Below are 57671 nucleotides of genomic sequence, written 5' to 3' on the forward strand. Positions count from 1 at the left end.
CCACGTTGGCGCCGCCGACCCGCTCGTCCCCAGCTTCCCCGATCCCGAAAAACTGCCAACTACTTGACGCGGGACATTCGGCAGCTCGTCGACGAAGTGCACCGTGCGCGGGTAGGCGTGGGCGGTGAACTCGTCCTTGACCAGTTGCTGCAGCTCGGCGGCGAGCTCCTCGTCGCCGCTGTCGCCTGAGCGGAGGACTACGAAGGCCTCCAGCACCTCTCCGCGCAGCTCGTCGGGCACGCCGATGACGGCGGTCTCCATGCTCACCGCGGGTGAGGTCGCCTACATCCTCGAGCACGCCGGCGCCAGCGCGGTCGTGGTGGAGGACGCGTTGCTGCCGGTCATGCAGGAGGCGCTCGAGACGGCCGACCGGGAGGCGGCGGTGACGGTGCGCGGCGTCCTCGGGAGTAACGCCGATGGCCTCCCCGACGGCTGGGAACCGCTGGAGGCCTGGTCGTCACACGACGACTTCGACGCGCCTCAGGTGGCGATCGCCGACGACGACGTGCTGCAGCTCATGTACACGAGCGGGACCGAGTCGCAGCCCAAGGGCGTGATGATGACCAGCCGCAGCCTGGTCAGCCAGTACGTGAGCTGCCTGCTCGACGGCAGGTTCGCGGCTGAGGACGTCGCGCTGCACGCCCTCCCGCTGTTCCACGTCGCGGCCCAGCACTGCTTCCTCATGCCGAACATCTACCTGGGGGGCACCAACATCGTCCTCGACGGCCCCGATCCCGCGACCGTCCTGGCGGCGATCGAGCGCGAGAAGGTGACCAGCCTGTTCTGTCCGCCGACCGTCTGGATCGCCCTTCTGCGGCACCCCGACTTCGATACCCGCGACCTGTCCTCCCTGGCCAAGGGCTACTACGGCGCGTCGATCATGCCGGTGGAGATCGTCAAGGAGCTGCGCACGCGACTGCCCGCCATGGCGCTGTTCAACTTCTACGGTCAGACCGAGATGTCCGCTATCGCCCTCGTGCTCTCCCCCGAGGACCAGCTGCGCAAGCCCGGCTCGGCCGGGCTTCCGGCGGTCAACGTGGAGACAATCCTGGTCGACGACCAGGATCGCCCCGTGGGGCCTGGAGTGGAAGGCGAGATGGTGCACCGCAGCCCGCACGCCACCGCCGGCTACTGGAACGCGCCGGACAAGACCGAGGAGGCGTTCCGGGGTGGCTGGTTCCACAGCGGCGACCTCGGCGTGATGGACGACGACGGCTACATCACCGTGGTCGACCGCAAGAAGGACATGATCAAGTCCGGCGGTGAGAACGTCGCCAGCCGCGAGGTGGAGGAGGTCATCTACCAGCACCCTGCCGTCGCGGAGGTCGCGGTCTTCGGCATTCCGCATCCGAGATGGATCGAGGCCGTCGTTGCGGTGGTCGTTCCCCGACCGGGGCAGACGGTCGACGAAGAGGACGTCGTTCGGTTCTGCCGGGACCGTCTGGCCGGCTTCAAGAGTCCGAAGTACCTCGCCGTCAGCGACGCCCTGCCCAAGAACGCGAGCGGCAAGATCCTCAAGCGCGACCTGCGGACGACGTTCGCCCACCTGGCCGGCTGACCGTGCTGTACCCCGACGTCGGACGCTCCCGCGGCACGGACTACTTCCTGTTGCACGACGAGCTCACGGTGCAGGAGCGCGATCTCTGGACCCGGACCCGGGACTTCGTCGACCGGGAGGTGCTACCGAGCATCGGGGACTACTGGGATCGCGCCGAGTTCCCCTTTCCGCTGGTGGAGAAGTTGGCCGCCCTGGGCGTCGTCGGAGAGGGAATCGAGGGCTACGGCTGCCCGGCGATGAGCCCGGTCGCGGTGGGGCTGGTGCACATGGAGCTCAACCGCGGCGACGGCAGCCTGGGCGCGTTCCTGGCGATCCAGGCCGGTCTGGTCATGAAGGCGATCCACCTCCTCGGGTCCGAGGAGCAACGCGTGCGCTGGTTGCCCCGGCTGGCACGGCTGGAGGCGATCGGCGCCTTCGGTCTCACCGAGCCGTTGCACGGCTCCGACTCCATCGCGCTGGAGACGACGGCACAGCGCGACGGGGACCACGTCGTCCTGAACGGGGACAAGCGCTGGATCGGCAATGCCAGTTTCGCCGACGTCACCGTGCTCTGGGCGCGGGACTCGGCGGACGGAGCGGTGAAGGGCTTCCTCGTCGAGAAGGGCACCCCGGGCTTCACGGCCGACGTCATGACGCGCAAGGCTTCGGTGCGCGCCGTCTGGCAGACCGACATCTCCCTCCGGGACGTGCGCGTCCCGGCCGGGAACCAGCTACCGGACGCGACCTCGTTCAAGGCCGCCGGACAGGTTCTCGCCGGCAGCCGCACCCTGGTCGCCTGGATGGCTCTCGGACATGCGGTGGCCGCGTACGAGTGCGCCCTCACCTACGCCACGCAGCGGATGCAGTTCGACAAGCCCCTCGCCGCCTTCCAGCTCGTGCAGGAGAAGCTGGTGTCGATGCTGGCCGAAGTCACCGCCATGCAGCTGTACTGCTTCCGGCTGGCGAAGCTGGACGAGGACGGCCGCTTGACCGAGACCATGGCAGCCCTGGGAAACGGAACAACGCCCGCAAGGCTCGCCAGGTGATCGCCGAAGCTCGCGACATCCTCAGCGGGAACGGCATCTTGTTGGACTACCACGTCATGCGCCACATGGCCGACATCGAGGCGCTCTACACGTTCGAGGGCACCGACAGCATCCAAGCGCTCATCGTCGGACGAGACATCACCGGCAACAGCAGCTTCCGTTGAGATCCTGCCCTGCCGGTCCCTCGATGCGCCCGCCTCGACGCGCTGGCCGGCCCCGGCAGTCATCCACGTGAAGGTGATGCGGTGAACCCGGCGCACTCTCGGGTCGACGGTCGCGGAAAGGCCGTCGAGGGCAACACGTCGGGCAGCTGATGATCCGGGCGACCTCACGCCGGAATGGCCCCGTAAGGCGCCGTGGGGATCCTTCCCTGTCCCGCCTCATATCGGGCCGTCCTCCGGCACCTCAGCCGGGGAGGACTGCCGGATCTCCTCGGTAGCCCGCGCGATCGCCCTGCGCAGCTCGAGCCGACGCTCGGCGGCCCGGTGCCGGCGGATCTCCTCCGCCGTCCGTGGCTGCCAGGGCGGCACCGGCACCGAACGGCGGTCCGGCCCGACCGCGACCATCGTGAAGTAGCAGCTGTTGGTGTGCCGCACCGTCTGAGCGACGAGATCCTGGGTTGTCACACGGACGCCGATCTCCATCGACGTCCGACCGGTGCGGTTCACGCTGGCCTCGAACGTCACCAGCTCCCCCACGTGGATCGGCTCGCGGAAGACCACCTGGTCGACCGACAAGGTGACGGCGTAATTGCGCGCGTACCGGGTGGCGCAGGTGTAGGCCACCTGATCGAGGTACTTGAGCAGGGTGCCGCCATGGACATTGCCGGCGAAGTTGGACATGTCCGGGGTCATGAGAATGGTCATGGACAACCGGTGCCGCTCGCCGTGCGTGGCTGGTGGAAGCTCCTCACGACGGAGGAGCGAGGAAGGGTCCGGAGCTGTCACCTTCCCTGCCGCGAGGTGATCGACGGGACAGGCTGTTCGGCGGCGGCTGCGCGGCGTTCGGCCAGCTCGATGACGTTGCGCAGCAGCATGGCCCGCGTCATGGGCCCCACACCGCCGGTCGCCCGGGTCCACTTCCCCGCCACCTCTTCGACGCCCGGATGGACGTCACCGAGGATGCCCTCGACCGTGCGCGTGATGCCCACGGAGAGCACCGTCGCGCCCGGTTTCACCCAGTAGGGCTTCACGAGGTGTGCGACTCCGGCCGCAGCGATCACCACATCGGCGACGCGCGTGTGAGCCGCGACGTCCACCGTCGCCTCGTGGCACAGGGTCACCGTTGCGTGCTCCGTGGGCCGCGTGAGCATGAGCCCCAGCGGGCGTCCCACGGTCGTCCCGCACCCGATCACGCAGAACTGGGCTCCCGTGATCGGCACGTCGTTGCGACGGAGCAGCTCCAGGATCCCTTGCGGGGTGCAGGGCACGGTGCCGGGTTCGCCGAGGACGAGGCGCCCCAGGTTGATGGGATGCAACCCGTCCGCATCCTTGTCGGGATCTATCGCCCGCAGGACCAGCCTCATGTCCACGTGCGCAGGCAGGGGAAGCTGCACGATGAAGCCCGAGCAGCGGGGATCGCGGTTCAGCTCCTCTACAGCCTGGAGCAGCTCCCGCTGCGGGACGTTCTGCGGGAGCTCGACCCGGATCGACTCGATCCCGATCTCGTCGCAGTCCCGGTGCTTGCCGGCCACGTAGGACCGAGATCCCGCATCGTCGCCGACCAGGATCGTCCCCAGACCGGGTCGGCGGCCGGCATCTGCCAGTCGCTCGACGCGAGCACGCAACTCCGCCTTGATCTCGCGCGCCGCGAGATTGCCGTCGATGACGGCCGCTTTCGACTTCATCGGTCCGTGGGCCCTTCCCGGCGTGCTGTCGCTCGGCACGCATGCCAGCCGCCGTGCCGCAGGCTCCCGGCGGCCCTCTTGCCGTCGTCACTGTCACGGGTCCGCACCCCGTCTGGGAACTGGACGATCGAACAACCGGAGCCGCCTCGTCTAGACACGCGCGGCATTGCTGGCCTCGCTCCGCGCGATCACCGTGGGCGCGCAAACGAAGGAGGAGGCCATGGCGCCACTACTGCCGGCACGAGCACAGGTCGTCATCGTCGGCGGCGGCATCATCGGGACCAGCACGGCCTACCACCTCGCCCGCCACGGCTGGACCGACGTGGTGCTGCTCGAGATGAACACCCTGACCTCGGGCACCACCTGGCACGCGGCGGGCCTGGTCACCCAGGCGCGAGGCACGGACGGGACGCGTCGCATCGTCAAGCGCAGTCTCGAAATCTTCAAGAACCTGGAGCAGGACACGGGCTTCGCCACCGGATTCGTGGAGACCGGGACCCTGAATGTCGCGGCCTCGCCGGAGCGCATGGACGAACTGCGCCACCAGGCGAGCGCGGTGCGCGGCAGCGGGGTCGAAGCGACCCTGCTGGACGTCGATCAGACCCTCGAGCGCCACCCCCTGCTCAACCCGGAGGGTCTCCACGGCAGCCTCTTCTTCCCGCACGACGGTCGTGGCAGCGCGACCGACACCACGATCTCGCTGGCCCGGGGCGCCTCCGCCCGCGGCGCGAAGATCCTCGAGGGCGTCACCGCCACCGGTGTGACCACGCGGGCCGGCCGGGTTACCGGCGTGCAGACGGATCAGGGCGAGATCGAGGCGGAGTACATCGTCAACGCCACCGGCATGTGGGGGCGCGAGTTCGGAGCCACCGCCGGCGTCCGGCTGCCGCTGCAGGCGCTGGCGCACTACTACGTCGTCACCGAGGCCATCCCCGGTCTGCCGCGCAACCTGCCAACGGTCAAGAGCGGCGACGAGTACGCGTACATCAAGGACGAGGCCGGCGCGCTCATGGTGGGCTTCTTCGAGCCCGGCAGCTATCCGTGGGCGAGCACGGGCATCCCGCAGAGCAAGGGCTTTGTCCAGCTGCCCGAGGACTGGGACCATCTGGGGCCCTTCTACGAGACGATCATCGAGCGGATGCCCGTTCTGGCGGACGCCGGCATCCGGCTGCACTTCTGCGGTCCCGAGAGCTTCACGCCCGACGGTCAGTACCACCTCGGTGAGGCGCCTGATCTGAAGAACTACTTCGTGGCCGCCGGGTTCAACTCGGTGGGCTTCCTGTCCGGGCCCGGCGCCGGCGCGGTGCTCGCGGACTGGATCGTCGAAGGCCGCAGCTCGATCGACCTGCCGGAGGCGGATCCGGCCCGTGTGCAGCGCCATGAGACGAACCGCCGGTTCCTCGAGCGGCGCGTCGTCGAGTACCTCGACGAGTCCTACGAGATCCACTGGCCCTTTCAGCAGCGGACGAGCGCCCGGCCCCTGCGGGTGAGCCCCCTCTACGAGCGGACCGAGGCAGCAGGTGCGGTCTTCGGGGAGCTGGCGGGGTGGGAGCGGGCCAACTGGTACGCCCCCGAGGGGGTGAGCAGGGAGTACCGGTACAGCTTTGGACCGCAGAACTGGTTCGAGCACTCCGCCGCCGAGCACCGGGCGATCCGGGAGGACGTCGGTGTGATCGACACCTCGTCGTTCGGCAAGCTCCTGGTCCAGGGCCGCGACGCACTCGCCGTCCTCCAGCGCCTGTCGGTCAACGACATCGCCGTGGACGTCGGCCGCATCGTCTACACGCAGTGGCTGAACGAGCACGCCGGCATCGAGGCGGACGTCACCGTCACCCGCCTCGCCGAGGACCAGTTCCTCGTGCTGTCGGGGCCGGCGACGGTGAACCGCGACCTCGCCCGGCTCCGCCGCCACATCGGCCCGGATGACTTTTGCACGGTCGCCGACGTCACCGGCACCATGGCGATGCTCGCGGTCATGGGCCCGAATGCGCGGCGACTCCTCCAGCCGCTCACGGATGCTGACCTGTCGAACGAGGCGTTCCCCTTCGGGACGTCCCGCGAGATCGATCTCGGCTTCGGCTTCGTCCGCGCCACCCGGGTCACCTACGTCGGTGAGCTCGGCTGGGAACTGCTGATCCCCTCCGACATCGCCCGGCACATCTGGGACACGCTTCTCACGCCGGAGGGCGACGCCGGCCCGCGCCCCGTCGGCTACCACGCGATGAACTCGTTGCGCCTCGAGAAGGGCTACCGCAGCTGGGGTCACGACATCTCGTCAGGGGACAACCTCCTCGAGGCGGGTCTCGGCTTCACGGCCAAGTGGGACAAGCCGGGCGGCTTCATCGGGCGGGAAGCGCTTCTCGCGGCCAAGGAAGCGGGCGTGTCCCGTCGGTTGGTCCAGTTCGTCCTCGCCGATCCCGCGGCCCACCTCTTCCACGACGAGCCCATTCACCGTGATGGCGAACTGGTGGGCCGAGTCGCATCGGCGCAGTACGGCCACACCCTCGGTGGAGCGGTGGCTCTCGGCTGGGTGTCCGCTCCCGGGCCGGTGGAGCGGGGATGGTTCGAGTCAGCCGTCTACACCATCGAGGTGGCCGACCGCCGGCTGCCGGCGCAGGCCTCTCTCCGCCCCATGTACGACCCCACGTCCGAGAGGCCGAAGAGTTGAACACCGACGTCGTCCTGAAGCTCTCCTGCCTGGACCGCCCCGCCATCGTGGCGACAGTGGCCGGCTTCCTCGCCGATCGCGGGTTCACCATCCGGGACAGCCAGCAGTTCGGTGACGAGGACACCGGGCTGTTCTTCATGCGGGTGCACGCCGGCAGCATCGACGATGTCAAGGTGGACGAGTTGCGCACCGCCTTCGAGGAGGTGGCCGAGCGGTTCGCGATGAATTGGAGCCTCCACGACACGACGGCTCCGCACCGGTTGCTCGTCATGGTGTCCCGGCACGACCACTGCCTCAACGACCTGCTCCACCGGATGCGAACCGGTGCGCTCCCCGCGCAGATCGTCGCCGTCGTCTCCAACCACGACGACCTGCGTGAGCTGGTGGAATGGCACGGCGTTCCGTTCCACCACGTCCCCGTCACAGCGGAGACCAAGTCGCAGGCCGAGGACGAGCTGCGCCGCCTCGTGGATGAGTACGAGGCCGACACCGTGGTGCTCGCGCGCTACATGCAGATCCTGTCGAATTCGCTGTGCGCCGAACTGCACGGACGAGCGATCAATATCCACCACAGCCTACTGCCGAGCTTCAAGGGCGCCCGGCCCTATTTCCAGGCCCACTCCCGCGGCGTCAAGGTGATCGGCGCGACCGCGCACTACGTCACGGCCGACCTGGATGAGGGCCCCATCATCGAGCAGGACTTCACCCGCGTGGACCACAGCCTCTCGGCCGCCGACCTCACCGCCGTCGGCCGGGACATCGAGGCGCTGGCTCTCGCACGCGCGGTCACCGCGCACGCCCAACAGCGGGTGTTCATCGACGGCAGCAAGACGGTCGTCTTCCGCTGACGCAGTCCCCGTGCTGACCAACCGGGCTCCGGCCCCGTCGGCCGGTCGTACACGGGTACAGATCCCTGTCACCGGTTGGCATCCCGAGCGCATTGCTGCGGCTCCACCGTTGCAGCGACAGTTGCGGTGTTCTCCCGGCAGCTCGTGTGAGGAATTCGAATGTCACAGTCGTCCGAACTGACGCCCGCGGCGCGCTCCCTCTGGATGCAGGAGACGCTGGCCCGCGAGAGCGGTACCGGCACGGCCCTACTCGGTTCGCGGAGGGTCGACGTCTGCGTCGTGGGCGGCGGCCTGACCGGTCTGTGGACGGCGATCCGGGCCAAGGAGCAGGACCCCTCGCTCGAGGTAGCCGTGCTCGAAGCCGACGTCTGCGGCTCGGGTGCGAGCGGCGTCAACGGTGGGTTCGCCATGACCTGGTGGCCGAAGGTCAAGACGCTCGCGAAGGTCATGGGCACCAGCGACGCGCTGCGGATGGCGGCAGCCTCGGAGGCGGCGGTCCGGGACATCGGCGATTTCTGCCGCCGGCACGGCATCGACGCGGCCTTCCAGCCGTCGGGCTGGCTGTGGGCAGCGACCAACCCCAGCCAGATGGACAGCTGGCAGGCGACGCTCGACGACCTCGCCGTCCTGGGCGCCGAACCCTTCAAGGAGTTGAGCGCCGCCGAGGTCGCCGAGATGAGTGGCAGCGACCAGCACCTCGGCGGCGTCTTCGAGGCAGGCGTCGCAACCGTCCAGCCGGCGGCGTTGGTCCGGGGGCTGCGGTCGGCCGCCATCGCGGCCGGTGTCCATGTCTGGGAGCACTCCCCCATGACCGGCCTGCACCGCGGTCGTCAGGGGGTGACCCTCACGACCCCCGGCGGCACGGTGCTCGCGCAGCGGGTGGCGCTGGCCACGAGTGCCTGGCTGGCCCGATTCCGGGAGATCCGCCGGCACCTGATCGTCCTCGGCAGTGACGTCATCGCGACTGCGCCGGTCCCGCAACTGCTGGAGGGTTCCGCGCTGCCCGAGGGCCTGGCGATCTCGGACTCGAGGCGGCTGGTGCACTACTACCGGTCGACCGATGACGGCCGCATCGTGTTCGGGAAGGGCGGAGGCAGGCTGGCGTTCCGCGGCCGCATTGATCGCGAGGAGTGGTCGAAGAACAGCCGCCCCGCCGATGTGCACGCTCACCTGACGCGGATGTACCCCGCCACCGCGAACACCGACATCACCCACGCATGGTCCGGGCCGGTCGACTACTCAAGCGACGCACTGCCGTTCTTTGGACGGCTCGGTGGGGACCCCCGAGTGGTCTACGGAGTCGGGTTCTCCGGCAACGGCGTGGGACCGTCCGGCCTCGGCGGCCGGATCATGGCGTCCCTGCTGCTCGGTGCAGACGACGAGTGGTCGAACAGCCCGATGGTCCGCAAGCCGAGAATGTGGCTGCCGCCGGAGCCGATCCGCTACGTCGGCGGCCGTGTCGTGCGGACCGCGCTCGTGAACAAGGAGGTTGCGGAGGACGACGGCCGCCGGCCGTCCCGCGTGGCGACCTTATTGGCGAGCCTCGACCCGACGAGCTTCGTCGGCTGACGGTCCGCGGATGGCCTCGCCCCACCAGCGGCTGGACGACGTCAGCAGCCGCGCGCTACTCCTCGGATCCGGTGGTTGGGGCGTGAGCGAGGCTGCCGCCACCGAGCAGCTGCAGGGTCTTCAGGGCCAGGTAGAGGTCGGTCTGGTCCGGCAGGCTCTGCAGATGGCGACCGGTCAGCTCCTCCACGCGCCGCATCCGGTACACCAGGGTCTGCCGATGGACGCCGAGACGCTCGGCGCCTGCTTTCCAAGACCGGTTGCTGTCGAGGAACACACGCAGCGAGTGCACGAGTTGCGACTCGTTCTCGCTGTCGTAGGCGATGAGGGGACCGAGGATGCGGGTCACCAGAGCCGCGCCCTCGGTGACGGTGCGCGGCATGAATGCGGGCACCTGCTCGCCGTAGACGACGACGCGGTGTCCTTCGCTCCGGGACGCCTCCATGGCCCACCGGGCCTGGCGGGCCGCATCCCCCACCGCCTTCACAGTGTGGACGGCCTGGCTGAGACCTGCCGAGACCCGGCCCTCCCCCTCGAAGTCGAAGAGGTCCGTCGTGGCGCACTCGTCCGGGACCAGCGCGAGCACTTCGTCGGTGCGGCGCATCATCAGGTGCGGAACCTTCGCCGAGCTCAGTCGCAGCTGGACCGCCGCGTGATCCCCGTGCGCCGTGCTCCGGATGCAGACCGCACGCCACGGTCTGCGTCCCAGTCCCAGCGCGGCCAATCGCGCCTCCGCAGTGTCGACGTCGATGGTCCCGTCGAGCAGCTGGGCCAACAGCCGCCCACCCGCTTCGCTACGGCGGAGGGCGATGGCCGTGCGACGCTCCACCTCGAGGTGGGCGATGGTGGCGAGATGCTGCAACACCACGAGGTCCGGGGAGGCGCCCGCCGGCAGGGGTTCGGCGAGCAACACCGCCTTCTCGCCGGTACCCACAGGGAGGACGAGGGACGACTCCTCCGGCAGGGTCACGCGGAGGAAGGTCGGCAGGGGTCGGCCAGCGTCCTGGACGCTGGCGAGCGCCGCCTGGCACAGGGACGGAGTGATCGGCACCTCGGCCGGCATGAGGGACTCCCCCGTCCGGACGTCGAGGACGTGCAGACGTGCGCCGGCGTCCCGGCCGAGCTGGTCCAGCAGTGCGTCCCCGCGGAAGTTCGCCTGATGCGCCCGCCGGAGGATGTCGTACATCCGGAGGACCTTGCCGAGCCGGGCGCTCGCCTCCTGGCTGTTGCTGTCGGCGACAGTGCGCACGAGGGTCACGAACGGGACGGAGTACGCCGTCTCGAGGACCGGGAAGGCCAAGGCGTCTGCTGCCGCGATCGCCTCGCCGGTCAAGGGTGCCGCGTGCATCCCCTCGGCGAGCGCGAGCCCGGACAGCGCCGCGTGCGCGAGCTCCTCGATGAAGCGGACCTGCTCAGCTGCCTCGGCGGGGAAGTTGTACCCGTCGGACAACAGGAGATCGCCCGTGCCCAGCCACTTCCACGGGTCGGGCAGCTCGCACGTGTGCGCCCATTGCACCGCCCGATCCGCCCCTGAGCGGCCGGCGAGGAACCGGGTGCCCAGAGACGGGAGGGCGACGAGCTCGTTGACCGTGATGCCCATGGGCTGGTCATCCTCTTCCTCGGCCCGACTGCTCCACCGTGCGACGCACTGCGCAGCCGGAGGGTCGTGCGGGCGCCGAGACAACTGCTGCGAGGGCCGACCGGCCGATCATCCCGCGCCCGGACACTAGCGACGCGCACAAAGGCTGGTCATTGCCTGACTCGGACTAGTCCTGCGTGCTGTCTGTCGGATTCCGGCATGCCGCTGTGCGTGTGGATGGGGGACGTTCTGATTGCTGACAGCGGCCCGGGCCTCAGCGGGACGGGTGAGCAGACACGGAGCGGAGACTGTGTGACGGGCTGGGTGACGTACGGTCTGCTGGCACTGGCGATCGCCGTCGAGATCATGGCGACCTTGTCGCTGAGGGCCACCGATGGCTTCAGTCGGCTCGTGCCGAGCCTCCTGGTGCTGGGTGGCTACGGGGTCTCCTTCTTCCTGCTGTCGTTGGTCCTGCAGCGCGGGTTCGAGGTGGCGGTCGTGTACGCCCTGTGGTCCGCCGTCGCCATCGTGTCGATCGCCGTGATCGGTGCACTCTTCCTGGGCGAACGGCTCACCGTCGTGCAGGTGCTGGGGATGGCGCTGATCGTCGCCGGTGTGCTGGCGCTCGAGCTGGGCGCCCACCGCGACGCTTGACGGCGCTGCCGAACCCCAACGCCCTCCGCGGGCCTGGGTTCGGTCAGCGCCGACCGGTCGAGACCGGCCTGTTCGGTCAGCGCTCGTGGTCCTCACGTGCCGCCCGCAGGAGGTCGTCTGCGGCGAGGAGCTTCACCCTGGGCCGGCCCGACGCGCGGCCTGCGCGTTTCTCCGCCTCGTCGATCCGCCACCAGCCCATGGCATCGATGAGGTTCGGCTGACGTCGGCGCAATGCTTTGATCAGTTGAGGTGGGCCATGGGGCGGCTCGGGTAGACGGTGATCGGCGACATCGTCGAGCAGGGAGGCAACGGTCTCGGCGGAGTCGGCGCGGTTGGTGCCGATCACGCCGGTCGGTCCGCGTTTGATCCAACCGGTGCAGTAGAGCCCGGGCAGCGGGCGGCCGGTCTCCGGATCTACGACTCTTCCGCCGTCGTTCGGGACGATGCCGGCTGAGCTGTCGAAGGGCAGCCCAGGCGCCGCCCGGCCCCGGAAGCCGACCGCGCGGATGACCAGCGAGGTATCGAGCATCTCAGCCGTACCGTCGGGACGGGCCAGGGCGACGCCGGAGACGGCATGGTCGCCGGGCAGCTCGGTCGGGGTCAGCCGGTAACGCAGCACAATCCGACGTGGGGAGCCGGGCGTACGTCGGGCGGCCGCGTCGACGATCGCGCGCCGGCGCGCCAGGTCGGCCGACCTGCCCCGGGATGTCTCGAGCTCTTGCTCCGTCACCGAGACCTCGGTCGGGTCGGCGAGCAGGTCGACGCCCGGCAACTGGGACAGGGCGAGCAACTCCGCGGTGCTGTACGCAGCGAAGGCCTGGCCTCGGCGTCCGACGACGACGACCTCTCTGATGTTGCTCGCACGAAGTGCCGCGAGCGCGAGATCGGACATCGAGGTCTTCTCAAAAGCGCCGACCGGCTGGGCCAGAACGCGAGCCACATCGAGCGCGACGTTGCCGTTGCCGATCACGACGGCCCTTCGCCCGGACAGATCGAATTCCCGCTCGGCGAAATCGGGGTGGCCGTTGTACCAGGAGACGAACTCACGCGCGGATACCAAACCCACGCGTCCCTCACCCGGGATGCCCATCGTGCGATCGTCCGAGGCACCCGCGGCCCAGACCACGGCATGGTGGTGCCTAAGCAGCTCCTGCACCGACACGTCTCGCCCTACGTCGACGTTGAACAAGGCCGTGACGTTAGGACGTCGGAGCACGCGGTCGAACCGCTCACCGATGAGCTTGGTCCGGTCGTGGTCGGGCGCCACGCCGGCCCGAACCAGTCCGTGCGCGGTCGGGGTTCGTTCGAGGATCATGACGGTGACGCCCCGGATGTCACTCAGTTCCGCGGCGGCGTACAGGGCCGACGGCCCCGCTCCCACGATTGCGACGCTCAGCTCGGGCCGTGCCCGGGGAAGCCTGCGGCGCTCGATGGGATGCGGTGTCAGGTCCTCGAGCGGATGCGCCGCGAAGTAGTCCGCATTGATGCCCCGAAAGTCGACCTGAGACGGTGGCAGGTCGGCCTCGTGGAAGATTGCATCGACGGGACACGCGAATGCGCAGTTGCCGCACTCGATGCACGTGCTCGGGTCGATGTACAGCTGCTCCGTGGTCGTGAACCCTGGATCCCCGGGGCGCGGACGGATGCACTGGACGGGGCAGACAGGCACGCAGGAGGCGTCGTCACAGCAACCCTGAGTGATCACGAAGGTCACGAGCCCGGTCCTCCCCGGCCAGCCTGCACGGCAGCTGAGACCTCCAGGGAGACCGGATCCCCCACGGCCACCGAACCGGGTTCCACGACGTCGGCGTACATCCCGAAGAGCACACCGGGACCCCAGTCGCTGACCATCGGGCCGCGAAGTCTCCTAATGCGCTGCTGCACGAGCAGGCCGCGATCGCCGTCGCCCGGCCGGCTCTCCACTGCGACGCAGCGTGGAACCCCGCTGCGAAACCGGAGCCGGCACGTTCCCAGGGCGAGGACGCGACCCGCCCAGGTATCCTCCACGAAAGGCACGTCACCGACGTCGAGCGTCACGTTCAGCCGGAACCGACGGGGGTCGACCGGTCGACCGTCCAGTTCGGTCCCCAGTGCGGCCAATGAGGCCGTGGACTGCAGCGTCACCGGATGGACATCGTGCCCGCCCCCGGGTTCGGCGCAGTGCGCCAGGCGCAGGTCCCGCCCGGCGACATCGGAGAGCACCTCGTCCCACGGGCCCGGCGCCCACCAGCCGTCGACCATGCGATCGTCGAACTCGAACGGACGAACGCCACCCGCGTGCCGGACCACCGCCGAGCACACCGTCGTGGTGCCACGGCCGAGGGAGAACACGCCGGTTGCCGGGTCGTGCGACGTCCAGTAGCCGAGGAAGACCGGGTCCTTCGGTACGGAATAGAGGCGCTCGTCGATGTCGACGAGGAAAAACTCGCGGTTGCCGACGATCCCTGTGCGCGACACCTCGACCGCAGGGACTGAGCGCAGGGCGAAACCCTTGGTCGCGGCGGTCTCCAACCGGGCGACCGACCCGACCCGCTCTGTCCGGGGACCGCGTCCCCCGCCTCCCCCGCCGGTCAGCGGCTCCACCGGTTCGCCGACCACCTCACGAGCGCAGGGCGCGCAGCACCTGCTCCGGCGTGACGGGGATGTCGTGCAGCACGGTGCCGGTGTGGGACAGCGCGTCGTTGACGGCGTTCAGCACGGCGGCGGGCGCCGCGATGAGGCCGGACTCCCCCATGCCCTTGATGCCTCCGGGGGTGTGCGAGGACGGGGTCTCCAGGTGGTGGATCTCGAACGGCGGCGAGAAGTCCATGCTCGGCATGTGGTAGTCGAGGAGGGTGGTCGTGACGAGCTGGCCGGCCTCGTCGTAGACCAGCCGCTCGAGCAGGGCGGCCCCGATGCCCTGCACCACGCCGCCCCGGATCTGTCCCTCGACGATGTCGGGGTTGATCACCGTGCCGCAGTCCTCGACCGAGAAGACCTTCTCCACCGTCACGAATCCGTTGTCCGGGTCCAGCTCCACGATGATGGCGTGGCCGCCGTTGGAGAAGATCGGACGGGCCGGGTCGTAGGCGAGCGTTGCCTCGAGCGTGGGATCGAAGTCCTGCGGCCAGGAACTCTGGTCGAAATAGACCGCGGTGGCGAGGTCGATGATGGAGATAGAGGATCCGGGCACCCCCCGCACGACGGCCGCTCCGTCCACCAGGTCGATGTCCGATGGGTCCGCCTCCAGCATGTTCGCCGCGAGCGCGACGAGCTTGGTGCGGATGGTGTGCGACGCGCGGAGGACTGCCCCGCCGGCGATGACCGCGCCCCGGCTCCCCACGGTGCCACTCCCCCAGCCATAGGTGGTGGACTCGGCGGCTCGGACGGTGATCGCCTCGAGCGAGACGCCCAAGGCGTCCGAGACGACCTGCGCCATCGTCGTGCGGTGCCCCTGACCCTGGGTGGTGAGGCCGATGGTTACGGTCACGCTCCCGTTGGGTTCCATCTTCACCGTGGCGGTGTCGTGGTAGACGCCCCCCAGATCGTGCGCCTTGCCCATCGCGGTGCTCTCGCCGCTGCTCTCCACGAAGACGCTCAGACCGAGGCCAATGAACCGGCCCTCAGCACGGAGCGCCGCCTGGCGCTGGCGGAACGCCGGGTAGTCGACCATGCTCTCGAGCTCGTCGATCGTCTGCAGCCAGCTGCCCTCGTCGTACACGATCCCCTGCGGATTCGTCCACGGGAACTCGCGCACCACGCTGCGCCGGCGGATCTCGAACGGAGAGAGGTCGAACGCGCGGGCGGCGTCGTCCATCAGGCACTCGCGGACGAGCGTGCCCGCCATGTACCCGACTCCCCGGTAGGCCCCGATCGGGGTCTTATTGGTCGCGGCAGCCTCGTACGTGAGATCCGCGACGGGGATGTCGTAGACGCCGGTCGGCGTGACCATCGCCGTGCACCACGGCTCGACGCCCATGGACCACGGTGGCTGGTGGTAGGCCCCACCGTCCCCTGTGGCGCGGATCCGCACGGCTGTCGCCTTCGCATCGGCGTCGAAGGCGTAGGCGATGTCGACGAACTGCTCGTGCGCATGCGTCGCGGTCATGAGGTTCTCGCGCCGGTCCTCGACCCACTTCACCGGCCGGTCCAGCTCCCGGGCCAGCAGCGGTAGGAGCATCTCCTCCGGGAAGACGTGGGCCTTCTGCCCGAACCCGCCACCGGTGTCCGGGGTCAGCACCTCGCACTCGTTCTCGGGGAAGCCGAGGTACGCGGTCAGGCAGTACTTGACGTAGTGCGGCATCTGCGAGCACGTCCACAGGCGCAGACGCCGGCTGGTCCAGTCGTAGTCGGCGATGACTCCCCGGGTCTCCATGGGCCCCGCGGACAGGCGGCCGCTGTGGAAGGTCGCCTCCACGACGCGGGCTGCGCCGGCGAACGCAGCCTCGACGTCCCCGAGGACCCTGCCTCCCCGCAAGGCGACGTTGTCGGGGAGCTCCTCGTTGGCGGCGGGCCCACCCCGGAGTGCCGACCGAGGGTCCAGAACGGGCTCGAGGGGCTCGTAGTCCACGTCGACGAGGTCGCAGCCGTCCTCGGCCACGTACCGGCTCTCCGCGACGACGACCGCGACCGGCTCGCCCACGTAACGGACGACGTCGCGCGCCAGCAACGGCATGGTCGTGGCGACGCACCCCTCGACTTCGAGTTCGCCGACGATCCCCTCGCAGAACTTCGCGGCGTCCTCCCCAGTCCACACCGCGACGACACCGTCCAGCGCACGAGCGTCCTCGACTTCCACCGCGGCGATGCGGGCGTGCGCGGCCGAACTCCGGACGAAGCACGCGTGCAGTTCACCGGGCAGCACGATGTCCGCGAGGTACTGGCCGCGACCGGTCAGCAGACGCGGATCATCCCCCCGCGGGACGCGGGCGCCGATGCTCCGAGCGGCGATCGAGGGGGACTCGCTGTGCGCGAAGCTCATGACCGCTCCTTGGCCGCGGCCTCTTCAACCGCATCGATGATCGGGGCGTAACCGGTGCACCGGCAGTAGTGGCCGGAGAGCGTCTCGACGATGTCCTCCCGCGTGGGCTGCCCCTCCTCCAGCAGGGCCGTGGCGCTCATGAGGAAGCCGGCCGTGCAGAAGCCGCACTGCAGGGCGTGGTGCTTCTGGAAGCACTCCTGGAGGGGGTTCATCGACCGCCCGTTCGCCAGGCTCTCCACCGTCCGGATCCGGCGGCCGTCGGCCTGGACGGCGAGCATGAGACAGGACCGGGCTGGTTCGTCGTCGACCAGGACGGTGCAGGCGCCGCAGACGCCGTGCTCACAGCCGACCTTGGTGCCGGTCAGCGCGAGCTCGTCCCGGATGAAGTCGGCGAGCGTCATCCGTGCCATGACGCTGCGCCGGTAGCCGCGTCCGTTTACTTCGACCTCGACGGAGACCTGCTCGGATGGTTGCGTCATGCCTGACCGGACCTCTCCCCCGCGGCCCGCAGGGCGCGCTGGAACAGTGTGGTGGTGATGTCTCGCCGGTAGTCGGCCGAGCCGTGGATGTCGGCGGTGTAGGACAGCTCGCCGGCGAGCGCCGCGACGGCGCCGTCCCCGTCCGCGGGCGTGCGTCCCTCCAGAGCCGCTTCGGTGTCGGGGGCGCGGGTGACGCTGCCGGTTGCCCCCGCGACGGCGAGGCGGACGTCGGTGAGCACCCCACCGTCCTGCCGATAGGTCATGGCCATCACAGACAGCCCGTAGTCGCCGTGACGGCGGTGGTGCTCACCGACCCAGATCTGGCGCCCGTTGACGGGCAGCAGCACGGAGGTGATCACTTCGTCCGGCTCCAGGGACGTCATGAACGGTCCCTGGAACAGGTCGTCGGCGGAGATCGTGCGGTCACCGCCGACTCCGGTGACCTCCACGTGCCCACCCAGGGCGAGCAGCACAGCGGGCCACTCGGCCGCGGCGTCGGCGTGGGCGACCGCACCCCCGATGGTCCCGCGGGTCCGGACCTGGGGATGGGCGATCAGTGACGCCGCCGCGGCGATCGCCGGCGCGACGTCCCGGACGACCGGAGATCGCTCGATGCCACGGTGTGTCGTCATCGCTCCCAGCCGCAGAGCACCGGCCTCATGCTCGATGCCCGTGAGCCCCGGCACGCGACGCAGGTCGACCAGCGTGGTCGGTGCCGCCAGACGCAGCGCGAGCAGCGGGACCAGGCTCTGCCCTCCGGCGAGGATCTTCGCGTCCTCGTCCTCGGCGAGCAGGCGGCAGGCCTCTGCCACGTTGTCGGGCGCGGCATAGGCGAAAACAGGGGACTTCACTCAGACACCTCCAGAGGGCGGCGACGCGTGACCGTCAGGCCCGGAAGCCCGACACTAGGTGCGGCGATGCGCACGTCGGCGTACGGAAGACGGGCATCTATGCCCCTCATCACTCGGAATCCGGCAAACCGGCCCGTGGGCCACCCGCGGTGCGCACGGGCGGCAGGGCTCACCGGCGCCGGAGGGCGGCACGCGCCTCCGGCGCCGGGCGTCAGGGTGGTCCTCGTTCAGAACCGGCGATCCAGCAGCACGGGGAAGTTCGCCCTCGTCGCGTCGACTCCGCCGAGGTCGAGCTCTACGGCGAGGACCTCTTCGTCCTCTCCGGCTTCCGCCAGCACGCGACCCAGGGGATCGACGACCATGCTGTGGCCGCCCATCGTCACCCCGGCGTGCGTCCCGGCGGTGTTGCACGCGATGACGACGACCTGGTTCTCCACCGCTCGCGCCTGCGCGAGCACCCGCCAGTGCTCGACCCTCGCGAGCGGCCACGCGGCGACGATCACGCTCAGCTGCATCCCGTTGACCGTCAACATCCGGAACAGCTCGGGGAAGCGCAGGTCGTAGCACGTGGCCAGACCGACGGGGACAAACTCGCCGCCGAGGTCGAGGTCCACCGTCGCGAGCTGGTCCCCCGCGGTCAGCAGGGTCGGTTCCCCGGCGCTGAACCCGAACCGGTGCAGCTTGCGGTACGTGGCGACGAGTTCACCCCCGCTGTCGATGACCACGGCGGTGTTGTACAGAGCGCCTGACACCGGGTCCCGCTCGATGATCGACCCTCCGTGCAGGACGACACGCGCCTCGCGTGCCGCAGCACGGATCGCGCTGACGGTCGACCCGGTCACGCCTTCTGCGCCGTCCTGCCACGACTCGTAGGAGAAGCCGCCGTGCGCCCAGAGCTCAGGCAGCACGACGAGATCCGCGCCGCGCTGCTGGCGGATCAGGGCCGTGACGCGCTCGACGCGTTCGACCAGCGGCTCGGTATCCCCGTAGGCGATCTGCAGGAGCCGGACGTTCGCCGTCCTCGTGGAAGGAACGGTCATGACCGGCGCCTGCCGAGCAGGTAGGCGAACAGGGCAGCGAGCAGGGCGGCGCCGAGCGGGACCGGCTGCTGCAGCTTGCTCGCGGTGATGCTGCGAGCAAGGGTGAGGACGCTCAAGACGTCCTCGTGGTCGTCAGCGGCGGGTGCCGTCGCGGGCCGGAGGCGGTCCGGCTCGCTGCCCCGGGACCGCGGTGGCTGCGCGTCGGTTCCGGGGCGGCTGTCGGTCCTGGTGCCCGCGGCAGCCGGCTCGGGCGCGCTCTCCTCGGGCTGCTGCTGGACCATCGCCTCGAGGCGGGTCACGAACGTCTTGAGCAGGGCAGTGCTGACGTCGTTGATGACGCCACGGCCGAACTGGGCGACCTTCCCGGACAGCGTGAGATCCGTGAGCACCGTCACGTGGGTGACGTCTCCCTTGTCCACCAGCGTCGCGGTAACCACTGCCTGCGCATCCCCGCCACCGCGGGACTCCCGTCCCTTGGCCGACAGCACGGCGCGCCGCTCCGTCTCGTCCAACTCGATGAAGCGTGCGGTTCCCTTGTAGTTGGCGGTGATCGGGCCCACCTTGATCTTGGCCTGGCCGAGGTAGTCCTCCCCGTCCCGGCCGGTGATGGAGGCGCCGGGCAGGCACGGGCCGACCCGCTCCAGATCGGTGAGCAGGCGCCATGCCTCCTCGACAGGCACGGACACGTCGAACTCGTTGGTGAGCTGCATGATCAGGCACTTACCTCTCGTAGGGAGTTGCGGGGGGCCGCGGTCAGACCGTGGTGACTGCCGGGAGGCCGAACCGGTAGGCCGGATCGCCGGGCGGGAAGGGGCCGCCGTGCTGCAGGACCTCCGCCATGCGGCGGACCTTTCGCAGGTACGCGCGCCCGACGGCCAGCTGGTGAGTCTCCCAGCGGCTGAGGGCACCGTCGAGGTCGTCTCCGGCACCGGTGAGCGCGTCCACGAGCGCCCAGGCGTCGGCGCAGGCCTTCGCCCCGCCGGCGGCGGCGTGCGGGCGCGGGGTGATCGCCGCGTCGCCGATGAGGAGGCAGCGTCCGATCCGCATGCGCGGCACCTCCGCATCGGCGATCACGGTGACGAAGGGCTCACGAGCTGCCAGCAGCAGCTCCGCGAACATGTCGTCCAGCCGATGGCGTGCGGACTCCTCGAACCCGGCGAGCACGTCGGGGTGCAGGTCGTGGTGGTGGACCGACGTGGGCCGCCGCACACCGTTGCGGTCGGTCATCAGCGCGTCGAGCTCCGGCCCCGCCGCCACGTTCCTGTACCACTGGTAGTTCAGCCCCCGCCTGACCCGACCCTCCGCGTCGACGACCGGGATCGGATAGGCGATGAGATGGCCGTCCTCGAGCAACCCGTACGAGAAGGCATCGTCGAAGAAGTCCAGGGTCCGTGAGGACAACGCGTCGAGCTCCGCCACACCGCGCCAGGTCACGTACCCCGCGTACTCGGGCGTCACCCCGGTCAACTGGCGGCGACCTGCGGATGCGCCACCGTCGGCCAGCACGACCAGATCCGCCCGTGCCACCTCTCCACTGCTGAAGAAGAGCTCGACCTGGTCGCCGTCATCCACCACCCGCTCCAGGTTGCAGGAGAAGTGGTAGCGCTCCCGGCCGAAGTGGCCGAGGAGACGGTGGTAGAGCGCGTTGTAGGACGTGAAGCGCCAGCCGACGTCGGTCTGCCCGATCATCGCTCCGCTCGCGGCGTTCACGTACTTCACCGAGGACGAGGGCACGCTGATGTCGTCGAGGGTCGTGCCGGTCCGCTCCAGGAGGAACCGGACCAGCTCCGGCTGGACGACGATCCCGGTGCCGAGACCGGACAGCGGCCCCGGGGACCGCTCGTACACGTCGACCTCGTAACCGGCGTCGCGGAGCAGCCCGGCCGCCGTCAGTCCTGCGATCGAGCCCCCGACGACGGCGATGCGCGTGTCGCCGGGGCGCCCGGTCATCGGGGCGGCGGTCATGCCGGGTCGACGAGCGGCATCGCCAGCGGCCGCAACGGCGCACCGCTGGCACCGCGGAGGCGGATGGGTGCGGCGATGAAGGCGCACTCCCGGACACCGTCCCGCGCCAGGGCCTCGAGATCGATAAGCTCGATCATCGGGACACCCGCCTCGGCGAGGAAGTGGCAATGGCCGGGCAGCCAGTTGTCCTCCTGCTCGGACGGTCCGACTTCGACGCATTCCTGGTCAGCGGCGACGGCGGCGATCTTCTGCTGCGTCAGCCAGCGGGCCGCGTCGAGCCCCACTCCGGGCGGATTGCCCAGCACCTTGCTGCCGTCCGGCCAGAACGCCATGCGCCCGGTGCGGATGAGTGCGACGTCGCCGGCCTGCAGTTCGGTGCCGGCCTGCTCGAGGCATGCCTGGAGGTCCTCGACCGTGATCGCGTACGACGGCTCCAGGCACTCGACGCCCTTGAGACCGGCGACGTCGAACAGCACGCCTCGGGTGACGATCGGCGGGATCTGCTCCGCGCCGCCACGGGTCCAGTGGCGGCTGCCGAGGTGCTCGTCGACCTTGAAGTTGTTGTAGATGGCTCCGTCGACACCGAAGTGGTTGAGGGCGTCGATGTGCGTGCCCGTGTGGGTGTACATGAACACGACGTCGCCCGAGTAGCAGACGTGCCGGTTCACCTCGGCCCCGACACCGTTCAGGTTGTCGACGACAGTTCCCTGCGGGGTGTGGCTCATGAACAGCTGGTAGGCCGGGTCACCCGCGGCCTGGAAGCTCGGCATGCCGACGAAGTAGTCGATGCTGAGGTCGTAGACACGGCGCCCGTCCGCGCGCGCGAGCACCTCCGCCGAGCGGACCGGGTCCAGGTAGTTCAGGGCACCGAGCTGGTCGTCGGGACCCCACGGGCTCGTCGCGACCTGGATGTCCGCGCGAGGCTGCGTCGCCGTCACGGGGTGACCTTCTCGAAGTCGACGACCGCGCGAGCCGCGAGCTTGGGCAGCAGCTTCCCGACCACCTCGGCGTGGAAGGGGTCGACCGAGTACTCCTCCAGGCCGTTCCAGTCGTCGAAGTCGTTGATGAGGACGCCGTCCCACGGCGTGCCGTTGTCGCCGGGGTCGCCGGTGTGCTTGCCGAGCTCCCAGCTGCGGATGCTGCTCATGCCCTTGAGCGTGTTCAGCAGGTCGATGACCTCATCGGGGTCGTTGCCTTCGGCGACCTGCCACATGAAAACGTGCCGGATCATGCTGCACTCCTCGGGGATTCGCTACGCCGCCATCACTTGGCGGTGGACGAAGTCTGCGAGGGCCTGCCGCTGCCTTCTATTGCATCCGCCACACAACTCCGGCCGCGCTTGTCCGAATCGCGAAAGTCACGTCGTCGCGGAAATGACGAAGCGGGGCCGGTCCCCGGACGTCCCGGAGACCGACCCCGCCGTGGGGATCAGACGATGGCTCCTGGTCAGGCCGTGCCGGCCCGCTCGTCCTCCTGCGGTTCGGCGAGAGCCTGGCTGACGGCCTCCACGATCTGCTGATAGCCCGTGCACCGGCAGATGTTCCCGGAGATCGCGTCGCGGATCTCGTCGTCGGAGAGCTGCTTCCCCTCGTCCACGACGGGCTGCAACGTCATCAGGAAACCTGGGGTGCAGAACCCGCACTGCAGTCCGTGACACTCGTTGAACGCACGCTGCAGCCTGTTGAGCTGACCGCCCTGGGCGAGGCTCTCGACCGTCCGCACGCTGTGCCCATCGGCCTGGACCGCGAGCATCACGCAGGAGCGCACCGGTTCACCGTCGAACAGCACCGTGCATGCGCCGCAGACACCGTGCTCGCAGCCCACGTGCGTGCCGGTCAGCCGCAGCTCGTGTCGGATGAAGTCCGACAACAACATCCGCGGTTCGACCGCACGCTGGTAGCGGTCGCCGTTGACCTCGAGCTCGATCTCCCGCTTCACGCGATCCTCGCCTTCGCCTTGTCGGCTGCCGTCATGACGGCGCGGAAGGTCATCTCCCGGATGACCTCGCGCCGGTAGTCCGGGTCGCCGTGCACGTTGCCCAGGGGGCTGATGTCCGTCGTTGCCACTGCTGCCGCCTCCCGCGCGGCCCTTTCCGAGAAGGTGCCGCTCTCGAGCACTGCCGCTGCAGCGCGCGACTCCTCCGGTCGCATCCCGGCCCCGAGCAGGCCGACCCGTGCCGAACGGCACACGCCGTCGGGGCCGAGGTGGACGATCGCAGCGGCCCCGCCGATTGCGTAGTCGCCGTGCCGGCGGGCGAACTCCTGGAAAGAGGAACCGACGGCCGTGCCGGGTTCCACCGCACGATCCGGGATGATCACCTCGCTGATGATCTCGTCCGGCTCGAGGCTGGTCGTGAAGATCGAGACGAAGAGGTCGTCGACCCCGATCTCCCGTCGTCCACGCGTGGAGCGGGCGACGACCCGCGCGTCACTCATCAGCAGCACCACCGGGACCTCTGCAGCGGGGTCCGCGTGCGCGGTCGTGCCGCCGATCGTTCCCCGGTTGCGGATCTGGGGGTGGGCGACGTAGCCCATCGCTTCGCTCAGCAGCGGATGCCGGTCTGCCACGAGCGGGTCGCCGGCCACCGTGCTGTGCCGCACCAGCGCACCCAGCCTCAGCTGCCCGTCCTCGGCCCGGATCTGTCCGAGTCCGTCGACACCGTTCAGGTCGATCAGCAGGGACGGCGCCGCGAACCGGAGGTTGAGCAGAGGGATCAGGCTCTGACCGCCTGCCAGGAGCTTCGCGTCCTCGCCACCCTCCGCGAGCAGCCGGGCTGCGTCCTCCACCGTGGACGGCGCCTCGTAATCGAACAACGGGGGCTTCACGACCGCGTCACTGGTCCCGTTCCATGGCGCACGCACTCTCGGACATGGCGGCCTCCTCCTCACCAGCCCGCAGCGACGGCACCTCGATGGGATGCCGTGTGCGGAATGGCTTCCACACTGCCCGGACCAACCCGCCGATGTCTCTGCGCTCTCTCACAATTGGCGAGCATCGGCTGCCCGGATTCCGCAGAGGAATCACAGCGGAGCAGGACCGAGGACCTGGTCCTCCAGTGTTGCCAGGTCCGTCCGCTCGTCCTCCTGCAGCAGGACGTACATGCGCAGTGCGATCGAGAGTTCGTCCCTCGCGGTGGCGATCGACCGCTCCAGCACCTTCTCCGCGGACCGGAGGCGATAGGCCACCGTACGTTCGTGCACGCCGATGATCGAGGCCGTCGCTGCGGCGTTCTGCCCGCTGGCGAAGTAGGCGCGCAGGGTCTCCCGCAGGACCTTGGCGCGCTCGTCCTTGCCGTACAGCGGCCCCAGCTGTTCGACGATGAAGTCACGGACCGCTGGTAGATCCCGCAGCACCAGAGCCTCCAAGGCGATCGTGCTGTAACGGGTCAGCGGCTGCGGGTGGATCCGTGCGACCCGGTAGGCCTGCCAGGCCTGACGGTAGGTCCGCTGCATCCCCTCGACGTCGTTCGCGTACTGGCCGACCGCTAGGTGCGTCTCCCGCGGCACCTCGACTGCACTGAGGTCGCTGTCGTCGGTCGTCCTGGTGCTCGGCCGACCCAGCCACCCGACGACCGTGCCGGCCGCTCCGGAGACGCTCAGTGACTGCCAGCCGAGCGCGGTGGCGGCCTTCTTGATGGTCGCTTCCGGTTCCGCGCCCCAGGCGATCACGCCCAGGTGCCGGCCACGCATGGCGTATCCGAGAGCGGCCTCGTCGACGGGGATGCCGGCGAGGAGATCCCGGACCAGAGCACGGCGCTTGCGGTCACGCCCCTGCATGTAGAACGCGTGGTACTCCCGCTGGTAGGCCTCGATGATCGAAGCCGTGACCCGGTCGTTCCAGGCGAAGTGGTACTGGCTCACATGCCGCAGGACGGGTAGCCGCCGTGCGGAGTCGGGGATCAGTTCGTCCGCGACCTCCAGGATGCAGTCCCAGGTCAGGGCCTGGCCGACCCGGGACGTGCGCAGGAGGGCATGGAGGTCGACGTCGGCCTGGGCCGCGAGCCGAGCCTCCCGGAGGCGCGTGTCGGACGCCTGCTCGGGCGGAGGTCGCTCCTCCGTCATGCCGTCGAGGATGTCCCGGACCGAGGTCGTGATCGTCTCGCTCTCCGCGGCCCTGAGGACGGGATCGTCGCGCAGGTAGAACTCCGGGATCTCCTCGCGCAATCGCCGCGCGATCTTCGTGGCGAGCGCGGGTAGTCGTTCCCGGACCCCGTCAGCCAGGGTGCGCAGGTCGTCCTCGAGTGTCACGCGCTGAAGCCTACGAGTGTCTCGCTCACTCGTTCCTCACGTCGCTGGACGGCCACAGCTCTGCTGCGTGCTCCGCCAGGAAAGCGTCGATGTGGCGTGGCCGGCCACCGGTCACCCGCTCGACCTCACCCGTCACGGTGGCGGTGTGCCCCCCGACGATGCTCTCGGCGATCCGTGTCATGTAGGCGACGGACGCCTCGTCGAGCCCATCGGTGCGCATGCGCTTCTCGGCCTCGGAGAGGCTCTCCTCGATGGCCCTGACGCAGCCGCCGGCGGCTGCGGCGATGCGCTCGGCGACCTGGGCCAGCGTCAGGCCCTCGGGACCGGTGAGCTCGAGCGCGGTGCCCGCCCACCCACCGGTGACGAGCGCCTCCGCTGCGACCGCGGCGATGTCGCGAGCGTCGATCCACGCGATGGCCGACCCACCCGTCGTCATCACGATGATCCGGTCGTTCCGGATCATGGGCCCGAAGAAGTCCTCGTCGACGATGTCCTGCATGAACCAGTTCGGGCGCAGGATCGTCCACTCCAGGCCGCTGACCTCCACCGCCCGCTCGACGCGACGTTCGCTGATGTCCTCGGACCGCGTGTCGGCGGCGCACTCGGAGAGGAGCACGAGCCGACGCGCGCCGGCGACCTCCATGGCGATCAGGAAATCGGCGACGGCCTCGACGACATCGCCCGAGTGCGGCTTCACGAGGTACACGCCGTCCACTCCGTCGAGCGCAGGAACCCAGGTCGACTCGTCATGCCAGTCGAATCGGGCGGTTTCCACCTTCTCGAGGAGGAGCCGTGCGGGGTTGCGCGAGGCTGCGCGGACGGTGGCGCCCCGGGTCACGAGTGCGGCCACCACGTGGCGGCCCGTCGTGCCGCCGGCGCCGGTGACCAGGATCCGACTCACCGTCGTCGGTCCTCCAGGACCAGCCGCAGCGGCTCGCGCGCGTAGGGAAGTGCGACCGCGGGGTCGGGCGACTCGAACTCGCGCGCCAGTCGGTGACCTTCGAACATCGACTCGGCGATCGGGCGCGGCGACAGCGCGTCCCCGATGCGGTGGACGGCTTCGATGCCCACTGCGGCGAGCGTCTCGCGGTCACTGACGAGCTCCTGGTACAGATCGTCCAGCGGTGCCCGCATCGTCACCAGGACGAGAGCGTCCGTCTCCAACGAGAAGGGCTCCTCGAACTCGCCCACCCCGAGGACCCGTCCCTGATCGGCCACGGTCAGCGTGATCTCGCGGTGCATCGCCACGCCGCTGCTGTGCAGCGACGCCCGGATGGCCGGCCCGTCCAGGGTCAGGTCACCCTCGGCTGCCACCTGGGCATGGGGCGTGACGACGGAGACCGCGTAGCCCTCGTCGGCGAGGAGCTGGGCGATGCCGGCGCCCATGTAGACGCCCTCGGCGTCGTAGACCGTGACGTGGCTCCCCCCAGCGGGGCGCCGGCCCTCGACGAGCAGCTGCTCCGGCGTGAACACCCGGTCCGCCCCCTCGACGACCCCCTCCAGCGGTGCATGCGTACCGGGCGTGAGGCCCGTGCCCGACCAGCGAGCGCCCGTGGCCACGACCACGTGCGAGGCCCCGTAGTCGCGGACGTCCTCGGCGCTCAACCTGGTCGACGGGATGAACTGCAGGTTCGGGAGCTTCTCGATCTGGACCATCCGGTGGTCGATGAATCGTCCCCATTCCCGAAGTCCCGGCAGGTCGACGACCGACCGGAGATGCCCGCCGAGGTGCTCCGCGGCGTCCACGAGGTGCACCATCTCGGCCCCTCGCTTCGCCAGACCGATCGCCGCCTCCATGCCTGCCGGGCCGGCGCCCACCACCAGGACGCTCACGTCGGGGCGGGTGAGGGGTTCGAAGCGCTCCGGGTGCCACCCGCGCCGGTACTCCTCCCCCGCGGTGGCGTTCTGGGCGCAGGTCATGTTGCCCCGGTCGAGGCTGCTGATGCACTGGTTGATCCCCATGCACTCGCGGATGTCCTCGATGCGGCCTTCCTGGACCTTGCTCGGGAAGAAGGGATCCGCGATCGACTGACGGGCGGACCCGACGATGTCGATGACCCCGGAGCGCACCGCCTGCGCCATGAGGTCGGGGCTCGTCCACCGCGACACCCCCAGGACGGGCTTCTCCGTGGCGCGACGGATCCGCCCGAAGATCTCCATGTTCTGACCTTCGGGGATGACCCGCGAGGGACTGATGTCGCTCCCCCAGTCGAGGACCGACCCGACGTTCAGGTCCCAGAGGTCGACCAGCGGGTCAGCCATCCGGACCAGCTCCACGCTCTCGTCGAGGCTGTGCCCCCACGGACCCTGCGTCTCGATCGACAACCGGGTCGCGATGGCGCAGTCGGCACCCACGGCGTCGCGGACGCTACCGAGCGTCTCCAGCCAGAACCTCGCCCGATTCTCCAGCGATCCGCCGTAGCTGTCCGTGCGGTGGTTGTGGAAGGGCGACAGGAACTGCGCGAAGAGGTAGCCGTACCCCGCGAGCACGTCCACGATGTCGTAGCCCGCATCGCGAGCGCGCACCGCGGCGTCCACGAACGCCTGCTCGATCCGCTCGATGTCGTCCAGGTCCATGGCCTTCGGGGTCCCCGGCGGGCCGGCCGGCGGAGGGAGCTCGGGCGCCAGACCTGAGGGAGAGAGAGCGGGCTCACGGGAGATCCGACGCATCGCGTGAGCGCCACCGTGGTGGAGTTCGATGCTGGCCAGCGCGCCGTGGGCGTGGACGGAGTCCACCATCAGCTTGTGGCGACGAGCGTCCTCCTCGTCCCAGATGTCGCTCGAGTGCAACGGGAACTCGTCACTGCTCGGGCCGACACTGGAGAACTCCGTCGACACGGCCGCCCATCCCCCTTCGGCGCGGACCGCCCGGTACGCGGCCCACGTGGACGGGCGGAGAACCCCGTACGCGGTGCCGTGGGGGACGTTGTAGAAGCGGTTGCGGAGGGTCTTGGGGCCGATGGCGACCGGCTCGAAGAGGATCTCGTGATGATCAGCAGGTGGCACGATGCAGACCTCTCGTCGACACGTGGGCGCGCGGTCGTGGTGTGGGCCGTCGGATCAGTCGCCGGGCGCGGGGTGCCGCATCGCCGATACGTCGCCGAACGTCCGTGGACCCCGAATGCTCAGACGTGGGCCGCGACAGCAGGCCGTTCCGGGGAGATGCCCAGGACGCGGGTCACGGCGACGTCAGCGGTCTCCAGCGCTCCCTCGATGTAGCCGGGGAACTGCAGCGAGACGTCCGACCCGATGAAGTACACCTTGCCGTGCGGCTCACCGAGACCCTTGTGGATCCGGCTGAACTGACCGACGTACGGGGAAACCCAAGGGCCGCCGAACAGCGGATCGGCCGCCCAGTCGTGGTACTCGACGCCGTGCACGACTGCCTCGGGCACGTAGTGGTGGATCGCAGCGGCGACCGCTCCCAGATCGGTCGGATCGAATGACTCGGAGTCGGTGAAGGCGACCAGGAACCGTCCTCCGTCCGGGGTCGCCATGTAGTCGTACACGGTCGGGAAGACGCCGTCCCCGGTGCACGACAGCCCCTCGGGCACGCCCGTGACGTGGACGATCAGCTTGAGTCCCCTGCACGCATGCCCTCGGGCCACCTCATCAGCGCGGACCGATGGGAGCGGCGGGTCCAGCGTGATGTTCCGCCACGTGTTGAACGGTGTCGCGATCACCACGTGCGCAGCGCGGTGGTGCTCTCGTTCGCCGCCGCGCTCGACGACCACGTCGTAGGACCCGTCGTCCTGCCGGTCGACGGAGGTCACCCGCGCTCCGAGGACGACCTCCGGGACATCGGCGGCCATGGCGGACACCAGCTGGTTCATGCCGGCAGGGACGACTTCGTCGAGCGAGAGGACGACGCCGAGCACGCTGTACCCGTGGGAGGCGATCTGCTGGAGCGCCCACAGCGCCGAGGACCTCGAAGGATGCTGTCCCAGCATGTTCCAGCTCCAGGAGAGGACGAGCTGCCTGGCCACGGGTCCGAGCCCCAGCGTGTCGACGTAGTCGGTGAGCGGGATGTCGAGATCGTCGAGACCCTGGTTCTCCAGCCCTGCAGTGATGTCGATGCGATGAGCGTCGCGGAGCATCCGGTACAGGCCCGTCTCGACGGCTGTGGCCTCCTCCCCCGGGATGGGGAAGGCACTGTCGTGGTCGCCCGGTCCGAGGCGGTTGCGGAAGACGCTGACCTCCGGGGCTGGGGCGGTGGCCACCCCGTAGCGATCGAGCTCACCGGCCAACCGCGGGTGGTGGTGCCGCTCCAGGTAGGTACCGCCGATCTCGACCTGGATCTCGGGGAACAGCTGGGAGGCGCGGGTGTAGGCACGGCCGCCGAGGCGATCCCCGCCCTCGAAGAGGATCACGGAGGAGCCCGCTGCTGCGAGATCGCGCGCGGCCCGGAGGCCGGCGAACCCTCCACCGACAACGATGACGTCGTATGCCACTCGGTTCTCCTTCGAACAGGTGCAGCGGACCGCTGGTGTCAGCGAGGAACGGCGTCCCGGGCTCCCCCGCGCGGCGACTGCTGTGGAGTATCCGGACCCGCGCACCCTGCGGAATGTCTCGGATCAGCAGAAGTGACGGATCGGTTTGTCCATCCATGTACTCCGCTGGACCGCAGGCTCCACCGTTCGCGCCGGCCACGGAGGACGGGAGCCGGCGGAGTGGCCTACCTGGGCGGGCCCCCCGGGCGCACCGTTCGCCCGCCGTGCGGAGTCGGCGGGAGTTCACCCAGTTGTCGTCTGCGGGCAATCCAGCGACTCGACCTTCGGATTCCGAGCAAGGAGGCGCACTCCGGCGGCTCGATACTGTGCTCCACCCCACGAAGCGGAAGGTCGACACCCCGCATGACCGTCACCAGCTCCAGCCGTGCGCCAGAGGCCAAGCACGTCGGCGGCCGCACACCACGGATCGAGGACCGCCGTCTCCTGCGCGGCCAGGGCATCTTCGTCGACGACGTCGAGGTGGCCGGGGGCCTGTCGATGCGAGTCGTCCGCGCCACGATGGCCCACGCGAGGATCCTCGCGATCGACACGCAGGCGGCGCGGGCGCTACCGGGTGTCCGGCTGGTGCTGACCGGCGAGGACGTCCGCCACCTCGGCCTGATCCCCATCGAGGAGATCGGTTACCACGAGATGTTTCCCCGGATCGACGAGTTCGGGCATCCCCTGCTCGCAGTGGACAAGGTGCTCTACGTGGGCCAGCCGGTGGCCGCCGTCATCGCCGAGGACCCGTACCTGGCCGAGGACGCGGCCGAGCTCGTGAGCGTCGACTACGAGGAGCTCCCGGTCCTCCTCGACCCGGTCGAGGCGGCGACGTCGAGCACGCACCTCCTCCCGGGAGGGAACGAGCCGGCGAGGTTCCTCAAGCAGTACGGTGACGTCGACGCCGCCTTCGCGGAGGCGGCCCACGTGGTGTCCGGCGAGTTCGTGGTCGGTCGCCACACCGGGATCCCGATGGAGACCCGCGGCTGCATCGTCGAGCCGATCCCCGCTCGCAAGGAGCTGTGGATGTGGGGCCCTGTCCACGTGCACGACTCCCGCCGGGTCATGGCCAAGATGCTGGGAATGCCGCAGAGCAGCATGCGCATGCGCCACACGGACGTCGGCGGCAACTTCGGCGTCAAGGGCGGTGCCTTCCCGGAGTACGTCCTCGTGGCGCATGCCGCTCAGCTCCTCGGGCGGCCGGTGAAGTGGATCGAGGACCGGGTCGAGCACATGGTCGGCATCGCGCACGCGCGGGAACAGGTCCACCGCATCTCGGGCGCCTTCGACGCCGAGGGCAGGATCCTCGCGCTCCGCGACGAGGTCTGGCACAACCACGGTGCATTCATGCGCCAGGCCGAGCCCCTGGTCAGCGACATCACGGCCGGCATGATCATCGGCCCCTACCGGGTTCCCGCGTACGACGTGGATCTGCACGCCGTGCTGACGAACAAGACACCCTTGGCCGCCTACCGGGCACCGGGCCGCTTCGAAGGGACCTTCGCCCGCGAACGGCTCCTCGACCTCGCCGCTTCCGAGATCGGCATGGACCCCGTGGAGCTCCGGCTCCGCAATCTCCTGACTGCCGCCGACCTCCCCTACGAGCCGGGCATCGAGATCGCGTTCGAGCCTTACTCGTTCAACTCCGGGGACGTGCTCGACCACGTGCAGAAGGCGCTCGTGGCTGCCGACTTCGATGCCTGGCGCGCCGAGGCGGAGGAGCTGCGGGCCCAGGGGCGCCTCGTCGGCAACGGTGTCGGGCTGCTCATGGACAAGGCTGGTCTCGGCCTGTACGAGACCGGATCGGTCGAGGTGGACGAGACCGGACGCGTCCGCGTGCTGACGGGCGCCTCGAACGTGGGCCAGGGCGTGGAGACCATCCTGGCCCAGATCGTCGCCGACCAGCTCGGCATCGAGCCGGACATCATCGACGTGCTTCACGGCGACACGGACCTCATCCCGGACGGCGTCGGTTCCTGGTCGAGCCGGTCCACCGTCCTGGCCGGTGGCGCCGCCCGCCTCGCCGCGATCAAGACGCGCGACAAGGCGCTCGAGCTCGCCAGCGAGATGCTCGAGGTCGACGTCTCCGACCTCGAGCTGCGCGACGGGAAGGTCCAGGTGGTGGGGACACCGGGAATGTCCCTGACCTTGACCGAGATCGCGCAGCGATTCGACAACTACTCCGCCCGGCTGGCCGGCAAGGAGCCCGGGCTCGGTGCCGACGCCGTCTACCTCGACGACCACATGAACTACCCCTACGGGATCACGCTGGTGCAGATGGAGGTGGACCCGACCACGGGCAGCCACACGATCCGGAAGTTCTTCGTCAGCACGGAGGCCGGCAAGGTGATCAACCGGCTCACCACCGAGGGGCAGATCATCGGCGCCGCGGCGCAGGGCATCGGGGGCGCCCTCTTCGAGGAGTTCCTGTACGACGAGGCCGGTCAGCCGCTGGCGACGTCGTTCATGGACTATCTGCTCCCCACCGCTGACGTCATGCCACGCGTCGACTACTTCATCACCGAGGACGCACCGACTCCCAACAACCCGTTCGGTGCCAAGGGACTCGGGGAGGTCGGGCTCATCGCGGTCGGTGCTGCCGTCGCCGGCGCCATCGACGACGCGCTCGGTGGCGAGTTCCGCGTGCGACGGGTGCCCGTGCACCCCCAAGCCCTCTTCGGGATGGCTCGTGACGCCGTGGCCGGCCGGGAGCAGGCGGCCGCGCAGGAGGGTGCGTCATCCGACACCAGCGCGCTCGACATCCACCTCGGGGAATCCCCCACCGCCGGGGACTGAGCGGGTCGTCTCCCGGACGGTGCTGGCCGGCCGTGGCACGGGCCGCCCAGCGACGTTTCGTCACCCCGAAAATCGATCGCCAGCGAGGTCCAGGCAAGGCGCGAAGCCTCTGCCGAACCCGGCGATCGAGCTCCACCCCAGTGTGCGGACCACGAGGCGACAGGGCGGGACCAGCATGAGCGATGACCAGGCCGGGCATGCCGGCACTGACCAGCAGGAATTCCGGCGCGCCTCCAACTACATCACCGACCGGATCACGACCGACGGTTCAGGCCCGTGGCAGGTGGAGCCCGGTCGGTACCGGCTGGTCGTCGCGCGGGCGTGCCCCTGGGCGAACCGGGCCATCATCGTGCGCCGGCTGCTCGGCCTGGAGGACGCGATCTCGATGGCGACGTGCGGGCCCACGCACGACGAGCGCAGCTGGACGTTCGACCTCGAACCCGACCGGCGCGACCCGGTCCTGGGGTACGAGCGGCTCCAGGAGGCGTACCTCGCCCGCTTCCCGGACTACGACAAGGGCATCACGGTGCCGGCGCTCGTCGATGTCCCCTCGGGATCCGTGGCGACCAACGACTTCGCGCAGATGACGCTCGACTTCGCCACTGAGTGGGCGGCGCACCACCGCGACGGGGCTCCGGATCTCTATCCGGAGCCGCTCAGGGACGAGATGGATTCGGTGATGGAGCGCATCTACACCGACGTCAACAACGGTGTCTACCGATGCGGCTTCGCCCGGTCGCAGGAGGCCTACGAGCGGGCGTACGAGCGCCTCTTCGGCACCTTGGACTGGCTGTCGGACCGGTTGAGCACCCGACGTTTCCTCATGGGCGGATCGATCACCGAGGCCGACGTCCGACTGTTCACCACCCTCGTCCGCTTCGACGCCGTGTACCACGGCCACTTCAAGTGCAACCGGCACAAGCTGACCGAGATGCCGGTGCTCTGGGCCTACGCCCGTGACCTCTTCCAGCTGCCCGGGTTCGGCGACACCGTCGACTTCACCGAGTCGAAGCAGCATTTCTACGTCGTGCACGCGCACATCAACCCGACGCGGATCGTCCCCCGCGGGCCGGACCTGACCGGTTGGCTGACGGCCCACGGTCGCGAAGCCCTCGGGGGTTCCCCGTTCGGTGACGGCACCGCCCCGGGACCGCTCGCACCTCGCGAGGCGTTGCCGGCCGGGCACGGCGTCTGACGAGGCCGGTGCCCGCCGTCCGTGAAGGCACGATCGGCGGGCACCGGAGCGTGAGCCGTGCGTCCGGTGTCGCGGGTCAGGTGGTCCGACGCCGGTACAGGGCAGCTGCGAGCGCGACGCCGATGATCAGCGCCCCCCCCGTTGACGTAGTCGTTCACGTAGCGCGGCATCCCGGCCAGGTTCAGTCCATTGTTGAGGACCGCCAGGAAGAAGATCGCGATGATCGTCCCCCAGACGTTGAAGCGACCGGGACGGACCGCGGCAGCGCTCAGGAACGCGGCAGCGAGCGCCGGCAGCGTGAAGTTGATCCCCACGTTGGGCGAGGCTCCGCCGGCACGAGCGACGTAGAGCAGGCCGGCGACCGCGCACAGCGTGCTGCTCGCCACCAGGGCGATCCCGCGGATCAGGTCCGTCCGGAGACCGACCAGCTTGGCCGCTTCACTGTTCGAGCCCACCGCGTAGATCGCGCGCCCGAACGACGTGTGCGCCAGGACGAAGTACACGATGCCCGCGATGACGATCAGGGTCACGAAGATGAACGGGACGCCGGCCAGCAGTCCCGTGCCGAACGACGTGAGCGTTGCCGGGATGTCGCTGGCCAGAGCCAGGCCGCCGGTCCTCTGCAGGATGACCCCGGCGAGGATCGTGGACATGCCGAGCGTGGTGATGACGCCGCTCACGTGAGCGCGCGTCACCAGCAGCGCGTTGATCGATCCGACGACCAGGCCGATGGCCACGGCGAGCAGGACCCCCACCAGCACGCTTCCGTCATCGGACAGGTATGCCGCGACGAAGATCGCCGACACCCCCGCCACCGCGCCGACCGAGAGGTCGAACTCCTGCACCAGCAGAGGCAGTAGCGCACCAATGGCGATGACTCCGATGACCGCCTGGCTGGCCACCAGGATGCGCATGTTGGCCGCGGTCGGGAACGTCGACGAGGTCTCCGGCCAGAACGTGAAGAACAGCGCTATGACCACCAACATGACCAACAACGCGTAGGCCTCGAGGAATGAGGCCAGGCGTCGCTTGGTCGGGCGTCCGCTCGGCGCGGCGGTGTCCACCACGGAAGGCTCCTGAGGGCTGGTGTCGACGGTCTGGGTCATGCTGACTTCTCCTGTTGGTACACGGCATCGTTGAGCAGGTCTTCGGTGATAGGGCCATCGAGCCGACGGACCACGCGGCCCTTGCTGACCACGATCGCCCGGTGGCAGAGCTGAGCGAGCTCGGCGAAGTCGGACGACGCCACGAGCACCGCCATCCCGCTCAGTGCGGCGCGGCGGACGAGGGCATAGATCTCGTTGCGCGCCCCGATGTCGACGCCTTGTGTCGGTTCGTCCAGAAGGAGTACCCGGGGCTCGCGCTGTAGCCAGCGGGCGAGAACGACCTTCTGCTGATTGCCACCCGAGAGTGCTGTGAGAGGCGCGGCGGCGGAAGGCGCCTTGACGCCGAACGTGCTGATCAGACGGCTAGCGATCCCCCGCTCGCGACGGGAGGGCATGTACCCCGCGGTGGAGTACGCCTCGAGCCGGGCGATCGACAGGTTCTCGGCGATGCTCAAGTCGGGAAATGCCGCCTCCGCCAACCGGCTCTCGGGCACGAACGCTATTCCTCGCCGCATCGCCCCCCGTACGTCGTCCGGTCTGAGGGAGCGTCCCCCAAGGTCGACGCTGAGCTCCGGCCTCGGCAGGACGCCGAAGAGCTGCTTGAGCATCCGGGAACGCCCCGAGCCCAGGAGGCCGGCCAATCCGACGATCTCGCCGGGCCGGAGGCAAACCGCCTCCAGCCCGTCCGCCGTCCGGGCGGTGAGGACTGGCGCATCGGAGTCGACGGTCGGGGGCTTCGACTCCGAGACAGTCACCACCGACAGCCGTGCTCCGGTGATGCCCTCGACGAGGGCGTCATGGGTGATCTCGCCGCCGGAGAGCACCGAGGCGACCCGCCCGTTGCGCAGGACGGTCACCTCGTCGGCGATCGCGGTCACCTCCTCGAGCCGGTGGGAGACGTAGACGATCGTCTGGCCCGCTGCCGCATAGCGACGCAACGCGTCGAGAAGGACCTCCACCTCGTGCTTGGGCAGGCTGGCCGTCGGTTCATCGAGGATCAGCACGCCGTGCCCGCCGGCCTGATCCTGGTCCTGCAGAGCCCGCGCGATGGCGACCATCATCTGGTTGGCAGCGCTGAGGCGGACCACCGCCGCGTCGGGTGAGACGGAGATTTCGAACCGGTCGAGCACTGCCTGAGCCCGGTCGCGCTGGGCTCGCCACGCAATGCTTCCCACCCGCGTCTGCTCGAATCCCCGCCCGAGGGCAAGGTTCTCCGCCACTGTCAGGTCGGGAAACGTGGAGTTCTGCTGGTGCACGAAGTGAAGGCCGGCAGCCTTGGCCCGTGCAGGGGTGTGCGAGCGCGCGTCGGTCCACTCCCCTGACAGGAAGAGCCGCCCGTCCTCCGGGGTGACCACCCCGGCGAGCACCTTGATGAACGTCGACTTGCCTGAGCCGTTGCCGCCCATCAGCGCGTGGATGCGGCCGGCGCTGACGCTGACGTTCACGTCGTCGAGCGCCTTGGTGGCACCGTAGGTCTTGGTGACCCCAGTGCTCGCCAGCGCCAGACCACCGTTGCTCGAACCGGCGGTCCCCGCCGGAGTGGTCAACCCGTCGGTCATCCCTGCCAGACCTCCGTGTACGCCGGGCGGTAGTCGATGGGGCTGGCGTAGGAGCCACTCTCCGGCAGGTTGTCCCCGTCGTAGAAGCCCAGGCTGTCCCCGGAGGGGCTGATCTCGGCACCGGCCAGGAAGCGGTTCACCAGGTCGGCACCGGCCCAGGTCTCGTAGCCGTAGTCGATGCCGTATCCGGCGTCCTGCCCCTGGTCCTTTCGGACCAGCTCGATGTTGGGCTCGAAGCCGGTGCCCGCGACCACCGCGAGGTCGTTCGATCGACCCGAGGCCATCACCGCGGCCGCGCCACCCGCCGTCATGAGGTCGTCGTAGGACACGGCGAGCCCGTTGGCATCCGGATTGCGCAGCAGCGCCTGCTCGACCTTCGCCTGCAGCTCCGGGCCGAGCGCTGCAGCGGAGTTCTCGATCGTCTGTACGATCTCGCACGTCGAGCATTCCTCCATACGCTCGACGAATCCCTCGTGCAGGGCCGCGGTCACATAGAGGTCGGGCACGGAGATTTCGATGACGCGGGCATTACCGCCCGTCTCGGCGATGAGGTAGTCGGCCTGCGCGGCGCCCAGCGCCCGGCCCCACTCGATGAAGTCGCCGTCGGCGAACTCGAGGTTGTGGGTGAACAAACTCGGAGCGCCGTCCTCGACGTCGCTGCAGTCAGCCCCCTCCTGCGAGATGACCGGGATGCCGGCGGCCTTGGCCTCCTCCAGCGCGGTGCGGGCAACCGGGCAGTCGATGGCGAACAGCCAGATGACGTCGGCCTGTGCGGCGATGGCCTGCCGGATGCCCTCCTGGAACTTGGTCGGGTTGAACTCGCCGTCGTAGATGCTGAGCTCCCAGCCCATGATCCCGGCGATCTCTTCCGCGTTCTCGGCGACGTGGGCGCCGGTGGGTGCCTGGGTACCGACGTTCACCATCGCGACCCGGGCCCCGCGGACGGCTGCCGGTCCCTCGCTCGGCGGCTCCTCGTACGTCTCGCCGGCGAGCCGGGCCTCGATCCGTTCCTGGGCCTCCTGGACCACCTGTGCGGCCTCCTCGTTGACGGGCTCGCCGTCGGAGCCACCGCCAGCGGTTGACTCGCTGCTGCACGCGGTCAGCGCCAGCGCGGCCGACGCCGCCACCACGGACGTCGCCCAACGACGACGCGGTCCCACCCCGGTCACCCTCATGTCAGCTCTCCTTCTCGCGGCGGTCACTCGGTCCGTGACCTCGTTGGCGAGAAGCGTGCAGGCGCACCGATGTGTCGAAGTACACAGCAGGCGACAAGGGCGGGAGGCTTTTCTTCCGATCCCGCAGGCGGGCAGTCGCAGCGCGGACGCCGAGGGCAGCACCGGCCTCGGCGGACAGCGCTCTCCGCGAGTAATGAGCTCCCCTGCCGCCGTTCAGGCCAGACATGCCGAAACGCCGCTGCCCTCCACCGGCGGACCGGTGGAGGGCAGCAGCGCAGCGAAGAGGTGGTGTCAGGCGCGCGGCTTGAGCTGCTCCTCCAGCCAGTCGATCATCTCGAAGCGGGGGCGCGGCCCGAGGTTGTGGCAGCAGTGGTCACCGTGGGGCTCGATGACGATGGTCAGCGGTGCGTCGACAGCCAACTGCTTGACCACGTCGACCTCGCTCACCGGGACCTCGTCATGCATGCCGTGCTGGATGTACGTCGGGACGCGGAGCTTGTGGAGCTCCGACCGGACGTCCATGAGCCTCATGACCCGCTCGCGTGCCTCCTCGTGCGTGGACGAGGCGGTCACGTACTTCCAGCTCTCCTTCGTCATCGGCGTCTCGTCGTCGTAGGAGTCCATGTCGGCGAAGCCACCCCAGGAGATGCAGGCGACGAAGCGCTGGTCGAGGGCGGCGCTGCGCAGCGCGTAGTGCCCGCCGAGGCTGCGGCCGACAACCCCGATCCGTGAGGCGTCGATCTCGGGGAGTTTCTCGGCGTAGTCGACGACCGCGGAGGTGTAGCGCTCGTAGTCACCGCGCAGCGGGACCTCGGGGAACATCTCGCCCTGCCCCGGCCCGTCGAAGGTGACCGTGGCGATGCCCCGAGCGAGGAGCTGCTGCTCGAACTGGTAGCTCTCCTCCTTCGTGGACTCCAGACCGCCGAGCAGGACCGCAGTCGGGTACGGGCCGCTTCCGGACGCGGGCACTCGGACGTAACCAGGAACGGTGGCACCGTCCACAGTCAGCTCGAAGCGCTCAGCCTGCGGGTTGAGCAGTGGGGCGGCACGGCGGTAGAGCTCCACCTTGCGCTCCTGGCCGACACGACGACGGTCGTCGAACCAAAGGAATTGCGCGTACTGCGCCGCGAGCGAGCCGAGGACGAAGTACTCGCCGGCAGTGATCGTGTGACCGGCAGCCTGCGCCTGCTCGCCCAGCCGCTCGTAGTTCGCGGCCGTCTCCATCCAGTGGTCGAACCACGTCACGGACGGGTCGCGGTCACGGGCGCTCACCAGATCGGCGTACGGCACGCCGTCCAGGATGAGGCGCCCCCAGTTGAGCATCTCCTGCTCCGGCTGCAGCGCAGCAGTACCGCTGTTGTTGGTCACGAGAGCCCTCTCCAGAAAACGTGTCGCCACAGGTGGTGTCACGCGGCACCGTCCCGGCTGGCGCGCTGTGTGTCGGCAGGGCGTCACCGGATCCGAGGCGTGTCTCCAGCAGTATCGCGAGCTCCACGGCCGCGAAGCCTTGCCCTGGACCGACAAAGGGAACCGACTAGCTGCGGAATCCGAGCAGGACCTGATCGACACGGACCGATAGAGGCGACGGCGTACCAGCCGCCACGGCTCACGCGACCCGGAGGACCGCCACCCGCTCCCGCCGCAGGGCGTTGGCCGACGACGACTCTCCTCGTCGGTCCACCGCTCCTCATCCTGGTATACGACCGCACCGCGTCATCTCCCGGCGGGTTGACGGATCACCGCAACTTCCCCGACCCGCTGACGGGATTCTGCCTACTCACGAGCCGGGCGCTCGCTGGAGACTGGTGTGTACCCCTGCTCACGCCTCGAGAGAACGGTGGGACCCGTGGAATTCGGGCACGATGTCATCGTCGATGTGCCGTGACGTTGCCTCAGCCCGTGGTGCGCCGTGCCGTCGCGGCGCCCGAGCCGGGAATCGGTGGGCTGGTGGACCGGCACGGTCGCGTCGCGACGGACCTGCGCGTCTCGCTGACCGACCGCTGCAACCTCCGGTGCACCTACTGCATGCCGCCCGAGGGTCTCGACTGGCTGCCGAAGGTCGAGGTGCTGACCGACGAGGAGATCGTGCGCCTGGTGCGCATCGGGGTGGAGCAGCTCGGCATCGAGGAGGTCCGGTTCACCGGCGGCGAGCCGCTGCTGCGGCCCGGCCTGGTCGGCATCGTCGCCGGGGCCACCGCCCTGACGCCGCGCCCCGAGGTCAGCCTGACGACGAACGCGATCGGCCTGGCCCGGGTCGCGCCGGCGCTGGCAGGGGCCGGGCTCGACCGGATCAACGTCAGCCTGGACACCGTAGACCGCGACCGGTTCAAGCAGCTCACCCACCGTGACCGGTTCGACGACGTCGTCGCCGGGCTCGCGGCCGCCTCCGCGGCCGGGCTGACCCCCGTGAAGGTGAACGCCGTCCTGCTGCGCGGCATGAACGAGGAGGACGCCGTCCCCCTGCTGGACTTCTGCCTCGAGCACGGCTACCAGCTGCGGTTCATCGAGCAGATGCCGCTGGACGCCCACCACGCTTGGACCCGCGGCGAGATGGTCACCGCGGAGGACATCCTCGAGCGGCTGTCGGCCGCGCACACGCTCACCCCGGACACCGAGGCCCGCGGCTCGGCTCCGGCCGAGCGCTGGCTGGTCGACGGCGGACCGGCGACGGTCGGCGTCATCGCCTCGGTGACCCGCTCGTTCTGCGGCAGCTGCGACCGGACGCGCCTCACCGCCGACGGTCAGATCCGCAACTGCCTGTTCGCCCGCGAGGAGTCCGACCTGCGGACGCCGATGCGCGAGGGCGCCTCCGACCAGGAGATCGCCGACCGCTGGCGGATCGCCACCCTGGGGAAGCTTCCCGGCCACGGCATCGACGACCCGAGCTTCCTCCAGCCGGCGCGGCCGATGTCGGCCATCGGCGGCTGATCGCCCGAGAGATGAGCCCGTGAGCGGAGGACGTCGCTGCGGAACGCCGCAACCGGCCGCCGCGGCTCAGACCCAGGTCGTCGGATCGAGGCGACTCAGTGCGCCGACGACCGAGCCCGGCGTCCGACCGTCGTTCTCCGCTCGCTCCTTGCTGATCATGGCGTGCTTCACCACCTGGCCGCCCAGGAACCGGAACGGTTCGGGCGGCAGCCAGCCGCGCGGCGGTTGCGTGAAGGCGCAGTTCGACCATTCGTCGTCCTCGCCGAGCACCAGACTGGCGAGGATCCGACCTCCCATGCGGCTGGGGCCCACACCGTCACCGGAGTAGCCGGTGCCGAACCACACCCGGCTACGACCGGGCAGCTGCCGGAAGTAGGGCAACGACGTGAGGGTGTACTCGACCGGCGCCCGCCAGGTCGCGGCGAAGTCCTCCCCGGCCAGCGCTGGGAGGAGGCGGTCGAACTCACGCCGGATGATCGCGTCGCGTCTGACCGGCCCGAACATCGACCGTGCTCCGTGCTGACGGAATCCGAGCCCCACCCCTCCCTTGCCGAAGACCACGCGCCCGTCCCGAGTGGTGCGCCAGTAGTTCAGCATCCGGGTCGAGTCGCTGACGCCCAGTCCCGGGTCTCCCGCGCCGGCGAGCAGCTCGGCAGGCAGCGGACGGGTGATGGCGTTGTCGCTGGCGCTCATCACCATGGTCCGTCGGACGTGGGCGAAGGCACTCATCCAGGCGTTGATCGCCAGCACGACCGCACCGGCCTCGACCCGCCCGTGCGGAGTGACGACGTGGGTGCGGTTGCCCCGCTCCTCCGTGGCCCTCATCGGGGTGTGCTCGTAGATTCGGACCCCGTACCGCTCGACCGCCACCCGACGCAGGCCCCGGACGAGCAGTGCCGGCTGAAGAGTCGCCGACGTCGGGTCCAGAACCCCTCCACGCAGCGCCGTGCTTCCCAGGGCTCGGGCGGTATCACCGTCGAGGACCCGGAAGGGAGTACCGTCGAGCCCTTCGACCAGGTTCAGCGATTCGGTCCACGCGCCGTCCTGGGCAGGAGAACTCGACGCCCACAACCAGCCCCGTCGTTCGATGTGGGCCTCGATGCCGTGGTCCCGGCAGAACCCGATGACGTCCTCGACGGCATTGCTCGACTGCTGAGCCAACCAGGTGGCCTCCGTCCGACCCGCCAGCGCCTCCAGAGAGGGAAACTTGGGCCAGAGGTTCATCAGCATGCCGGCGTTGGTGCCGCTGGCCCCGCTGCCGCACACCCCTGCCTCGACGAGGCAAACGTCCAGGTCCGGCCGTCTGATCTTGAGTTCCAGCGCCGTCCACAACCCGGTGTAACCGCCTCCGACGATGCACACGTCGGCGGTCGTCCGCCCTCTCAGGGCTGTTCCCTGCGTCGGAGGCTCCACGGCGAGCGCCTCCGCGAGCCACGGGCTCGGTCGGGTAACTGTCACGGAAGTTGCGTCCACCTTCGTCCCGTCTGTGATCGTGTGACCACGCAGCCGTCGTCCTGCAGCCAGGCGGTGCGCCCGAGCCAGTGTCCGGGCGGCTCTGCCGGCGGCCACAGTGCACTTGCCGCAGATTCGACGGCCACGTCTTGCGGAAGGCGCACAACTGCCCCGGCCCAGCCAGGAGAGTCCTCATCCCATCCGGCCCGGAACGGTGCTGCCCCTTTCCCCGATTCGGCTGCGCACCGTAGCCGGCCGCTGGAGGGCGGCCCCCGCGACCGAGCCGGCGACGAACACCGAGCGGGCACGCCCGAGTGCGGGCCGCAGGCGAGCGTCTGTCGCCTCCGGAAAGCGACCGCTCGGCTTGCGCGGAATCCGCAGAGCGCTCGCGTCCGCTCTTGGGCAACCATTCGGTAACAGGGGCCTCGAATGGCATGCCGCGCGAGGACGGGCGATGCCGACCGATCGGCTGCCGCAGCGCCGGCTCGTACCGGAGTGAGGACTCGATGGACCGGACACACGACGTGGCGATGCAGGGTTCGTACGACGGGACCGACGCGCTGGCCGCACCGGAATCGATGGCGGCGGCGCTCGAGTCGACCGGATACCTCCCCGATGAGGGGTTGGCGACCGCGGCCTACCTGGCGCTGGTGATGCACCGGCCGCTGTTCCTGGAGGGCGAGGCGGGGGTGGGCAAGACCGCCCTGGCGCACGCGCTGGCCCAGGTCACCGGCCGGCCGCTCTACCGGTTGCAGTGCTACGAGGGGCTGGAGGCCAGCCAGGCGCTCTACGACTGGGACTTCGGCCGCCAGCTGCTGCACCTGCGCGCGGCCGAGGCCGCCCATGCCACCGAGGACACCGAGTCGCTGGAGGCCTCCCTCTACGACCGACGCTTCCTGCTGGCCCGGCCGCTGCTGCAGGCCCTGGAGGACTCGCCCAGCGTGCTGCTGGTCGACGAGGTGGACCGGGCCGACGACGAGTTCGAGGCCTTCCTGCTGGAGGTGCTGTCGGACTTCACCATCTCCATCCCCGAACTGGGCACCGTCCGGGCGACGACGCCGCCGCTGGTCGTTCTCACCTCCAACCGGACCCGCGAGGTGCACGACGCCCTCAAGCGCCGCTGCCTCTACCACTGGCTCCAGCACCCCGAGTTCGACCGCGAGGTGGCCATCCTGCGCCGTCGGCTGCCCCAGGTGACCGAGCAGCTGGCCCGCGAGGTCGCCCGGACGACGGCGCGGCTACGGACGTTCGACCTGCTCAAGCCACCCGGCATCGCCGAGTCGATGGACTGGGCCACCGCCTTGCACACCCTCGGCGCCCGTGACCTCGACCCCGACCTGGCCGCCCGCACGTTGGGTGCGGTTCTGAAGTATCGCGAGGACACCGAGCGAGTGCAGGCCATGGCGCCAGGAGCACTGTTCGGTGGCTGAAGGAGTCCGTCCCTCTACCCCGCCGCAGGCACGGGGCGAGCCTCCGGACGGGGTTGTTCCAGCACGTCGGGACGTCGTCGACACCGTGCTGAGCTTCGCGCGGACGCTGCGTCACGCAGGGGTTGCAGCGTCGCCCGATCGGGTCGAGTCAATGCTGACGGCGCTCGGTGCCTTGGACGTCCTCGATCCGGGCGCCGTCTACTGGGCCGGTCGCCTGACCCTCTGCGGCGGGCCGGACGACCTCGACCGCTACGACGCCGCCTTCGCCGCGTATTTCGCAGGCGAGCGGCCGCGTGTCCCGCAGAAGAACGCGCGTCCCGAGGTCCACGCGACCGACGCCGCGCCGCTCGAGGCGGGGAGCACTGACGGCGACGACGGGTCCGACGAGCCGGATCTGTCGGTTGCCGCCAGCGCGGAGGAGGTCCTGCGACACCGTGACGTCGCGCAGCTGACCCCGGCCGAACGCGCCCACCTGCGCCGGCTGTTCGCCCTCCTGGCGCCCGCGACGCCGATGCGGCCCTCCCGGCGCAGGCGGCACAGCGCCCAAGGGTCGGTGAACCAGGCGCGGACGGTGCGGCGCGCGCTGCGCAGCGGCGGCGAGGTCACCCGACTTCTGCGGCACCGGCGGCAGGCGCGCCCGCGGCGCGTCGTCCTGCTGGTCGACGTCTCCGGATCGATGGCCCCGTACGCCGACGCGCTGCTGCGCTTCGCGCACGTCGCGGCGCGCGCACGGCCGTCGTCCACGGAGGTGTTCACGATCGGGACCCGGCTGACCCGGGTCACCCGCGAGATGCGGCTGCGCGATCCCGACCGGGCACTGACCGCCAGCGGCTCGGCGATCCCCGACTGGTCCGGCGGCACCCGGCTCGGTGACATGCTCAAGGCCTTCTTGGACCGGTGGGGACAACGGGGCATCGCTCGCGGCGCGATCGTCGTCGTGTGCAGCGACGGCTGGGAGCGGGGAGGGACGGCGCTGCTGGGCGCAGAGATGGTCCGGCTGCGCCGGCTCGCCCACGCCGTCATCTGGGTGAACCCGCACAAGGCCCGTGCGGGCTATGAACCCCTGACCGGCGGCATGCGGGCGGCTCTGCCGTCGGTCGACCACTTCGTGTCGGGGCACAGCATGGCCGCGTTCGAGGAGCTGACGGGAGTGATCCAGCATGCGTGAAGTGCTCGAGGAGCTGATCGGCTGGTGGCAGGCGGGCGAGACCGTCGGCATGGGCACCGTCGTAGCCACCTGGCGGTCGGCGCCCCGCCCGGCCGGCGCCTCGATGCTCGTCGGACCCGACGGCACCGCGGTGGGCAGCGTCTCCGGCGGCTGCGTAGAGGGCGCGGTCTACGAGGAGGCCAAGGACGTCGTCGACACCGGTTTGCCCACCCTCGAGCGGTACGGCGTGAGCGACGACGACGCCTTCGCCGTCGGATTGACCTGCGGCGGCATCCTCGACGTCTTCGTCGAATCGGTGTCCCGGGAGTCCTTTCCGGAACTCGGCCAGGTGGGCGATTCGGTCCGACGACACGAGCCGGTCGCCGTGGTCACCTGCGTCGCGGGCCCCGACGAGCGGGTGGGACGGCGGCTGGTCGTCTGGCCCGACCGCGCGTCGGGATCGCTCGGCCTGCAGCGGCTGGACGACGCCGTGTCCGCCGATGCTCGAGGGATGCTGGCCGCCGGCCGGACCGGCATGCTGCACGTGGGCCACGACGGTGAGCGCCGTGGCGACGACCTGTCGCTGTTCGTCAACGCCTTCGCGCCGGCTCCCCGCATGGTCGTGTTCGGCGCCATCGACTTCGCCGCCGCTGTTGCCCGGGTCGGCGCCTTCCTCGGCTACCGGGTGACCGTCTGCGACGCCCGCCCGATCTTTGCCACCCCCAAGCGCTTCCCCGAGGCGCACGAGGTGGTCGTCGAGTGGCCGCACCGGTATCTGCGGGCGGAGGTCCATGCCGGCCGGATCGACGAGCGGACCGTCCTTTGCGTTCTCACCCACGACCCGAAGTTCGACGTCCCGCTGCTCGAGGTGGCGCTGCGCATCCCGGTCGCCTACGTGGGCGCGATGGGCTCACGCCGGACGCACCAGGAACGAGTCGAGCGGCTGTCCGAAGCCGGGCTGTCCGAGGAGGAACGGGCTCGACTGTCCTCCCCTATCGGGTTGGACCTGGGCGCCCGGACCCCGGAGGAGACGGCCGTCTCGATCGCCGCGGAGATCATCGCCGGACGTTGGGGCGGCTCCGGCGAGCGACTGACCAGCACCGACGGGCCGATCCATTGCACCGCCGAGCGGTGAGGACGCCGGCGGCGTAGCCGGGTCAGGCCACCCCGGTAAGTCACGAAGCCGGTTCCCCTGTTCGGATGACGGCTCGGCGAGGCGGGGCAGCTGATTAAGCAGCTGGCCCGGATCGCGGGATTCGACGCGTCGCACTAAGCCGCCGCCCGGTCCGATGGCCGGCGAGCTCGACGCCCGGATGACCATGCTGGGGCACGCCTCGGCCGCCCTGGGCGCCCCGTCGACGCGCAGTTCCGACCGTCGGCTCCCTGCTGGTGCCGATGCGCAAGCAGTCCGGCTCGGCCACTGCCTCTGGCAGTGGCCGAGCCGGACGTGTGCCCGCCGATCTCATGCGCCGGCGGAAGGACCTCAGACGGATGACCGCCTTCGATCACGTAGTACCGGTCAGTCGACTCGAGCCGCGGGGACCTCGGGTCGGGCGTCGCGGGAGCGCCGACTGGACTGCATCCGAATGGGCACGACCACGAGCAGCGCCAGGGCGATGGTGACGGGAGCGGCCCAGGTCATTGCGTCGTAGGAGGTGTCCGTGGGGTTCAGCACGGCACTCAGCCACACGTAGAAGATGCCGATCCCGCCGATGACGGCGGCGATGACCGTGCCGGCGTTCAGCTCGCGCTTGCGGGCCAGCAGGACGATGGCCCCGGCGCAGATGAGCACGTACGGAATGACCCAGTAGTATGGGTACAGCGTGGCGACGTGGGCGTAGACATCGAGCGGGGTACCGCCGGTGACTGCCGACAGCACGATCGGCACGATCGTCGAGAGCACGGCGATGACGACGATCGCTCGCACGGGCGTCTTGTGCTTCTCGTCCACATGACCCAGCGACTTCGGCAGCATCCCGTCGACGGCCATCGTGGCCCACACCCGTGGCGCGTAGTTCATGAACCCGAGGACCACCGCGTAGCAGATGACGGCCAGGCACAGGTCCGCCACCGGGGCGAGCCACCCGAGTCCGGCATTGTCGGCCATCGCGGAGAGGGGGGACTCACCGTTCGCGGTGGCATCGGCGATGGCCGGCAGGACCGGCACAGTGAGCAGTGTCGCGACAAGTCCGACGCCGCCGACGATCACCGGCACCAGCGTCATCAGTCGCGGGATCGTGCGCATCGGGTCCTTGGTCTCCAGCGCCGTGGCGGCGCTGGACTCGAAACCCACGAAAAAGGTGGCCGACAGGACGATACCGGCGAAGAAGCCGCTGAAAGTGAAGTCGCCGAAGGTGAACTGGTCGCCGAAGGCGAAACCGTCCGTGAAGACGTTGGCCACCAGGACGATCGCGACGATGGGCGTGGCCACGAACAGCAGGCCGATGCTCAGCCGGGTGGAGGTGTCCAGGCCGCGGATCGCGAACCAGGCGACGCTCAGCATGGCCAGCGCATACATGATCGCCTGGCCCACCACGCCATTGGCCGCGGGGAGGTCGAAGACATTGGCGATGAAGCTCCCGGCGTACACGCCGAAGACCTGCAGGCAGACGATCACCCCGGCGAGGTAGCCCACGGCCAGGGAAGCACCTGCGAGTGTGCTCGGCTTGGAGCCCAGCTCATGACCGATGTAGGAGTAGAGCGCACCGGAAACCACGTAGCGGCGGGCGAACGGGACGATCGCCACGCCGATGAAGGCGACGAGGACCGTACCGGCGAGGACGGACAACCAGGCACTGGAGCCGGCGACCGGACCGGCCAGGGCGGGTGCGGTGGCGGCCATGAGCACCGGGCTGAACGTGACGACGGCGAGACCCAGGGCCTTGGGCAGGCTCAGTGTGCCCTGCTGCAGCCCCTTGAGTTCCTCATGACCGTCCGGTGCGTGTTCGGCGACGTTCGACGACATCTCTTCTCCTCGTGAGGCGTTTGCTCAGTCGAGGAAGTATTGAAGTGACCTGGCTAACAGGATTATCCCTTATCGCGCAAAACCGTTTGCGACATTGCTGAGTTCGGCAAGGCCCGGTATGACGGCATCGACGGTGGTCCGCTCCCGACGTCGACGCTGCGGCGGCTCCCAATTCTGTGTGTGCAGACGCTAGGGCCTGCTAGCCGGGATGCTGCTGACCTACGTCGCCGTGGGTGCCGGCGCTCGCAGGGCGCACGGCGGGCACAACTGTCCGCGAGCCTGTCCGCCGCGCGGCGGACCGCTGACGCACCTGCCCCATGGCATTAGAGGGGAGCTCCGTCGAAGGCCTGCTCCTCCTGCAACGTGAGATCCCGCTCCTCCGTCGCGCCCTGGAACAGCTCGGAAAGGCGAAGCGCGACGGACAATTCGTCCCGCACGGAGGTGATCGATGTGCCCAGCCACTTCTCCACCGAGCGGAGCCGGTACGCGACCGTCCGTTCGTGCACGCCGATGACGGCTGCGGCCGACGCTGCGTTCTGGCCGCTGGCGAAGTAGGCACGCAACGTTTCCCGCAGAACCACTGCACGTTCCGCAGTGCCGTAGAGAGGGCCGAGTTCCTGCCGCACGAAGCTCCGCACTGCGGGAAGGTCCCGCAGGACCAGGGCCTCCAAGGCAACCTTGCGGTACCACGTGATCGGCTGACCCTTGATCCTGGCGACGCGGTAGGCCTGCCAGGCCTGCCGGTGGGTCAGTCGCATCCCCTCGACGTCGTTCATGTATTCCCCGCAGGCGAGGTGGGTGCCCGAGGGCAGGCTCAGCCGCGACAGGTCGTCGTCGCCGGACGCCTTTCCTGCTGGCCGGCCGATCCAGCCGAGCACCGTCCCCGCGGTCCCCGTGACGGTCAGCGACTGCCAGCCCAGCGTGTTCGTCAGCTGCTTAAGGGCCGCCTCCGGCGCGTCGCCCCAGACGACGATCCCCAGGTGACGTCCACGGAGGGAATAGCCGAGCGCTGCTTCGTCGACCGGTATCCCGGCGAGCAGGTCCCGTACCAGGGCGCGCCGCTTGCGGTCGCGCCCGTGGAAGTAGAACGCGTTCCGCTCCTTTTGGTAGGCATCGATGATCGATGCGGCGACGCGATCGTTCCATGCGAAGTGGTACTGGCTCGCGTGGCGCAGCACCGGCAGCCGCTGGCCCGCGTCGGGCAGCAGCTCATCAGCGACCTCTAGGAAGCAGTCCCACGTCGCGGCCTGGCCCACCCGGGAGGTACGCAGCAAGGCGTGGAGATCGATGTCGGCCTGCGCCGCAAGCCGAGCCTCACGCAGGATGCGGTCGGATGCCTGCTCGGGAGGGGTCCGCCCCTCGACGAGACCGTCCAGGATGTCGCGGAGCGACGCTGCGATGGCGTCGCTCTCGGCGTCCCCCAATACTGGGTCGTCGAGCTTGTAGAACTCCGGCACTTCTTCCCGGAGACGCCGGACGATCGTCTCCGTCAGCGCCGGCAACCGGGCTTCGACTCCCTGGGCCAGCATTCGCAGGTCGTCCTCGAGTGTCACCCTCGCAGACTACGACCGTCGCTCCCATGCGCGTCTCATGTGCACTGATGGTGCATCCGTGCACTGATGCTTGCGGGTTCTGACAACAGCGGTGCCTCCGACATTCACCAGAATCCGGGTGACCGCCGACGAACTGGAGGAATCTCATGACCACGATCAGGTCCGCCACAGCAGAGACCGCGACGCTCGAGACCTGGCAGCCCGAAGGGGTCACCGTCCACAGCGGAGAGCCCGCAGGGCGTGGCTTCACCCTCTTCGAGGACCTCACGGACGGCGCCCGGGGATGCGGCTTCTTCGAGTGCGACCCCGCCAAGACCACCTACGAGCTCACCGAGAACGAGATGATCTACGTCCTCGAGGGCGAGGCCCGGATCGAGCTCGAGGACGGCAGCTTCGTCGAGGTCAAGGCCGGGGACGCGGCCTTCCTCCCGAAGGGACACACGTCCACCTGGACGTTCAAGACCCGCTTCAAGGAGTTCTGGGTCCTCGCGGACTGAGTCCCTCCAGGTCCACATCGGAGCCGCGGCGTCCACGGGGGGCGCCGCGGCTCCGCTGCGTCATCCGCCGCCTGAGTCAAGAAGTTCGGCGCGCAGCTGCCGGCTGGCGATGGCGAGTGCATGCCCGGCGCCGAGCGTGCGCTCGGCCTCGACGACGGTGTCCGCCAGTACGATCAGGCCCTGCTCGTGACGGCCGGCATCACGATGAGCGAGCGCCAGCTCGTAGCGCGCCTCCAGGGTTTCGGGAGCGGACGACCCGAGCGAGCGCTCATGTGCCAGCAGGACCCGCTCGAAGTGGGGCAGGGCCTCGGACACGCGACCTCTGCTCTGCAGCACCACCGCGAAGTGGCGACGGAGATCGACGGTCCTCGTGTGCTCCGTGCCGTGTACCCGCTCGAACTCCTCGAGGGTGCGCTGCAGCAGCTCCACCGCTGCCGGCGGGAAGGTTGTGGGGTCCCTGAGCTCGGTCACCGAGTGGGCCGCGGCGCGCTGGGCTTCGGGCTCGTAGCTCATGCTCATCCCCCTGCCTACCGCCGACGTCGGCGATCTTGCGTGCGTTCACGGATCCGCGCAACTACCCCGCCGGCCTGGTGGCTTTCTGCATAGATCCCCGAGGGGCGCTCGACGGAGAGTCAAGGTCGGCCCCTGTGATCTCGCTCGATCGAGAGCGTCCGACCCCGTCGGGTCGGTCACGGGGCTCCACGATCTCAGAGGAGAACCATGCCGAACATCGCCGTCGTCTACTACTCATCGACCGGGAACGTCCACCAGCTGGCCACCGCTCTGGCCGAGGGAGCCGAGGAGGCGGGCGCCGAGGTGCGGCTGCGCCGCGTCCCCGAGCTCGCTCCGCAAGAAGCGATCGACTCAAACCCGCTCTGGCGGGAGCACGCCGAGGCGACCACCGACGTACCCGTGGCGACTCCGGCCGACCTCGAGTGGGCCGACGGCTACGCGCTGGGAACCCCGACGCGGTTCGGGACGCCCGCAGCCCAGATGAAGCAGTTCATCGACACGCTCGGCGGCTTGTGGGCGACCGGCAAGCTGGCCAACAAGGGTGCCACCGCGTTCACCAGCGCCCAGAACGTCCACGGGGGGAACGAGTCGACGATTCTGACGCTGTTCAACGTGTTCTCTCACTTCGGCGCGGTGATCGTGCCTCCGGGTTACACCGATCCGCTCCTGTTCGAGGCCGGCGGCAACCCCTACGGCATCTCCACCGCCTCGGGTGGCAAGTCCACCACCGCCACCGACGCGGAACTCATCGCGGCGCGATACCAGGGCCGCCGACTGGCCGAGATCACGGCCAAGCTCGCCAGCTAGCTAGTCGCCGCCGGGCGGGTGGAGGGCGATCCACAGCTCGGCACGCGCGCCGGGGTTCTCGAGATCGCGGCCGAGGAGGTGGGCTACCCGGTGTACGCGCTTGCGCAGCGTGTGCCGGTGCACCTTGAGCTGCGCCGCCGCGGGCTCCCACTGCCCGTGGTGGGCCAGCCACACCCGCAGGGAGCGGACGAGGTCTCCCCCTCCCGCCCCGTCCGCGGCGACCAGCGGAGCGAGCAGCGCGTCCGCGAAGGCTCGCGTCGCGGTTGACTCCAGGAGCCCGGCCAGGCCGGGGACGGCAAGATCGGGAAAGGCGACGATCCCGCCGTCCCGGCTGCGGCTGTACTCAGCTGCCTGCCGCGCCTGCCGGAGACCGTCCGCGAGCCCCGTCCAGGCCACCGGCCGGGACAAACCGATCGCCGCACCTCGTACCCGGGCTGCGAGGATGCCGAGTCGGGCCGGCAGAGGTCCCTCAGCCGAGACGAGGATGACGAGCGCCTCGTCCAGCTCCGCGGAGAACAGCGGCTCGCGCTCGTGCGCGGCGGCGTCGGCGGCGACGTCCACCGCGGCGGAACGATGCTCCTCACTACCAAGTACGGCTATCACGTGCAGCGGCTCTTCGGGCAGCTGCTGACCGAGTTCACCGGCCACGGCCGCCACCGTCCGCTGCTCCCCGGCCAGCAAGAGCCGTAGGAGCGCGGCGCGCAGCGCCGCTGTCGCGCTGTCCAAGGCCCGTGACTGCTCCATCCGCAGGGTCAGCAGGAGAGCGGTCGCGTTGACCACGTGCCTGTCGGCCGGCGGGAGCGGCCCGGAACGGCCGACGGCGAGGAAGCCGCGCGTGCGCGACCCAGTGCCCAACGACTGGATCAGCACCGTCTGCTCGGGGTCCCTCAGCGCGGCACTGGCAGGCGCTGGCATGCCGCGCAGCCGGTCCAGCTCGGCCTGCAGCGCCGGAGCTCGCCGGGCGGCGGCGCGAGGAGCGGCTTCCACGGGGACGCCCACCGCGTCCAGCAGCAGGGTCCAGCCGCCGATCGATCGAGCCAGCCGGCCCAGGACCGCCGCAGGAGCCCCGGGAGCCAAGGCTGCCCTGGTCAGCTCCTGCTGGGTGGCGGCCGCGCGTGCGACCGCGGAGTACTCGTCGGCAGCCAGGGCCGCCGACACGCCGCGCGAGATCGCGATGAACGGCGTTCCGTGCGGCACCTCGAGCAGCGGGAGACCGGCGTCCTCGGCCGCAGCCACGAGAGCGGGCGGGACGACGTCCTGGCCGACCCCGATCCCGAACCCCAGCGCCGCTACGCCCGCACGGGTCAGCCGGCGCACGTACGGATCCGCCGCCTCTCCGTGGTTGAGCGCGAGCCCGGTCGTGAGCAGCAACTCGCCGCCCTCCAGAAACGGAGTGGGATCGGCCAGCTCGCTCACGTGGACCCAGGACAAGGGGCGATCTACCGGGACGCCTGCGCTGAGCAGACGCAGGTTGAGTCCGGGCCGAGCGATCAGATCGGCGACGGTGACCGGCACGGCGACTTCCCTTCCCTGCACGACGGCCGGGTGCCGCTATGGACATCCAGAAATGCCTGACGCGCCGATCCGGACAGTACCCGCAGCCGTGCGTGCCGCCGAGACTCGATGCGAGTCCGTTCACCCGTCGAGGTCAGGAGCTGCCATGACCGACCTGCTCGCACCCCAGTCCTCGCCGACCCAGGAACGACGGCTGGTCACCGAGATCCCCGGCCCGCGATCACGGGAACTCATGACCCGGCGTTCGGCCACGGTGTCTGCCGGCGTCGGCACCACTCTCCCGGTCTTCGTCGCGCGTGCCGGCGGCGGCGTGGTGGTGGACGTCGACGGGAACTCCCTCATCGACCTCGGGGCGGGCATCGCCGTGGTCAACGTCGGCAACGCCGCCCCGCGCGTGGTCGCCGCCGTCCAGGAGCAGGTCGCGGCCTTCACCCATACGTGCTTCATGGTCACGCCGTACGAGGGCTACGTCGCCGTCTGCGAGGAGCTGGCCAGGGTCACGCCGGGCGACCACGAGAAGCGCTCCGCGCTGTTCAACTCCGGCTCCGAGGCCGTCGAGAACGCGGTCAAGATCGCGCGAGTGGCCACCAACCGCTCCGCGGTCATCGTCTTCGACCACGCCTACCACGGCCGCACGAACCTGACGATGGCGCTGACGGCGAAGAACATGCCGTACAAGAACGGGTTCGGGCCGTTCGCCCCCGAGGTCTACCGGGTGCCGATGTCCTACCCGTTCCGCGACGCCGACGGCTTGTCCGGCGCAGAGGCGGCGACCCGCGCCATCCGCCAGATCGAGACCCAGGTCGGCGCCGCGAACGTGGCCGCAGTCCTCATCGAGCCCATCCAGGGCGAGGGCGGCTTCGTCGTGCCGGCGTCCGGCTTCCTGCCTGCGGTGGCCGAGTGGTGCAGCCAGGCGGGTGCGGTCTTCATCGCCGATGAGGTGCAGACGGGCTTCTGCCGCACCGGCGACTGGTTCGCCAGCGAGCACGAGGGGGTCGTGCCCGATCTGATCACCCTGGCCAAGGGCATGGCCGGCGGCCTGCCGCTGGCCGCCGTCACCGGCCGGGCCGAGCTGATGGACGCCGTCCACACCGGCGGACTCGGCGGCACGTACGGCGGCAACCCGCTTGCCTGCGCCGCCGCCCTGGCCTCGATCGAGACGATGCGCGAGCTCGACCTCGCCGGTGCTGCCCGCGCCATCGGCGACACCATGCTGCCCCGGCTGCGCGCGCTGCAGGAACGGGTCCCCGCCATCGGGGACATCCGCGGCCGCGGTGCCATGATCGCCATCGAGCTGGTCAAGGCGGGCACGACCGAGCCGGACCCCGCGCTGACGGCGGCCGTGGCCAGGCACTGCCACGCCCAGGGCGTCGTCGTCCTCACCGCCGGCACCTTCGGCAACGTGCTGCGCTTCCTCCCGCCGTTGGTGATCGGTCAGGACCTGCTCTCCGAGGCGCTCGACGTGCTCGACGCCGCGTTCGCCGCGGTGTCGTGACCGACGCCCCGGTACGCGAACGGGTGCGGCTCCGCCCGGCGTCAACTGGAGCCGGCCCGATGGTCGGCGTGGTTGTCGAGTGGCCCGGCGAACGGCCGCGGCTCGCCGATGTCGTCCCGGTCTTCTATCGACTCGGCGTCCGTGTCGCGAACGCGCGGTCGCTAGCGGACGGCGACGAGTCGGCGACCCCGCTGGACCTGCTCTTGCCCGACGGCGTGGAGCCGGCAACCGCGCTGCAGGCGCTGGACGCGGCCCTCGCCGCGGCGTGGGCAGGCGAGACCGAGCTGGACGGCCTGGCCCGGCTTACCGTGACCGAGGGCTTGCCGGTGCTCCAGGTCGGCGTGCTCCGTGCGGCATGCCGCTACCTGGCACAGACCGGCACGGGGCTGTCCCGTGGCTACATCGAGGAGACGGTGCTGGGTGCGCCGCGGTTCGCGCGGGCGCTGGTGCGGCGCTTCAGTGCGCGGCACGACCCCGACGCCATCGACGCCGCGGTCGACGCCGCGGCGGGCGAGGAACTCGACGAGTTGCTGGGCCAGACCACGAGCCTCGACCAGGACCGCATCCTGCATGGGCTGCGCGACGTGCTCGACGCCGTCGTCCGCACCAACGCCTTCCAGGACCCCAACGGGCGGCCACCGGCCCAGCTCGCGCTCAAGATCGCCTCGCCCCGGCTTCCCTTCCTCCCCCCGCCCCGGCCCTGGGTCGAGACGTTCGTCCACTCCCCCACCGTCGAAGGGCTCCATCTCCGCGGGGGTCCGGTGGCGCGTGGCGGCATCCGCTGGTCCGACCGCCCCGAGGACTTCCGTACCGAGGTCCTGGGCCTGCTCAAGGCGCAGCTGGTCAAGAACGCGGTCATCGTGCCGGCCGGAGCCAAGGGTGCGTTCATCGTGCGTGCCGACCTGCGTGGGTGTGACCGGGCTGCTGTGCGTCAACAGGTGGCGGCGGCCTACCGCTCATTCGTCTCCGGGTTGCTCGACATCACCGACAACCGCGTCGAGGGCCGTGTGGTTCACCCAGCACGCACGGTCGTGCTCGACCAGGACGATCCCTACCTCGTCGTCGCTGCCGACAAGGGCACCGCGACCTTCTCCGACCTGGCCAACACGCTCGCGATCGAGCGCGGTTTCTGGCTCGGTGATGCATTCGCCTCGGGCGGATCGGCGGGCTACGACCACAAGGCCATGGGCATCACCGCGCGCGGCGCCTGGGTCTCGGTGCGCCGCCACCTGCGCGAACTGGGCATGGACGTCGACACCGACGAGATCACAGCGGTCGGCATCGGTGACATGTCCGGCGACGTCTTCGGCAACGGGATGCTGCTGTCGCACCAACTCCGCCTTGTCGGTGCGTTCGACCACCGGCACGTGTTCCTCGACCCGGACCCCGATCAGGCGGCCTCCTTCGCCGAGCGCCGCCGCCTGGCCGCGCTGCCCGGCTCGTCGTGGGCCGACTACGACAGCTCGGTGCTCTCTCCAGGCGGCGGCGTGCACCGGCGCGACGCGAAGGTGGTTCCCCTCTCCCCCGAGGTCCGCCACCGACTGGGCATCGAGGCGACCGAGCTCACGCCGGACGAGGTCGTGCGGGCGATACTGCGGGCGCCGGTCGACCTGCTGTGGAACGGCGGCATCGGCACCTACGTCCGAGCCGACGACGAGACGGACGCTGCTGTCGGCGACAGAGCGAACGACCGGGTCCGGGTGACCGCGGGGACGCTGCGCTGCCGGGTGGTCGGCGAGGGCGGCAACCTCGGGTTGACCCAACGCGCGCGGATCGCCGCAGCCCGCGCCGGGGTGCGGCTGCACACAGACTTCATCGACAACTCGGCCGGCGTCGACACGTCCGATCGAGAGGTGAACCTCAAGCTCCTCCTGGCCGGACCGGTGCGGGACGGCGAGTCGACCGGCGTCGAACGCGATCAGTTGCTGCACGACCTGACCGACGAGGTGGCTGCGGCGGTGCTCGCCGACAACGCCCACCAAGCCCGCGCCCTCACCGTCTGCGCCGACCAGGCACCCTTCCTGCTCGATCGGCACGCCGCACTCATGCGGAACCTCGAGCAGCAGGCCGGTCTCGACCGCACGCTCGAGCACCTGCCGTCGGAAGCCGACATCGAGCGGCTACGCGCGGCAGGTGGCGGGCTGACCCGCCCGGAGGCGGCGGTGCTCCTCGCGTACTCCAAGAACCTGGTGCGGAAGGAGCTGCTGAGCAGCGACGTCCCCGAGGACCCGGCGCTCGGTGCGGTGCTGGGGCGCTACTTCCCCCAGGTGGTGCGCGAGCGCTGGCCAGACCGGATCGCTGCCCACCCGCTGGCTCGTGAGATCACCGCCACGCAGCTGGCCAACGACCTGCTGAACCGGGTCGGGCCGGGGTTCCTGCACCGGTTGGAGGAGCGGCATGGCGTGCCCACGCCGGTCGCGGCTCGAGCGTTCGCGGTCGCCGAGCAGGTTCTCGGGCTGGATCCGGTGTGGGCCCTGCTCGACGAGGACGTCCCGCCCGCGGTCGAACGACTCGCGCTACCAGAAGTGCATCGGGTAACCGAGCGGGTGGCGGACGCGCTGCTGCGCCGCCATCCCGCACCGTCGTCGCTCACCGCGGCCGCGCCAGGCCTGGCCCGGCTGGCCGCGCGCGTCGTCGAGGGTGACCCCGAGCGGGCCGACCAGTTGTTGGCGGCGGGCGCTCGTCCCGCGCTGGCCCAGAGCGTCGCCGTCCTGGTCCGCCGGGCGGAGGCGGTCGACCTGGGGTGGGTGGTCGAGCGAACCAGACTGCCGGTCGAGGCGGTGGTCGCCGGCCACCTCGCACTGGCCAATGCCCTCGGGCTGCCGGGTGCCCGCGCGGGCGCGGTGGAGGCGCCTGGCGACTCGTCCTGGGTCCTCACTGCCAAGACCGCACTACGCGAGCAGTTCGACAAGCACGCCCGCGCGCTGACCGCAGCGATGCTCGCATCCGACGACGGCGTCGACGGCTTCCTCACCCGGCACGCGGCGGCAGTCGACCGGTTCGCCGCCGTCCGGAGCGCGGCTTCGACAGCCCGGGACGACGCCGTCGCCCTGCTGGTCGTGCTCACCAACGAGCTGTACCGACTTCGGCAGAGCGCGGCCTGATCCCGCCCTTGCCGGACCACGCCGAGGCCCCGGTCCGACCGGACCGGGGCCTCGGTTCGTGGGCTCAGACGTCGATGCCGGTGAGGACGAGCACCCGTTCCTCGGTCAGGTCCTCCATCGCCGCGTGCACGCCCTCGCGGCCGGTCCCGGAGTCCTTGAGGCCGCCGTAGGGCATCTGGTCGGCGCGGAAGCTGGGAACATCGCCGATGACAACCCCACCGACCTCGAGCTCGCGAGCAGCGCGGAATGCCAACTGCAGGTCGCGGGTGAAGACGCCTGCCTGCAGACCGAAGCGGCTGTCGTTGACCCGGCCGAACGCCTCGTCCACTGTGTCGACGACGTCGAGGACGACGACCGGCCCGAAGATCTCCTCGCACGCCACCTTGGCGGTCGCAGGGACGTCGGTCAGCACGGTGGGCGCGTAGGCGGCACCGGCCCTGGTGCCGCCGGTGAGCACCGTGGCGCCGGCGGCGACCGCCTCCTCGACCCAGGTCTCCACCCGGCGGGCGGCCGCCTCGTCGATCAGCGGGCCGACATCGGTGGCGTCGTCCGCGGGATCACCGGTGCTGAGGTTCTGCACAGCCTCGACAACCCGCTCGGTGAGGATTCCGGCGACGTCGCGGTGCGCGAAGACCCGCTGCACCGAGATGCAGGACTG

Annotated in this window: 44 protein-coding genes and 2 pseudogenes (1 of these 46 running past the window's edge); 16 read left to right on the forward strand and 30 right to left on the reverse strand. The window is 69.9% G+C overall.

The features are described from left to right. Positions 1-261, reverse strand: a 261-nt coding sequence (locus tag GCU60_RS16345) for an AMP-binding enzyme (protein WP_430537428.1), incomplete at its 3' end; no start/stop codon positions are given. On the opposite strand from GCU60_RS16345, the gene GCU60_RS16350 reads away from it, so the two are divergent. Both GCU60_RS16350 and GCU60_RS16355 read left to right on the forward strand, forming a co-directional pair. Further along, complete coding sequence (locus GCU60_RS16350; RefSeq protein ID WP_239521321.1) at positions 260-1558, forward strand: AMP-binding protein; 1299 nt, start codon at positions 260-262, stop codon at positions 1556-1558. The genes GCU60_RS16345 and GCU60_RS16350 overlap by 2 nt on opposite strands. Before the next feature lie 119 nt (positions 1559-1677). Continuing rightward, positions 1678-2747: pseudogene (locus GCU60_RS16355) on the forward strand (acyl-CoA dehydrogenase family protein). 216 nt (positions 2748-2963) lie between these two features. On the opposite strand, the gene GCU60_RS16360 reads toward GCU60_RS16355, so the two are convergent. After that, positions 2964-3449, reverse strand: a complete 486-nt coding sequence (locus GCU60_RS16360; protein WP_163207174.1) for an acyl-CoA thioesterase — start codon at positions 3447-3449, stop codon at positions 2964-2966. Between the two features lie 77 nt (positions 3450-3526). Next, positions 3527-4429, reverse strand: a complete 903-nt coding sequence (locus GCU60_RS16365; RefSeq protein WP_163207177.1) for a bifunctional methylenetetrahydrofolate dehydrogenase/methenyltetrahydrofolate cyclohydrolase — start codon at positions 4427-4429, stop codon at positions 3527-3529. 220 nt (positions 4430-4649) lie between these two features. On the opposite strand from GCU60_RS16365, the gene GCU60_RS16370 reads away from it, so the two are divergent. The 3 genes from GCU60_RS16370 to GCU60_RS16380 all read left to right on the forward strand — a co-directional run bounded on the left by GCU60_RS16370 (position 4650) and on the right by GCU60_RS16380 (position 9514). Then, positions 4650-7097 carry a GcvT family protein gene (locus tag GCU60_RS16370; protein WP_163207179.1) on the forward strand — a complete coding sequence of 816 codons (2448 nt, stop codon included), beginning with the start codon at positions 4650-4652 and terminating at the stop codon, positions 7095-7097. Continuing rightward, the gene (purU, locus tag GCU60_RS16375) at positions 7094-7945 is read left to right on the forward strand and encodes a formyltetrahydrofolate deformylase (RefSeq protein ID WP_239521322.1); all 852 of its coding nucleotides are present in this window, start codon (positions 7094-7096) and stop codon (positions 7943-7945) included. Before GCU60_RS16370 ends, purU begins: the two co-directional genes overlap by 4 nt. Positions 7946-8104: 159 nt before the next feature. Further along, positions 8105-9514, forward strand: coding sequence for an NAD(P)/FAD-dependent oxidoreductase (locus tag GCU60_RS16380; protein WP_204262190.1), 1410 nt, complete (start codon positions 8105-8107; stop codon positions 9512-9514). Between the two features lie 55 nt (positions 9515-9569). On the opposite strand, the gene GCU60_RS16385 is transcribed toward GCU60_RS16380, so the two are convergent. Continuing rightward, entirely contained in the window at positions 9570-11111 is a 1542-nt protein-coding gene (locus GCU60_RS16385; RefSeq protein WP_163207183.1) for a PucR family transcriptional regulator, read from the reverse strand. A 291-nt stretch (positions 11112-11402) separates the two neighbouring features. Between GCU60_RS16385 and GCU60_RS16390 the strand changes: the two genes are divergently transcribed. Beyond that, the gene (locus GCU60_RS16390; RefSeq protein WP_204262191.1) at positions 11403-11744 is read left to right on the forward strand and encodes an SMR family transporter; all 342 of its coding nucleotides are present in this window, start codon (positions 11403-11405) and stop codon (positions 11742-11744) included. A 76-nt stretch (positions 11745-11820) separates the two neighbouring features. On the opposite strand, the gene GCU60_RS20475 is transcribed toward GCU60_RS16390, so the two are convergent. From GCU60_RS20475 to GCU60_RS16470, 16 genes are all read right to left on the reverse strand, one after another. Continuing rightward, complete coding sequence (locus GCU60_RS20475; protein ID WP_163207185.1) at positions 11821-13458, reverse strand: FAD-dependent oxidoreductase; 1638 nt, start codon at positions 13456-13458, stop codon at positions 11821-11823. After that, the gene (locus GCU60_RS20480) at positions 13455-14255 is read right to left on the reverse strand and encodes an MOSC domain-containing protein (protein WP_163207187.1); all 801 of its coding nucleotides are present in this window, start codon (positions 14253-14255) and stop codon (positions 13455-13457) included. The genes GCU60_RS20475 and GCU60_RS20480 overlap by 4 nt, the downstream gene beginning before the upstream one ends. A gap of 88 nt (positions 14256-14343) precedes the next feature. Continuing rightward, positions 14344-16704 carry a xanthine dehydrogenase family protein molybdopterin-binding subunit gene (locus GCU60_RS16405; protein WP_163207189.1) on the reverse strand — a complete coding sequence of 787 codons (2361 nt, stop codon included), beginning with the start codon at positions 16702-16704 and terminating at the stop codon, positions 14344-14346. Continuing rightward, the gene (locus GCU60_RS16410; RefSeq protein WP_116451737.1) at positions 16701-17183 is read right to left on the reverse strand and encodes a (2Fe-2S)-binding protein; all 483 of its coding nucleotides are present in this window, start codon (positions 17181-17183) and stop codon (positions 16701-16703) included. Before GCU60_RS16410 ends, GCU60_RS16405 begins: the two co-directional genes overlap by 4 nt. After that, positions 17180-18034: an FAD binding domain-containing protein gene (locus GCU60_RS21695; protein ID WP_116451736.1), complete on the reverse strand. Its 855-nt coding sequence runs from the start codon at positions 18032-18034 to the stop codon at positions 17180-17182. Before GCU60_RS21695 ends, GCU60_RS16410 begins: the two co-directional genes overlap by 4 nt. Before the next feature lie 227 nt (positions 18035-18261). After that, positions 18262-19074: a carbon-nitrogen family hydrolase gene (locus GCU60_RS16420; RefSeq protein ID WP_116451735.1), complete on the reverse strand. Its 813-nt coding sequence runs from the start codon at positions 19072-19074 to the stop codon at positions 18262-18264. Beyond that, positions 19071-19784, reverse strand: coding sequence for an SRPBCC family protein (locus tag GCU60_RS16425; RefSeq protein WP_116451734.1), 714 nt, complete (start codon positions 19782-19784; stop codon positions 19071-19073). The genes GCU60_RS16420 and GCU60_RS16425 overlap by 4 nt, the downstream gene beginning before the upstream one ends. Before the next feature lie 43 nt (positions 19785-19827). Continuing rightward, positions 19828-21039 carry an NAD(P)-binding protein gene (locus GCU60_RS16430; RefSeq protein ID WP_239521323.1) on the reverse strand — a complete coding sequence of 404 codons (1212 nt, stop codon included), beginning with the start codon at positions 21037-21039 and terminating at the stop codon, positions 19828-19830. Next, the gene (locus GCU60_RS16435; protein ID WP_116451733.1) at positions 21036-21977 is read right to left on the reverse strand and encodes a cyclase family protein; all 942 of its coding nucleotides are present in this window, start codon (positions 21975-21977) and stop codon (positions 21036-21038) included. The genes GCU60_RS16430 and GCU60_RS16435 overlap by 4 nt, the downstream gene beginning before the upstream one ends. After that, positions 21974-22270, reverse strand: coding sequence for a Dabb family protein (locus tag GCU60_RS16440; RefSeq protein ID WP_116451732.1), 297 nt, complete (start codon positions 22268-22270; stop codon positions 21974-21976). The genes GCU60_RS16435 and GCU60_RS16440 overlap by 4 nt, the downstream gene beginning before the upstream one ends. 215 nt (positions 22271-22485) lie before the next feature. After that, positions 22486-22977 (reverse strand): (2Fe-2S)-binding protein, encoded by a 492-nt coding sequence (locus tag GCU60_RS21700; protein ID WP_277394610.1) that lies wholly within the window; start codon positions 22975-22977, stop codon positions 22486-22488. Continuing rightward, positions 22974-23927 (reverse strand): FAD binding domain-containing protein, encoded by a 954-nt coding sequence (locus GCU60_RS16450; protein ID WP_116451731.1) that lies wholly within the window; start codon positions 23925-23927, stop codon positions 22974-22976. The genes GCU60_RS21700 and GCU60_RS16450 overlap by 4 nt, the downstream gene beginning before the upstream one ends. 132 nt (positions 23928-24059) lie before the next feature. Then, positions 24060-25286: a helix-turn-helix domain-containing protein gene (locus tag GCU60_RS21705; RefSeq protein WP_163207194.1), complete on the reverse strand. Its 1227-nt coding sequence runs from the start codon at positions 25284-25286 to the stop codon at positions 24060-24062. Between the two features lie 25 nt (positions 25287-25311). Beyond that, the gene (locus GCU60_RS16460; protein WP_163207196.1) at positions 25312-26187 is read right to left on the reverse strand and encodes an NAD(P)H-binding protein; all 876 of its coding nucleotides are present in this window, start codon (positions 26185-26187) and stop codon (positions 25312-25314) included. Beyond that, the gene (locus GCU60_RS21710; RefSeq protein WP_163207198.1) at positions 26184-28292 is read right to left on the reverse strand and encodes an NAD(P)-binding protein; all 2109 of its coding nucleotides are present in this window, start codon (positions 28290-28292) and stop codon (positions 26184-26186) included. Before GCU60_RS21710 ends, GCU60_RS16460 begins: the two co-directional genes overlap by 4 nt. 119 nt (positions 28293-28411) lie before the next feature. Beyond that, the gene (locus tag GCU60_RS16470) at positions 28412-29737 is read right to left on the reverse strand and encodes an FAD-dependent oxidoreductase (protein ID WP_163207200.1); all 1326 of its coding nucleotides are present in this window, start codon (positions 29735-29737) and stop codon (positions 28412-28414) included. Between the two features lie 402 nt (positions 29738-30139). On the opposite strand from GCU60_RS16470, the gene GCU60_RS16475 reads away from it, so the two are divergent. Both GCU60_RS16475 and GCU60_RS16480 read left to right on the forward strand, forming a co-directional pair. After that, positions 30140-32572, forward strand: a complete 2433-nt coding sequence (locus tag GCU60_RS16475) for a xanthine dehydrogenase family protein molybdopterin-binding subunit (RefSeq protein WP_163207202.1) — start codon at positions 30140-30142, stop codon at positions 32570-32572. A gap of 175 nt (positions 32573-32747) precedes the next feature. Next, positions 32748-33767 (forward strand): glutathione S-transferase family protein, encoded by a 1020-nt coding sequence (locus GCU60_RS16480; RefSeq protein WP_163207204.1) that lies wholly within the window; start codon positions 32748-32750, stop codon positions 33765-33767. 155 nt (positions 33768-33922) lie between these two features. Here the strand turns inward: GCU60_RS16480 and GCU60_RS20500 are convergent. The 4 genes and pseudogenes from GCU60_RS20500 to GCU60_RS16500 form a co-directional block, all read right to left on the reverse strand. After that, positions 33923-34873: pseudogene (locus GCU60_RS20500) on the reverse strand (ABC transporter permease); the annotation flags it as partial. Next, positions 34870-36432 carry a sugar ABC transporter ATP-binding protein gene (locus GCU60_RS16490; protein ID WP_163207208.1) on the reverse strand — a complete coding sequence of 521 codons (1563 nt, stop codon included), beginning with the start codon at positions 36430-36432 and terminating at the stop codon, positions 34870-34872. The pseudogene GCU60_RS20500 and the gene GCU60_RS16490, both read right to left, overlap by 4 nt. After that, a complete protein-coding gene (locus GCU60_RS16495; RefSeq protein ID WP_163207210.1) occupies positions 36429-37607 on the reverse strand; it encodes a sugar ABC transporter substrate-binding protein in 1179 nt (392 codons plus the stop codon). Before GCU60_RS16495 ends, GCU60_RS16490 begins: the two co-directional genes overlap by 4 nt. Positions 37608-37898: 291 nt before the next feature. Further along, positions 37899-38975 (reverse strand): alpha/beta hydrolase family protein, encoded by a 1077-nt coding sequence (locus GCU60_RS16500; RefSeq protein ID WP_345770648.1) that lies wholly within the window; start codon positions 38973-38975, stop codon positions 37899-37901. 513 nt (positions 38976-39488) lie between these two features. Here GCU60_RS16500 and moaA point away from each other — a divergent pair. Further along, positions 39489-40535, forward strand: a complete 1047-nt coding sequence (moaA, locus tag GCU60_RS16505) for a GTP 3',8-cyclase MoaA (protein ID WP_345770649.1) — start codon at positions 39489-39491, stop codon at positions 40533-40535. A 66-nt stretch (positions 40536-40601) separates the two neighbouring features. On the opposite strand, the gene GCU60_RS16510 is transcribed toward moaA, so the two are convergent. Further along, on the reverse strand, positions 40602-41897 hold the full coding sequence (locus tag GCU60_RS16510; RefSeq protein ID WP_204262192.1) for an FAD-dependent oxidoreductase: 1296 nt from the start codon (positions 41895-41897) through the stop codon (positions 40602-40604). 596 nt (positions 41898-42493) lie between these two features. On the opposite strand from GCU60_RS16510, the gene GCU60_RS16515 reads away from it, so the two are divergent. The 3 genes from GCU60_RS16515 to GCU60_RS16525 all read left to right on the forward strand — a co-directional run bounded on the left by GCU60_RS16515 (position 42494) and on the right by GCU60_RS16525 (position 45699). Then, positions 42494-43417 carry an AAA family ATPase gene (locus tag GCU60_RS16515; protein WP_239521324.1) on the forward strand — a complete coding sequence of 308 codons (924 nt, stop codon included), beginning with the start codon at positions 42494-42496 and terminating at the stop codon, positions 43415-43417. Positions 43418-43568: 151 nt separating this feature from the next. Continuing rightward, positions 43569-44585 carry a vWA domain-containing protein gene (locus tag GCU60_RS16520; RefSeq protein ID WP_163207215.1) on the forward strand — a complete coding sequence of 339 codons (1017 nt, stop codon included), beginning with the start codon at positions 43569-43571 and terminating at the stop codon, positions 44583-44585. Continuing rightward, positions 44578-45699, forward strand: a complete 1122-nt coding sequence (locus GCU60_RS16525) for an XdhC family protein (protein WP_163207217.1) — start codon at positions 44578-44580, stop codon at positions 45697-45699. The genes GCU60_RS16520 and GCU60_RS16525 overlap by 8 nt, the downstream gene beginning before the upstream one ends. 384 nt (positions 45700-46083) lie before the next feature. Here GCU60_RS16525 and GCU60_RS16530 read toward each other — a convergent pair whose 3' ends face one another. Together GCU60_RS16530 and GCU60_RS21715 are read right to left on the reverse strand one after the other, a co-directional pair. After that, positions 46084-47529: an APC family permease gene (locus GCU60_RS16530; protein ID WP_163207219.1), complete on the reverse strand. Its 1446-nt coding sequence runs from the start codon at positions 47527-47529 to the stop codon at positions 46084-46086. A 323-nt stretch (positions 47530-47852) separates the two neighbouring features. Further along, positions 47853-49082 carry a helix-turn-helix domain-containing protein gene (locus GCU60_RS21715; protein WP_163207220.1) on the reverse strand — a complete coding sequence of 410 codons (1230 nt, stop codon included), beginning with the start codon at positions 49080-49082 and terminating at the stop codon, positions 47853-47855. Between the two features lie 146 nt (positions 49083-49228). Here GCU60_RS21715 and GCU60_RS16540 point away from each other — a divergent pair, with 146 nt between their 5' ends. Beyond that, positions 49229-49579, forward strand: coding sequence for a cupin domain-containing protein (locus tag GCU60_RS16540; RefSeq protein ID WP_163207222.1), 351 nt, complete (start codon positions 49229-49231; stop codon positions 49577-49579). Positions 49580-49639: 60 nt separating this feature from the next. On the opposite strand, the gene GCU60_RS16545 is transcribed toward GCU60_RS16540, so the two are convergent. Beyond that, positions 49640-50092 (reverse strand): tetratricopeptide repeat protein, encoded by a 453-nt coding sequence (locus GCU60_RS16545; protein WP_163207224.1) that lies wholly within the window; start codon positions 50090-50092, stop codon positions 49640-49642. A gap of 207 nt (positions 50093-50299) precedes the next feature. On the opposite strand from GCU60_RS16545, the gene wrbA reads away from it, so the two are divergent. Then, positions 50300-50899: an NAD(P)H:quinone oxidoreductase gene (gene wrbA, locus GCU60_RS16550; RefSeq protein ID WP_163207226.1), complete on the forward strand. Its 600-nt coding sequence runs from the start codon at positions 50300-50302 to the stop codon at positions 50897-50899. Here wrbA and GCU60_RS16555 read toward each other — a convergent pair whose 3' ends face one another. After that, positions 50900-52435 carry a PucR family transcriptional regulator gene (locus GCU60_RS16555; RefSeq protein WP_345770650.1) on the reverse strand — a complete coding sequence of 512 codons (1536 nt, stop codon included), beginning with the start codon at positions 52433-52435 and terminating at the stop codon, positions 50900-50902. 124 nt (positions 52436-52559) lie between these two features. Between GCU60_RS16555 and gabT the strand changes: the two genes are divergently transcribed. Together gabT and GCU60_RS16565 are read left to right on the forward strand one after the other, a co-directional pair. Continuing rightward, positions 52560-53909, forward strand: coding sequence for a 4-aminobutyrate--2-oxoglutarate transaminase (gabT, locus tag GCU60_RS16560; RefSeq protein ID WP_163207231.1), 1350 nt, complete (start codon positions 52560-52562; stop codon positions 53907-53909). A gap of 59 nt (positions 53910-53968) precedes the next feature. Further along, positions 53969-57013: an NAD-glutamate dehydrogenase domain-containing protein gene (locus GCU60_RS16565; RefSeq protein ID WP_163207233.1), complete on the forward strand. Its 3045-nt coding sequence runs from the start codon at positions 53969-53971 to the stop codon at positions 57011-57013. Between the two features lie 64 nt (positions 57014-57077). Here the strand turns inward: GCU60_RS16565 and GCU60_RS16570 are convergent, their stop codons facing one another. Continuing rightward, positions 57078-57671 carry the end of an aldehyde dehydrogenase family protein gene (locus GCU60_RS16570; protein ID WP_116451711.1) on the reverse strand. 843 nt of this gene lie beyond the right edge of the window, so the window shows 594 of its 1437 coding nt (coding positions 844-1437); its start codon lies off the right edge, out of view; it ends in the stop codon at positions 57078-57080.

It is taken from the genome of Blastococcus saxobsidens, from assembly GCF_010682065.1.
Taxonomy (GTDB): domain Bacteria; phylum Actinomycetota; class Actinomycetes; order Mycobacteriales; family Geodermatophilaceae; genus Blastococcus; species Blastococcus saxobsidens_B.

Coding starts and splice junctions, on each gene's coding strand:
- GCU60_RS16370 (WP_163207179.1), top strand. CDS start 4,650: ATGGCGCCACTACTGCCGGCACGAGCACAGGTCGTCATCGTCGGCGGC.
- GCU60_RS16515 (WP_239521324.1), top strand. CDS start 42,494: ATGGACCGGACACACGACGTGGCGATGCAGGGTTCGTACGACGGGACC.
- GCU60_RS16525 (WP_163207217.1), top strand. CDS start 44,578: ATGCGTGAAGTGCTCGAGGAGCTGATCGGCTGGTGGCAGGCGGGCGAG.
- GCU60_RS16360 (WP_163207174.1), bottom strand. CDS start 3,449: ATGACCATTCTCATGACCCCGGACATGTCCAACTTCGCCGGCAATGTC.
- GCU60_RS16480 (WP_163207204.1), top strand. CDS start 32,748: ATGAGCGATGACCAGGCCGGGCATGCCGGCACTGACCAGCAGGAATTC.
- GCU60_RS16420 (WP_116451735.1), bottom strand. CDS start 19,074: ATGACCGTTCCTTCCACGAGGACGGCGAACGTCCGGCTCCTGCAGATC.
- GCU60_RS16520 (WP_163207215.1), top strand. CDS start 43,569: ATGCTGACGGCGCTCGGTGCCTTGGACGTCCTCGATCCGGGCGCCGTC.
- gabT (WP_163207231.1), top strand. CDS start 52,560: ATGACCGACCTGCTCGCACCCCAGTCCTCGCCGACCCAGGAACGACGG.
- GCU60_RS16405 (WP_163207189.1), bottom strand. CDS start 16,704: ATGAGCTTCGCGCACAGCGAGTCCCCCTCGATCGCCGCTCGGAGCATC.
- GCU60_RS16380 (WP_204262190.1), top strand. CDS start 8,105: ATGTCACAGTCGTCCGAACTGACGCCCGCGGCGCGCTCCCTCTGGATG.
- GCU60_RS16410 (WP_116451737.1), bottom strand. CDS start 17,183: ATGACGCAACCATCCGAGCAGGTCTCCGTCGAGGTCGAAGTAAACGGA.
- GCU60_RS16495 (WP_163207210.1), bottom strand. CDS start 37,607: ATGAGGGTGACCGGGGTGGGACCGCGTCGTCGTTGGGCGACGTCCGTG.
- GCU60_RS16430 (WP_239521323.1), bottom strand. CDS start 21,039: ATGACCGCCGCCCCGATGACCGGGCGCCCCGGCGACACGCGCATCGCC.
- GCU60_RS16385 (WP_163207183.1), bottom strand. CDS start 11,111: ATGGGCATCACGGTCAACGAGCTCGTCGCCCTCCCGTCTCTGGGCACC.
- GCU60_RS16545 (WP_163207224.1), bottom strand. CDS start 50,092: ATGAGCTACGAGCCCGAAGCCCAGCGCGCCGCGGCCCACTCGGTGACC.
- GCU60_RS16425 (WP_116451734.1), bottom strand. CDS start 19,784: ATGCAGCTCACCAACGAGTTCGACGTGTCCGTGCCTGTCGAGGAGGCA.
- GCU60_RS16475 (WP_163207202.1), top strand. CDS start 30,140: ATGACCGTCACCAGCTCCAGCCGTGCGCCAGAGGCCAAGCACGTCGGC.
- GCU60_RS16540 (WP_163207222.1), top strand. CDS start 49,229: ATGACCACGATCAGGTCCGCCACAGCAGAGACCGCGACGCTCGAGACC.
- GCU60_RS16365 (WP_163207177.1), bottom strand. CDS start 4,429: ATGAAGTCGAAAGCGGCCGTCATCGACGGCAATCTCGCGGCGCGCGAG.
- GCU60_RS16440 (WP_116451732.1), bottom strand. CDS start 22,270: ATGATCCGGCACGTTTTCATGTGGCAGGTCGCCGAAGGCAACGACCCC.
- GCU60_RS16350 (WP_239521321.1), top strand. CDS start 260: ATGCTCACCGCGGGTGAGGTCGCCTACATCCTCGAGCACGCCGGCGCC.
- GCU60_RS16490 (WP_163207208.1), bottom strand. CDS start 36,432: ATGACCGACGGGTTGACCACTCCGGCGGGGACCGCCGGTTCGAGCAAC.
- GCU60_RS16530 (WP_163207219.1), bottom strand. CDS start 47,529: ATGTCGTCGAACGTCGCCGAACACGCACCGGACGGTCATGAGGAACTC.
- wrbA (WP_163207226.1), top strand. CDS start 50,300: ATGCCGAACATCGCCGTCGTCTACTACTCATCGACCGGGAACGTCCAC.
- GCU60_RS16565 (WP_163207233.1), top strand. CDS start 53,969: ATGGTCGGCGTGGTTGTCGAGTGGCCCGGCGAACGGCCGCGGCTCGCC.